Here is a 57,590-nt window from a genome sequence, read left to right as displayed (position 1 = left end):
AAGACAGTTGAAATAAAAAAGAGATTACCACCAAATTTGACGAAGAACCAAAAGAGGTGTGTTTTCATAGTTCTTTTTCTTTAGTTCGACATCATGTTGATGTAACAAAGATAAAGAACAAGAGCTTGAAAAAAAGTTTTTTCCTAACTCTTTTGCCTACAAACGATTGCGGGAACGTTCCCAAAATCTGCAAACGTTACAAAAGCATTACACAAAAGCAAATGGGATTCGTATTTTACTCCAATATTAGGATTTATTGTTTGAAATCAATATCTTTGCTTTGATTTAAACCATCATTCAGCATGAAGTATATAACCATAAAAGACATCGCTCGACATTTGTCAATATCCGTCTCCACAGTATCTCGTGCATTAGGAGATGACAAGAATATCCGTAAAGAAACGAAAGAAAAGGTGATAGAAGCGGCTAAAAGATTGGGATATAGACCAAACCCTGTAGCAATCAACCTTAAATACGGACATACTAATACCGTGGGAGTGATCGTTCCTGAAATGGTTACACCGTTTGCTTCACGAGTAATAAACGGAATACAAGAAGTGCTTCACACCAAAAATATAAAGGTGATTATTGCAGAGTCCGGAGGAGATCCGGAAAAAGAAAAAGAGAACCTGCAACTGATGGAAGGATTCATGGTGGATGGCATCATCATCTGCCTTTGCAGTTATAAAAGGAATAAGGAGGAATATGCTCGTTTACAGCAAGCGGGAATGCCTATGGTGTTCTATGATCGTATTCCCTATGGACTTGAAGTTCCGCAGGTAATAGTGGACGATTATATGAAGTCATTCTTTCTCGTAGAAAGTCTGATCCGAAGCGGACGCAAACAGATTGTTCATATACAGGGACCGGACGATATTTACAACTCCATAGAACGTGTCAGAGGATACAAAGACGCTTTGGCTAAATTCGGGATTCCTTTTGATAAGAATAATATGCTGATAAAAACCGGTATGACTTTTGAGGAAGGGAAAAAAGCAGCGGATATATTAGTGGAAAGAAATATTCCTTTCAATGCTATTTTCGCTTTTACGGAAACATTGGCTATTGGAGCCATGAACAGATTGAGGGAACTTGGAAAAAAAATACCCGAAGAAATCGCCGTAGCCAGTTTTTCAGGAACTGAACTTTCCAACATAGTCTATCCCAAATTGACTACAGTAGAACCGCCTTTGTACCAGATGGGGAAAAAAGCTGCCGAACTTATTTTAGAGAAAATCAAAGATCCGGCATCTCCCAATCATTCAATCGTGTTGGATGCGGAAATCAAAATGCGTGCATCGACGCCACGTTTGGAGGTATATTAATGACTTATCTACCAGATATTATATCTTAATACTTTCCTGAAAAACATACCGAAGTTACAAAAGTTTGCTGAATAGTAATCTTTTACGATACCAACAAAAAAGAAGAGTTCAGATTTATACAGTTTTGAATCATTCAATGCTCTTTCTCTATAATACGTCCAATTCTTCCACCTCCTTCACTTTTCTTCTGTATGGCCGATAAACAAGCAGTTTGTAGGTGAATAGCCGCCCCTTCACCTGCTCTTCATCGTGAATCAAATCAAATTGCAGCCTCCAGATTCCACCATTGAGTAAAATTAGTAAAGCTATTTCGTAATTAGTTTCAACCTTGTTTGAAACTAAAAGTTTCAAGGCGGGAAACACTTTGTTTCAAGTAGCGAAACGAAGTGTTTCTCGGTGTGAAACAGATTGTTTCAAGCCTTGAAACTATTTTTGAAACTACTCGCTACAAGTGAAGAGATGGTGAAATTGTTACTCTTCACCCGCAAACTCCTTATTCATCGAAGAGACAGAGAAAAGGTGAAGGGGGGCGTATAATACTCAAAAGAAAAACTAAAATGTAACAGAGATTTTCTTCAACCGTTTACGCGCAAACAATGCCAACACAAACACAAGACAGACTCCCAGTCCCCATATCCACAATAAGAAATCTCCTCCTTCGGTTTTTCCATAAGAATGCAGACCGCTTAAATAGTAATTCACTCCGAACCAAGTCATGATAACGGAAAGAATAGCTACGACCGAAAGCAGATTAAAACACCAGTCGGTCTTTCCTTTCAGAAGAGGAATGAAACGGATATGAAGCACCAATGCATAAACAACGATTGAAATCAATGCCCAAGTTTCTTTGGGGTCCCAGCCCCAATATCTACCCCAGGAGACGTTGGCCCAGATGGCCCCTAGAAATGTACCTGCGGTCATAAAGAACAGGCCGAGGATTATTGCCATTTCATTCAGTAATGTCAGTTCACGGATGCGGAACTGGAGTTTCAACCGATTGGTGGCGGAAAGCAAATTCATCAATACAAGGTTAAATAGTCCTGTCAGTGCGCAAAGCGCAAAGAATACATAACCGATCATGATAATAGCGACATGAGACATTAGCCAATAAGACTGGAGTACCGGAACCAAAGGAGTGATTTCCGGATTCAGGTGGTTCAGTCCTGCCACAAAAAGCATGATTCCACCTAATAGTCCCGCTAATGCGGGAAGAATACGGAATCGGCAGGCAAACAGAAGTCCGCTACCTACCAGCATCCAAGAAGTGCATACCATCGACTCGTAAGCATTCGCCCAAGGCGCGTGCCCGCAAATATACCAACGTAGCAAGACACCTGCCGTATGCGTAAGGAAGGCGATTGCCAGAAGAGCGATCAGAATACCACTTAGTTTTCTCCCCCATTTGAAGTCTGCAATAATCTCTCCGCAAGCAATGAAAAGTAGGATGCCGCCCAAAATCAGGTAAGCCAAACGACACCAGAAAAATAGATTCAGCTGATTATAGAGAAGTTCGGCTCTCACTTTCTGATTGTCAATAGTGGGAACTTTAGCCTTTGCCTGTTGGAAGACATTCATCATTTCGATGATTTTATCGGCTTCCTTCCAGTTGTTGGAACGAACTCCGTTTCCTAACTCATAGATATACCAATCCATGATTTTTGTTACAAACAAAGAGTCTTTCCCGTGAAAAGCACTTAAATCATCACCCGGTGAATACCATTTTCCCTGCGAATCATTTCCATCCGGGAAAAGAGGTAACAACTGGTGTTGCATGATACGATAGACGATATTTACCGATTCATCCAGTTTCAATAAATCCGAGTCCAGCCGTTTTCGTTCCGAAGCCGGTTTGGCGTAAATCGTGTTCATTTCATTTGCCAGGATATAGTTGCCGTCTGCATCAAACACATCTTGCCAGGCAATGTATTTACCATCCCTGCCGAAGCGTTGAAGGAGTTCTTTATTATCGACTTTGATAAAAGGAAAGGCTCCCCACTCATCGGGAAAAGAAAGCAGATTCAGAAAGAATTGATCCGAATCCATACCGTTTAGTTGATCGGCTCCATACAATTTGCGTAAGATGGCAGATGTATAACTGTTGACGGGTTCGAGACGTCCGTTTGGATTAAGCACTACCAGACTACCGAATTTTTCGGCATGTAAAGAAGAAACACAAGGAAGTTGCGAAGCAACAAGAGGGTGTTGCACTGCTATGGGTGATTGCTGCAAAGAAACAGATTTTTGTTGTGCACTCAATACCTGCATACTTGATATTCCGGATAAAATCAGGAAGAACAACAAACAGAAAGGGGCATTATTTTTCATTTCTCCCAACTCTTTACGTAATCGTCCGAAACGGGATTTCTTACTGAACAGCGTAAATACAAAACCAACAAACAACAGGAAATATCCGGTATACGTAAGTTGCATACCAGGACGATCGTAGCTCACAGACAACACAGTACCCTGTTCATCGGGATCGAACGAAGACTGAAACAGACGATAACCATCCACATCAATCACTTTATTCATTCGAATGGTTGCCTGCAAAGGAGATTCATTCTCTCTCTTAATCACCAAGTCACTTTCATAAGACATCGGACTATGAGAACCCGGATAACGCTCCAACCTAAAATCATTCAGCGTGACAGAGAAAGGCAGGGAAGTCTTTTCCATCCCTGCTCCCTCATCTTTCATCATGCTGTTTGCCGTTTCCCCCTCACGGATATGCATGATACCCGTCACTCCGACATAGTGAGTGACAGCAGCCCCCAACCAAATAAAAAGAAAAGCTCCATGAAAAATCAGACTTCCTTTACTGATTCTCTTGAAATAACTTCCCTGAAGGAACATAGCCGATAGATTAACTGCCTGCAATAACTGTAACAGTATAAACCAGGGAGCATAATAAAAATACTCGCGGGCAATGGCGGGGCCATAAGAGTTTTCCACAAAAGTGGTTACTGCCAATATCAAGGCATAAAGTCCCGCTAAGATGTACATCAATACCGGTGAAGCTATCAGTCGAATCAGTTTCATCTGTTTTTCTTTTATAATAAACAATGCTTTTACAAATAAGCAATCCCTTCAATTTCTATCAACAATTCCTCTCTGCATACATCCGCATAAAGATAAGCAATAGGAAGATCCGGACAAAGTCTATCCAGGTCTGCTTTCACAGCGGGCGCATCTTCCTCATTCTTCAGATATACACGAAGGAGTCCTAACTTACCGGAATGTTCTGGCAAATTTTCTCTTCCCTCCTCCAGTCCGATCAAATGCTGGATATTTTCAAGAGTGATTTCCGTTTGCGAAAGTACATCTCCGGTCGTTACGCTTTCCTCGCCACGAATGGCAGCCGTGCCGGAAATATAAATCACTTCCTGTCGACGGTCGGACACAGACTTTCCCCTTTCGAACTTCGGAGTTCCTTTCTCCGTATCCGCCCGATGACTAATCAATACCTCATCTGAATAAACATGAGCAGCCCGTTGCCAATCATTATCCAAAGGAACGATATCCACTTCTCCGCTGACAGCATTGAAATCAATCAGTATGCCTCCATATTGTGTGCCAATCCCGGTTGCTGCCGGATAGCCTGATTCCCATGCCGAAGAAGCATAAAACAGAGTGCGCACATCATTAAAATCCTGATAACACTGATTGCCATGTGTAATATCGGTGATACGTTCCAGATAATTCCACTGACGGACAATGTCACCGAAATTCATCTGTTCCGCTTTCAATATCTCTTCAGCCTTTCTGAATGCTTGTTCCGATTGTTCGCGAACAGGAAGATTCAAATCATCCGCACAAAGTCCTCCTGCTATTATCTCCCGGTAGTGAGGAGTCACGATCCGCAGGTAACGGACAGAGGAAGAAGTAAACTGTTCTTCTATTGTGAATGGCTCATCCACAGCTTCTACCAATGAATGTACCTCCATCACTAAGTTCGCCACCAACGGTTTTTGAGCCACAAGCGAAACGACCGGACGGGGAGAAACGAAATGCCGCTCCACCCATTGTTCCAGAAAGGAACGTTGAAACTTGTATTCCTGATTATCCGTACAGTGTGTAAAGAGTACAAAACGGACCACTCTCTCTTCCCGGACGGCGGATGAAAGTAATTCTTCCGCCATCTGTTCCCAACTGTTTCCTTCCGCTTTATACAAATTACATTTTATTCGATGATACTTCATAGTGCAAATTTCAATGTTTTTTCTTATGATCTTTATTTTATTAATGATAAGAGGTAACACCTGCCGGAATATCCATACTATAAACAGAAGACATGGTTTTCAAGCCCGGAGTATTTTCCAAAGAATAAAGTATCTTCTTTTGCCGGTCGACCAACAACATGTGTACTTTCTCTTTCGGATTTACATGTCCCGTCCAGTTTGTAATCAGGAAACGTCCGTCGGAGAAATACTGAAAACCTCCCAAAAACTTCAACGGTTTGCCGGGAATATCCGCATTCGATAATTCCCAAACTGTCTTTCCTTCTGCCGTTACTTCGATTAGTCGTGGATTCTGATCTTTATCCGCTACAGCAATCAGTGTATGTCCGTTAGGCAGGCGGGTCAATGAATGTGGTCCGCCGGGAACATCCAGGTTCCACACCACTTTTCCGTTCATATCATACTCCGTCACACACTGCGGACCATAATGCGCCACCAGAAAATGGCCGTTATCCAGACGCCGTGCATTACGCATAAAAGCAAATCCTTTCTCTTTCACTCCTTCCGGCAGGATGCATACTTCTTTCACAATCTTACCTTTAGGAGAGATTTCCAACATACGGCCTGTGATACATTCGCCCACAAACGTATTTCCATTCTTCAACCGTTGGCAGGCAAAGACCGGACTTTTAGATTCATAATGAAAGATGGTATCGTTCTGACGAGTCATTTCGAGTACTCCATGTCCGGTGGTGAAAAGGATATTGCCATTAGGCAATACCCATAGATCATTGGAATCGGGGGCTTTGTGTTGCCACACGATTTGATTATTTTCCATCACGAAGACAATTCCTTGCGAATAATCCGTTCCTGCAAACGTTTTTGTCTGCGCAGACAAAAATGCCGGAAACAGAAAGGCCAGAATCGCAATATATATTCTTGTCATAAATATAAATTCAAAATTAGTTTTATATAAAAGATTTTTCAGGCACGGATGAAGTTCACTACAGAGACAATACGTACTCCTCCAACTCTTCCAGTTCTTTTTCGGAAACTGGTTTGTGAGGTCCGTGTACCTTAAGCATATCTTTCATCGAATAGCTACGACCGTCATACAAATAAGGAGCTGTACGCCAGCACTCATTCAAAGCCGGAACGTCCATCGACAAACCTTTATCGGGTCCGGTAGTCCAATCTACCTTATACTGTTTCTGGTCCGTGTAATATTGTCCGGAGTGACAACTTGCACAGTTTTCCTCAAAAATCTTCTTTCCCCTTTTCGCTTTCGCAGAAAGTTTGCCATTCTGAAGATAAGGACTGGGCAGAGGTTTCAGAGACTTCAGATATTCGTCGATAGATTCATAGATTTCATCTTCTCCTTCCATAAACAGAATATACTTCACTCCCGAACGTACCGCAACTTCGGCATTCTTACGAATACCGGTCGCCATACAAGGCGGAGTCTGATGCGAAAGCAAGAGAGTTTTCGTATTCTTCGGATTACCCATGCCATCATTCAGCAAATCCCAGTTAAGCCCGTCCATACGTGCATCATTCGGATGGCAGGTTGCACAACTTTGCCAATTTTGGAAACAAATGGTCGCATCATGGAAATACATATCGCCTTTACCTACTTTAGTGAAAGCCAACGGAGCACCCAAAACCTGCTTCTGCACGTTCTTGCCGTTCAAATCCATAGACACCAGTTCCGATGTATAATAATTGGCTGTATAAATCTTACCTCCTGTGGCAACCACCGAACGCGGACCTTTTCCCTGTGTAGGAATGAAGTCACGGATACCATACAGGAATCCCGCGTCATTGGGTATATTACCCCATGCTTTCATAGAAGGAGTGACCATTTCTCCCTGCTTTGCCTTGGCAAGACGTTCGTGCAAAGCAATACGATCGATGCGCACCAATTCCTGACTGCCGGCAGCCGCTACAATGATTTGTTTATCATCCGGAGTAACAATGACCGACCACGGATTGGCCGCTCCTTTTTGCGGAGTATCCAGAATAACGGAAGTCAGCCACTTCTTTGCTTTCAAATCAATGATAGACAATGTATTGGTAGCCATCCATCCTCTATCCAACTGATTGGTAGGCAACTGATAACGGGAGATTAAATGAGTGACATACGCAAAAGTATGATTCTTGTCCACTGCTACCGACTTCACATCCGTAGAGCCGTTCGGAAGCATGATACGTCCCGAAACCTTTTTCGAAAGTACATCGACCATGTCAAGTTGTACAGCAATCGGATAAGCCGTAGAAGGCATTTCCGGCAGATTATTAGCAATCAACAGGCAGGAATCACTCGCAAAGGCAGCCATCGACACAGGTTCACGGCCGACAGCGATTTTAGTTTTCACCTTACGGGTTGCCGGATCAATCTCCCAAAGTTCGTTGTTGAACCGTTGCGTCACCCAAAGAGACTTTGACAACGGATTATACAAAATGTCTGAAGGAGTAGCTCCGCTTTTTGTTTTGGATTGTACCGAAAGTTTCTTCCCGTCCAATTCGTACATCGTACCGTAGTTTCCGTCGCATACCACCCAAAGTTTACCATTCGCATCCTGCGTCATGGCATTGACAGGAGACGAGAAAGAGACTTTCTTTTCCATTTTCTGTCCGTCGGACGACATCTTGATGAGTTCACAGCCTGCCCTGTTTGTTACAAACAAGGATTTCCCGTTGTCTGCCAAAAACAAACGGTCCGGTGAAACCGTCGTTTCCGCTTCTTGCCAAGACGCACAAAGAAACAGAGCAGCCATACCAACAGGTATCAATATCTTCTTTTTCATTTTTTCTCTTGTTTAGTTTGAAGGGATTGAATGTATTGACGAATATTCTCCTGATCTTCCGCACGGGCTGCTTCCCGCTTCTTATCATAATAGTTGTAGAAGTCGAGATCCTTTTGCGACCAGTTGTTCGCTTCGCGGTAGTCTCCGATAAAAGGTACAAGCAAGTCAATCCAAAGAGCCACTTTTCGTATTTCCTGCGGAGTCAACTTAGTACCTCCATGTCCGCTTTCCAGACGTTTAATCAGATTACTCGTGTTAGAACCTGCAAAATAAGGGGGCAGCAATGTAGGTTCAGACAAAGCACTGATCCAGTTTACTTCCGGATGGTGTGCATTACCTCGCCATGCTCCTCCGTCTTTATTCTGGGTAGCATGGGTCAAACTCAAATACGAATCCGTATATTTTCTTTTGCTTGGTTTATCCATTACTTTCAATTCACCTTTCAAGCTCATTGGCTGCTTCACTCCATCGTGACAAGAGATACAATGTCTGTCCCAGATAGGCTGGATTTCTTTCAGGTAACTGAAATTGCGTTCACCCATCTCATCTTCCGGAGCCAATGCCTTGATACCTTTGTTCATGGCCATAGATACCGGATGCCCTGCTACGGGAACCGTATTCTTATGCTCGTGGCATCCTACGCAACTCTGCACCTCGTTCGGTTGCAAAGTAGACCAGCTACGCATCGTCTGCACGACACGTCCGTTTTCATCCAATGCCTGAAAATATAGAGGTTTGCGTGCAGGCACTTTAAAGAAAGCAGAACCATCGGGCTGTACTTCCGTCACACCCAACACTCTCTTCACGTCCCAAGCTGCATTACCTACTCCTACAGGAGAGCTCATGATAGCTCCTCCCCCTTTATCATTACCATTCACTTCGCCTACACCCGCTGCACGGAACTGGATTTCTACCACACGCAACTGTTTGATTGTACCCGGCTTCACTCCTTTCAATCCGTTACCTTCGTAGATATTCTGCATGTAATATACACCCTCATTCTTTGTATAATCTACCGAAGACGAACGGCGGAACGGACGTTTGCGAGGAGCAACCAATACAGGTTGATTGCAGGATATACGCGTATCAGAAACCAACAACTCACGTTCTCCGTCCGCATTCATCCAGTAAACGCCAAATTCCATCGGATGTCCGACGTAATAGCCCAACGGAGTATAGGAAATTAAAAATTCCGTCTCACTCAACGGGAAAGGGTGCTGAAACTGATCGGTAAACTTCCCGTAGCCGTCAATACGTTCCGGTTCCGGCTTGTGAACCGGAGCTACGAACATGACACCTTCATTCTCATCACGTCCGGCTTCGGGATCTATAATACCCAATTTGCCATGTTGAGGAGTATGGTGTCCCATAAAAACTCCCATCAACTTACGAGTGCCGGGGATTTGGCGGATCTGTGCCACCGTTGTCGGGAACCAGCTGTTCATTCCGTAATATTCCGCCTGCCCTGTTCCATCGGGATTCATCTGGAAAAGAGGTTGCGCCCATACCTGTCCGCGGTCATTGTAGTCCCAACGAGTATAAACCACACGACCGTCATCCAACAGAGTCGGAGTGACAGTGTGCACCTGATCGAAACCGACCTGACGCATATAACGTCCTTCCCTATCGCAGAGATACATATTGCTGACTTCCGTAAACCAACAATCTACCGTGCTTCCACAACGGGTAGAGTTGAAAAGGATATTATCATCCGGCAAGTAAATACCTTCAATATCGGCATGTCCTTTTCCAAAAGTCAACTGTTTGATTTCACGTGTCTTCAAATCCATTTCATACAGATGAAAGTCATCCTCCTTACGGGACTTCTTCCAGGAGAAAAGCAAGTGTTGACCGTCGAAGTGGAGGTTCGGATCACGAACCACTCCTTCTTCATCTGTCAACAGCGTCTCTACTTCCGCCCAAATTCCATTCATCTTCAATTTCGCCAACGCACCGCCCGCAATGTAGTTGCATTCAGCACGGGCATCCGACACTCCTTCGGTATAAGCAAAGAAAGAGGGACGCAACGTTCTGTACTTTGTGAAAACAATCTCCGGTTTATCTGCAGTGAAGGCTTCCAAACGCTTGATACGTCTTTGTTCACACGCTTTCAGATAAGACAGGAAAGCCGATTCGATGCTTTCCGGAGTATTAGTCACAGTAGCTTTGATGTTTAGTTTCTGTAAACGCACGGAAAGTTCCTGATTAAAACTCTTATTAAACCAGTCTACATCACCCGTTGTTCCATCCTGTAACCACCAGTCGTAATAAACCGGATAGACACGCGTCAATCTCCGGTGCACGGCTTTTATCTTGTTTTCTGTTTCTTCCTGATTATCTTTCTGTTTTATCGCCTGAATTTCCGCGTATTTCTTCTGAATCTCGACGATAAAACCTTTCGCGTCGGTAGGCTGAAGGGAAGTGTCTTTCGTCTGCCATGCTACGATGGAGAGGAACACACAGCATGCCATCCCACACTTCAACAGCTTCATTAATTTCGATCTTATCATTTTATCTTCTTATTTACCTTAAATTTACCTTCCTGAAAAAAGAACGATTACAAACCTTTCTTCAGCTCCTTATAGGATTCTACAATCTGAATACCGCTTGATGTACCAATACGGGTAGCGCCCGCCTGAATCAATGCCAACGCAGAATCCAGATCACGAATACCACCTGCTGCTTTCACTCCGATAGTAGGTCCTACCACACGACGCATCAATGCTACATCATGCACTGTTGCTCCTGCCGTACCGAATCCGGTAGAGGTTTTCACAAAATCCACTCCGGCTTCTTTAGCTATACGACATACGGTTTCTTTCTCTTCATCCGTCAGATAGCAAGTTTCAAGAATGACCTTACAGATCACACCGGCAGGTTTGCAGATAGAAACCATGTCTTCAATTTCTTTCTTTACGATTTCAGTCTGTCCTTTCTGTAAAGCACGAACATTAATGACTGTATCTATTTCAGTAGCACCTTTAGCAATGGCATCACGGGTTTCAAATGCTTTGCCCTCTACTGTGTTCTGTCCCAATGGAAAACCGATAGCGGCTCCTACACGCACTCCCGATCCTTCAAGCAACTTCACACAAGTTTCTACTTCCGCAGGATTGATGGCTACCATCGCAAACTGATACTGACGGGCTTCCACACAAAGTTTCTCAATAGGCGATGCATCACCGAAAGGTTTCAGGAATGTATGGTCGATCATACCTGCCAACTGTTCTACTGATAATTCTGCAATCACTTCGTTTATATTCTTCTTTTCCATTATTTTGAGTCGTTTAACAAGTTATTATAAATATGTTGTTTCTTAAAAAGTCAATACGCATTTCAATACTTCACCCCGTTTCACGGCAGCAAAGGCTTCTTCTATTTCTTCTATCGCAAAGCGATGCGTGATAAAGTCGGATGCAGAAAGTCTGCCCTCTTCAATCCATTGTGCCAATGTGGTCATTGCCGCCTTTTCTTCGGAACGGGTAGGCCATTGATGCATGTGCAGGTCGAAGTTATAAGGAGCTTTCGATAAGTCGAAAGTTGGATTCTTAGTCATGACGCCATAGACACAAACATCTCCACCCATCTTCACTAATGGTAATACGGAATTTACGACTACATCCAGTCCTACCGCATCAATGACAGCATCATAAGAGCGATTAGCCGCGGCTATAAATTCCGGAGTACTGATTTCGGCGGGTGTATATCCGTTGTCTGCTCCCATCCGACGGGCTACTTCCAGTTTAGCGGGAAGCATATCGACAATATCAATCTGTCCCAGACCGAACAATTTACCCAACTTCACAAAGCTCAATCCTACAGGACCGGAGCCTACTACGATCACCTTTTTCCCCGGAGTCAGATTGAAATCCTTGAAAGCTCCCAACACTTCGCGCCAGGTACAAGAGATGACTGCTTCTTCCGGTTGCACATGTGAAGGGACTGTGTTCTGAATCTCAAAACTGTCCCAGCATCCCTGTTCAGGTGTAGCTAGTCCCTCTTCTTTCAGTACTTCAAAGTCATTCACTACTACATATTCGCTGAAACCACCCCAGCCGCTATCGACACCTTGCGCACCAAAATCGGAAATAAGACCACCAATAGCACGGTCGCCTACTTTAAAGTTACGTACTTTTTCACCGACAGCCACTACTATTCCGGCATTCTCATGTCCCAAAGCCAATGGATAAGTATCCACTCCGGGGAATTTTCCGGCTATCAGTTTACTGTCAGTCGCATTACACAAAGCAACCATTTCTGTTTTCACCAATGCCTGATAAGCATTGATTACAGGAGTTTCCACCTGTCGTATTTCAATTTTGCCGGGAGCCGGCACTATTACTGTTTTCATTTGATTATTAGGTTTTATATAGAATCTAGTTCAGTTTTTGCAATTTCAGTATACATATCGCACAAAGCGTGATAAGCTTTATCAAAAACAGGCATCCAAGCCTCATACTTCTTCACGTTTTCCTGAATCGGCTGCACGGTCTGTTCGATACGGACAAAGCGGTCTATCACAGAGAAGTCTTTAAAGACTCCCGCACCGATACCTGCCAGAATAGCCGCTCCCATCGAAGTTGCCTCTTCCAGATAATTAGGTACACGGATTTCTGCCTGATAGATGTCTGCCATCATCTGGCGCCATACAGGATTCTGCGCACATCCTCCAATCACCGTCACCTGGTCGATGGGAACGTGTTTGCGGAAGATATTGACGATAAATCCCAGATTGAGGGTAATTCCCTCCATCACAGCACGTAGCATATCACCATGTGTATGCCCCAGCGTCAGACCGATAAATGCTCCTTTGGCGTCTACATTCCAACGGGGAGTACGTTCACCAAGCATATAAGGTAGAAATAGGAGTTTATTGGCACCTATTGGAGAGGAAAGAATCTGTTCGTCAATCAGTTCGAACACGCTACGTCCGAGTTGAGTAGCCAATGCCTGCTCGTGCTGGCAGAGTTGGTTAATCATCCAGTTGTAGGAAGAGCCTGCCGCCTGCATCGTTCCCGACGGATGCAGCATGCCCGGCACTACGTGCGCCCAGTTCATGGTGCGGCGTTGTTCGTCTACAATCGGTTTTTCTACTGTCAGAGCTACCCAGGAGGAAGAACCCAGATAGTTGTATGCGCTACCCGGAGCCACACAGCCGACGCCTACTCCGGCACAACTACCGTCGCCTCCACCACAGATTACGGGTGTTCCGGCAAGCAGTCCTGTTTCACGGGCAGCTTCGTTGGTCACCTCACCGATCACGTCGATAGATGAACGGACTTCCGGGAATAGGGAAAGATCAAGTCCGGCAGCTTCTATGATTTCTTCACTCCATTGCCAACGGTTCAAGTCGTAGGCGTTAGTACCCGAAGCATCCGAGGGATCAGTGGCTAGAGTACCGCAGAGACGGAAATTGATATAATCCTTGGCATTCAATATCTTGGCTGTCTGTGCAAAGATTTCCGGTTCGTGTTTCTTTACCCACATCAGTTTCTCGATGGAATAGGAAGCACTGATCCGGTGTCCCGTGATTTCATAGAAATGAAGAGGGTCTATCTTTTCAGAGAGGATCATCTCTTCTTCCTGCGAACGCTAGTCGCAATAAAGCATGTGAGGACGAAGCGGGCGACCGTTTTTATCCACACAAAGACAGCCCATCATTTGTCCGCTAAGTGCCACACCGGCAATATCAGCGGGAGATACCAGTTCGAGAAGTGCTTGTGTAGTGTCTACAATGGCTTTCCACCAATCGTGCGGATTCTGTTCCGCCCGGTTGCCGGAAGCGTAATCTGTTGGGTAAGCGGCCGTGCGAGAAGCAATCAGCAATCCCGATTCGTCGAATAAGGTTGCTTTATTACCGCTGGTACCCAAGTCATGTGCTAATATATACATATATGATTTTTCTTCTTTTCAGTTAATAGAGTTAGAGTGCCGCATTCGTGTATCCGGTAAGTCCTACGAAAATACCGCCGACAATACCACCCAGAATAATCACCAGCCAACGGGGAAATGCTTCTTTCAACAGTCCTCCGCGTGTTCCTTTCGGTGCGCAAAGTACGTCGGACAAGATAAATCCCATTGCAATCGCCCATCCCATATCTACCCAGGGAGCACTACCACGATTTCCCTGATGAATCAAACAGAATTGCATCGGCAAGCCTTCGGCGTCATTCAACAATCCGGTAGAAAAACCGAATCCGGGCAATTTGTGATTGACTACCCAAAAAGTACCGATAATAAGGGCGGCTGCCATAAATCCACCTATCGGACCAAAGTCCTTTACTAATTTAGGCCAGCTCATCAGCACTGTAAAGGTGACGGCAAAAGCTCCGAAAATAGAAGTGATGATTCCGGCATGATACATACCGAAAAACTCATTATAAGTCTGTAACCATTCGCTCATTGTTCTTTCCTCCTTAATTTATCTTCCGGGCACAATCGCACGAACGGATTTTCCATACTAGTATTCCTGCCAGGGCACCTCCTATCAGACAACAGATTAAGGTGGGTACCGCATAAAAGAAGTTGGTTATATCGCCCTGAAAGCGGACAATTCCCCAAGCGATTCCGGCAGAACCGATGCACCATCCTTGGTCCAACCATATTTTTCCCGGAGGATTGAGGATGGCTCCATGATAGTGATTCATATACCACATAATGCCGATAATCAATGTTGCCGCCAGCCAGCCTCCCATCAGGCCGTATGTCTTCCAAAGTTCCGGCCAGATGCCAAATGCAAATCCACCACAGATAGCGGAGCCGGCAAAGGTTGATAGATATTTTTTCATGTTATTTAATGAGGTGTATTCTTTAATTAATAATGTTTTTCACACACGGATTACACGGATAACACGGCTAAGAGTCACCTAACGGCATTTAAAACCATGGAATCCGCGTAATCCGTGCCTAGTTCCTATTCTTTTTCTTCCAATGACAGTTTAGCCAATGTAAAAGGCTTGTCATGCGCAGTGTTTACCTTATCCGGTCCGGTTACCAAGTCGAAACAAGATACGATTACTTGTCCGTTCCACACGATAGGTTCGCCCGGCTGATCCAAACCTCCGTCGCTACCGTCACAATCAGGACTTTGAGCAATGCGCTGAATCTTTCCATCTTTATCAATGCGTGCTACCGCATTTGCCGAGAAGTCTGCTACCCAGATATTTCCTTTATCATCTATGCACATTCCATCCGTCGTGCGTAACTGGGTGGTATCTTGTGCCCATACATCATTACTTACCACTTTACCTTCCGCATCCATCTTAATGCGATGAACGGCACCATCACCGAAGTTTCCTACAAAGAGATCGCCCGCTTCATTAAATACGATTCCATCCAATCCGTATTGCACTTCAGGATTCTTCGTGATAACAGTGGTAATGAGATTTTTATCTTCGAATGTATTCGTAACTGCCACATCACGGTCATTCATATCAAAACAATATACCCCACTGACAAGCAATCCCGAAGGATCTTTGATTTGTGATAATGAACTTTGAGTGACATACAATTTCCCATTACGGATACGAAGACCGTTTGGGTGTTCCATACCGGATGCTACAGTGATTGTTTCTTTCAATTGACCGTTATCAAACTTCAGGCAAAGAACGCGTCCTTTATTCTTCGCTTTCTCTGCTCCGCTCCAACCTTGATTATCGCAAATAAACAAGTCGCCTTCTTCATTAAAAGCAATCCCCATCGGAGAAGCCCAACCGGTTTCTTCCAATACAGGAACATCGAGCCACTTCGTTATCTTGCCATCTTTAGTGATACGCATCAGACAAGCAGGTTGTGTAATATCTGCAAAGTTCGGACAAGCCAAAATTAAATCTCCATTGGGAGCGACAGCCATTCCGTCCGGTGTCGGACAACAATCCGGCAGGGTTGCAAACAATTCACTTTTCTGCGGAAGAGTATTCTCTCCACTTTTTTGTTTTGGAGAAGTACATTGAATACAGGTTGTTCCTATCAAAGAAGCGGTCACAAGAGATAGTAAATAATACTTTTTCATGGTTAGATAATACAAATGTTTATGTTTATAATTTGAGTCCGTTAGTTCGGTACGCAAACATACTGGTATTTATCAGCAAAGAAGGAAAATGACAATTCAATAAAGGACAAAATTTGTTCAATATGACGCAGAAACAGCTAATTTGAGCGATGAATAGAGAGATAAATACTAGAATATGGAAGAATGGGAAGCGGGATATGGAGAAAGTGAAAATAGAATACGGAGAGAATAGAAAAACAATCCTTTGTAAAATAACATATACGAGATGCCTTTATAAGTATGTCATCATAATCAGTTTATATGATATATACCTTATATTATTATAAGCAGTCTGTATTCGCTTCCTATGCAATGCTCCACTTTTCCCTCCGTTCATAGCTAATTTAGGCTAAAAAGAACATTTTCTCCCGAAAAGTTTTTGTAATATCAGAGTTAATCGTATTTTTGTGTACAATTTTGGTGTAGTGATGACAGAAGAAGAAAAAAAGTTATTGAATTCCTTTGAAACGCAACTACGGCATTTGATTTATTTGCACGATGAACTTAAGCGTGAAAATGCCGAGTTGAAGAAGCTTCTCGAAAATGAAAAGCTGAAAAACGAGAAGGTACAAGCTCAATACGATGAATTGGAAGTCAGCTATACAAACCTAAAAACAGCTACGGCAATCAGCCTTAACGGCAGCGACGTAAAAGAGACGAAGCTGCGATTGTCAAAATTAGTGCGTGAAGTCGATAAATGCATCGCTTTGTTGAATGAATAAGAAGAAGATGTATGAACGATAAAATAAAGATAAACCTGCAGATAGCAGACTCAAACTACCCGTTAACCATCAACCGTGAGGAAGAACAAATGGTACGGGAAGCCGCCAAGCAGGTAAATATCAGGCTTAATAAGTATCGGGAAGTCTATAAAAATCTGGAACCCGAAAAAATTATTGCCATGGTAGCCTATCAGTTCTCGTTAGAGAGACTGCAATTGATGCAACGTAATGATACCAGCCCCTATGTGGAGAAGGTAAAAGAACTGACAGAATTGCTGGAGGATTATTTTAAGGAAGAATAAATCCCGACCGGCTATTCGCTGATAAGAGATAAAACAACCACGCACTGCACAATATCCAAGCAAAAATAATTGCTTTGATATTTGGCGGTGCGTTTTTATTTATATACTTAAATTAAATGTAGAATGATAGCAATAATAGCAACAGCAATTGCTTGCTTCATCGTAGGAGGAGTCCTTTCATATATACTATTCCGGTATGTACTGAAATCCAAATACGATAATGTCCTGAAAGAAGCGGAGACGGAAGCGGAAGTAATTAAGAAAAACAAGCTGCTGGAAGTGAAGGAGAAATTCCTGAATAAGAAAGCAGACCTTGAAAAGGAGGTAGCATTGCGGAATCAGAAGATTCAGCAAGCGGAAAACAAGTTGAAGCAACGTGAAATGGTACTTAGCCAGCGTCAGGAAGAAATCCAACGTAAAAAGATGGAAGCCGAAGCGGTAAAAGAGAACCTGGAAGCGCAACTTGTGATTGTTGATAAGAAAAAAGAAGAACTCGATAAACTGCAACAGCAGGAAATCGATAAACTGGAAGCAATCTCCGGATTGTCTGCCGAAGAGGCCAAAGAACGCCTGGTAGAATCACTGAAAGAAGAAGCTAAAACGCAGGCACAATCATTCATCAACGACATTATGGATGATGCCAAATTAACTGCCAGCAAAGAAGCTAAACGTATCGTTATTCAGTCTATCCAACGGGTGGCTACGGAAACTGCCATTGAAAACTCTGTTACAGTATTCCATATCGAATCGGATGAAATCAAGGGACGTATTATCGGACGTGAAGGACGTAATATCCGTGCTCTGGAAGCTGCTACCGGTGTTGAAATCGTTGTAGACGATACCCCGGAAGCAATCGTTCTTTCTGCCTTCGACCCGGTTCGCCGTGAAATTGCCCGTTTGGCCCTGCATCAGCTTGTGACTGACGGACGTATCCATCCGGCCCGTATCGAGGAAGTGGTAGCTAAAGTACGCAAACAGGTGGAAGAAGAAATTATCGAAACGGGTAAACGTACTACCATCGACCTGGGTATCCACGGTCTACATCCTGAATTGATCCGTATCATCGGTAAGATGAAATATCGTTCTTCATACGGTCAGAACTTGTTGCAGCATGCACGCGAAACAGCCAACCTTTGTGCTGTGATGGCATCGGAACTGGGACTGAACCCGAAGAAAGCAAAACGTGCAGGTTTGCTGCATGATATCGGTAAAGTGCCCGATGAAGAGCCGGAATTGCCGCACGCATTGTTGGGTATGAAACTTGCCGAGAAATACAAAGAAAAACCGGATATCTGCAACGCTATCGGTGCTCACCATGACGAAACAGAAATGACCAGTTTGCTGGCTCCTATCGTACAAGTATGTGACGCCATCTCCGGTGCACGCCCGGGTGCACGCCGCGAAATCGTAGAGGCTTACATCAAGCGTCTGAACGATCTCGAACAACTGGCTATGGCTTATCCGGGTGTAACAAAGACTTATGCTATCCAGGCAGGGCGCGAACTCCGTGTTATCGTTGGTGCGGATAAGATTGACGACAAGCAGACAGAAAGCCTGTCAGGCGAAATCGCTAAGAAGATTCAGGATGAAATGACTTATCCGGGACAAGTGAAGATTACCGTCATTCGTGAAACACGTGCGGTTAGTTTCGCTAAATAAAGAAACCATTCAAAAGAAGATTCATATAAGGGCGAAGAAATTCGCCCTTTTTTAGTATACGACTATGGAAAAGTATCAAATTGAGATTTGTACGAATTCAGTGGAAAGCTGCCTGGCTGCACAGGAAGGTGGTGCCAACCGCGTGGAATTATGTGCCGGAATACCGGAAGGCGGGACAACCCCTTCCTATGGTGAAATAGCCATTGCAAGAGAAGTACTGACTCATACCCGCCTGCATGTTATTATCCGGCCACGTGGAGGAGATTTTCTTTATTCGGATATAGAAATCAGAACAATGCTGAAAGACATCGAAATCGCACGGAGATTGGGGGCAGACGGAGTCGTATTCGGTTGCCTGACAGCAGACGGCGAAGTAGACTTGACATCAATGCAGATCCTAATGGAAGCCTCTAAAGGGCTGTCAGTCACCTTCCACCGGGCATTTGACGTATGTCGTAATCCTCAAAAGGCACTGGAGGAGATCATAGAGCTGGGATGCAACCGTATTCTGACTTCCGGGCAGCAACCTACGGCTGAACAAGGTATCGGTCTTTTAAAAGAATTGCAAGGACTGGCTGCGGGAAGAATTACGTTACTTGCCGGCTGTGGAGTAAATGAAAATAATATTGCGCGGATTGCGGCAGAAACCGGAATCAATGAGTTTCATTTCTCGGCACGCGAAAGTATTCAAAGTGAAATGAAATTCAGAAATGAAGTTGTCTCAATGGGAGGAACAGTACATATCAACGAGTACGAACGAAATGTGACTTCCGTGCGAAGAGTCAAAGAAACAGTGGAGGCTTTATATAAAGGAATGTAAGTTATCGCCTCTCTACTATATACTAAGAAATGGTGAACATACAGCTTTAAGCCTTTTGTTCACCATTTCTATTTTGCATTACCACCAGCGGTATCAAGAAAAACCGCTATACCTTTATTTATAAATAAGGAATCACCGTAATATAAATACCTGTAATAATAGCCGAAGTAATTACTCCCGAGATATTAGCTCCCAAGGCATCTCCCAAGATGAATGAGTCCGGATTATCTTTGCTTACAATCTTTTGTGCAACCTTTGCGGTAGTCGGCACACAGCTAACAGCCGCAATACCGATGACCGGATTGTAATTACCCCGTTTAATAATATACATGATATATCCTCCGATTATTCCTCCGATACCGGAAAGTAATAATGCTACAATGCCTAATACTAATAGTTTCAATATCTTCGGATCGAGCAGCAGATGTGCATCACAAAGTACACCCAGCAACACGCCCAACATAAAAGTCGATCCATAAAGTAGCGGACCGCTCACAAAATCATAAATGTGTTTCATACCCGACTCACGAACAGCAACCCCCAGGAACAAAGAGAAGAACAAAGGAGAAGCTACCGGGAATAAGAAACAGAGAATAGCACAAAGAACAGCAGAGAAAGCCAGTTTCACTTTGGCATCGTAATTCTTCGGAGCCTTCTTTGTCACCATCTTAATAGAACGGAAACGTTTGGGAACCAACAGTTTCACAAGGTAAGGATAGCCTCCATACGTCAATCCTAAATAAAGATAGGCAACCACCGTAATAGGCACAAACAAATGCTTTGCCAATGCCAGTGAAGTAAACAATACCATCGGTCCGTCTGCTCCACCTACCATAGCCACTGATGCACTTTCTTTGAGAGTCAGGCCGAGAGCGAAAGCAATAGGAACTGTCAGGAAAGTGCCCAATTCTGCACACAGAGCAAGGAATATACTTGCAAATGGTTTCTGAAGCAGGAATCCGACATCCAAAAGCGTCCCGATACCCATAAAGACAAAGCAAGCTATGAGTCCATTACTAAACGTCAGAGTGTAAACAGGTTGCAGGAAATCTATCTGCATGGTATTCATTAATTGATCCGTATCTGAAAGCATTGGATCAAGAAAGAGGTTACCCAGTGTGCCGTCGGGCATAATCAGTGTTCCGCAGTTGATAGCTACCATTCCCAGTCCCATAGGGATCATCACCATAGGTTCGAGGATACCTTTCCAACCTAAATAGATTAGTAACAGACCGAGCAGTGCCAGAAAAACTCTTGCAGAAGCAAGTACCCATCCGCTTGCCATCATTGTACCAATACCTTGAAATAAGGTAGCAAAATCTATATTTTCCATAAATTAGTTTCCTTTTATTGTTTGTTGTTAGTAAGTTTCTTTGAGTTCTTCTTATTGACATGCGCCTGCTCTTCTTCCCGCAGAAAGAATTCACGGGTATCCTGCGAATAATAATAATTCACCAGATTATTTTCTGAAGCTCCCGGACTCACTCCATGATAATAGCCGGAGTAGCCAGTAAAGTTTCTGTCAATCCCCCTACTGTAGTCTTCACGAGAATCACCTAAAGCATCTTCATCTGCAATAGGTATCTGCCGGACTAATCTTTCCACCTTCTGCCGATGCTGCCGCCAGCGTCGTAACCGGAGTAGTTCCAAACGGTGGGAACTATAAAAGTCAAATGAATCAGCCGCATAAGCAATCAACTTAATGACCGCAGCGACAAAAAAACCGATGAGGAAAGTAAGCCCCATCATCGCAAGAGTAGACAGTAATAAATGAATCATAGCAATATAAAAATTAGGTTGTACAATCATATTCAAAATAAAGAAGAGGCGCCCAATGGTGAAACCATTATAAAATTTAGACACACATGAAAGTTAATCCCACTGGGCATTCCTCATCACCATATAAAAACAATCGGCGGATATTATTTGCCTGAAATCACTTCGGTATATATCCTTGCTTTTATACGACGTAACTCCCGTTTCACAACGGAAAACACAATATTTTAGTCCTTAAATACCTTATCATTAGTATTCAGGAGGTATATCATTCAACTGGGCTTTGGTAAATACAGGACCGTCTTTGCAGACATACAACTTCCCGACATTACACCGTCCACATTTTCCAACACCACATTTCATCCGGTTCTCCAAGGTAGTATAAATATTCTCATCGGCAAAGCCTAACTTCTCCAATACAGGAAAAGTGAACTTTATCATCACCGGAGGTCCGCAAACTATTGCCACGGAATCTGCACTGGCAGGTGCAGCAGCCTCAAGCACTGAAGGTACAAAACCGACCTTTCCTGTCCAGTCGGAAGTCTCGCCCCCAGGATCAACCGTAGTTATCAGATTGACATCCGGACGGTTTTCCCATTCTTTCAGTTCTTCTTTATATACCAAGTCGTTAACAGACTTGGCTCCGTAAACAATCGTTATATCTTTAAAATCTTCCCGCCTGTCCAATGCATTCCAGATGACGCAACGCATCGGCGGAAGTGCTATACCACCTGCAACGAACAACAGATTCTTTCCTTTCCACTCGTCCAACGGAAATGTGTTTCCGAAAGGTCCGCGAAAACCGACGGTAGCTCCTTCTTCCAGTTTGGCAAGTCCGGTAGTCACCCGTCCTGCCTGGCGAAATGTACACTCGATATATCCTTTACGAGTAGGCGACGAAGCAATACAAAAAGTTGACTCTCCTTCACCAAACGCAGAGTATTCACCGAACTGTCCGGCTTTGAAGTGAAAAGCTTCTCCTTCCTTCTCGTCTTTAAATTTTAACCGGAACGTCTTGACTCCCGGAGCTTCATGGGTTATCTTCTCAATCACCATCAGGTGCGGAAGGTATATATTCGACTGCTCATTCATGGCTTGATATCGATATTAAGTGTTCAAGTATATTCATATCTACCGGGCAGGCACGCGAACAACGCCCGCATCCGGTACAACCGGTTTCCTGTATCCGTTCAGGCATATAGGAGAACTTATGCAAAATGCGCTGACGCCAACGGGTGCTTTGTGTCGGGCGCGGATTATGTCCGGACGTATGGAGGGTAAACAGCGAAAAGCCGCAAGAATCCCAACAACGGACACGATGACCGGACGAACCTTTAGCATCTTCCTGAATATCAAAACAGGCACAGGTTGGACAAACATAAGCGCATGCGCCACATCCCAAACAGCGTTCGGACTGTTGTTTCCAAACAGGACTGTCGAATGCTCCCGCCAACTTCTCACGTACATCATCAACATTGAAACGGGTGGGAACGGATGCCAGATATTGTTCCTTATCAATTTCTTCGGCAGGTGTATATTCTTTCACAAAGAATTTAATCAATGCTTTGCCTTTTGCTGTCAAGACTTCCACCAATGCACTCTGATCCGGCAACTCCGTAATCTGAATATCACTGCCGGCAGTATTACCGGCCCCCCCGTGAACGGAAGTACAGAAACATGATTCATCGCATTGTGCACAACTGAAGCTGATTAATGTCATTTTCTCCCGTCGGGCATTGTATCGTTTATCTTTATAATCCCAATTAAAAATGCCGGAAAGGGGTGCAAACCCTGCTGCATCACAAGGACGGATTTTCCAGAGAATCGTTTCGGGAATGGCATGAATATCCGCTTCCTGCAAAGTAGCTTCTTTCCCGTCTTTCTGATAAGAGAACAGAACTTCTGTTTTCGGGAACGCAAAGCGTTTAGCCGACTGGGTAGTCTGCACATAGTCCGTCGCTACCTCATCGTAAGAAGTCACTCTTTTGAAGTCTACTTTATCTCCTGAACGCACAGGAGCAAAAATATGCATCTCCTTTTTCACCATCTGGTGAAACCATTCTTGCAGACTGCTTTTACTGATATGTAGATTTTCCATTACTTTCTTTTAATGTATAAAGTTCTCTTTATCTTCTGCCTTGAAGGTAGAAAGTACATTTCCCGCAGGATTGATAGCACCGGGAGCAACCCCGAACTCGCCCTGAATGTCTTCCATCATACTTTGCGTCATCAAATGAAGAGGAATACCCACCGGACAGGCTTGCTTACAAGCGCCACAACCGATACAGCGTCCTGCCATGTGCATCACGCGGTTAATCTGCCACTCCATATTTGTCAGCGGAGCAGACCAGGGTTGTACCCACTGCGGACAATTGACCTCCACAATACACCGGCTGCAATAACACAACGGACAGGCAGCCCGGCAAGCATAGCATTTGATGCATTTCGACATTTCCTCCATCCAATATTTCCACCGCTCTTCACGACTCATCTTTTTCAGACGATCAATCAGTTGAAGATTCTCCTCACTAATAGTCAAGGGAAAGTCTGCCAGATATGTTTTTATTTCATCGAATCCTTTAAACTGGATAACTTCTCCATGTCCGTCAACGGTCAATACCAGAAGATTATCTTCTTTCAACTGGTTTTCGAATGCCAATTGAACAACCGTCCGTAATGCCGGTACTGTAGCTGTTATAGCCACTTTGCCTGTTCCTGTCAATTCCCGTTTTGTCAGATAAACTGCGATATTATTCGTGCAACGGTCGTCCAGTATCAGTCTGTCGGCATTTTCAGCCTGCCGGCAAAAGAGAGGACGTGTTCCGTGGTTTCCTTCTTCATAGCCTATCACAAGATTCACCTCTCCTTCTTGTAACAAAGCAACTGCTTTTTCTGTCAGTTTACTCATAGATAGCCTCCTTTTCCAAATAGTCCGAAGCTTTCTGATACTCCAGATAAGGTCCCAGTTCACGGATTCCGGCAACTGTCTCATTCACCAGATCAGCCCACTTGGCCCCCTCTGCCGCCGACACCCATGAATAACGGATACGACGTACATCAATTCCCAGGAAGTTGAGCAGTCCGCGGAATACAATCCAACGACGACGTGCGTGGAAGTTTCCAGATGTATAATGACAGTCATTCGGATGACAACCCGAAACGATAATTCCATCAGCACCTCCGGCAAAGGCTTTCAACAGTAACATAAAGTCAATTCTTCCTGTGCAGGGGAAGCGGACAATTTCTACATTAGTCGCATACTTCAACCTGCTCGTACCTGTCAGGTCTGCCCCGGCATACGTGCACCAATTACAGACAAAAGCTACAATGCGCGGTTCAAATTCCTGATTATTCTCAATCTTATTTTCGTTCATAGCTTACTCTCTTTTTAATGGTTCAGCAATGCCATCACTTCGGCATAGACCTGTTCATTGGAATATCCTTGTATATCAATAGATTTGGAACGGCAGAAAGCAACACAAGTACCACAACCCTGACAAAGTCCGGGATTTACTTTAGCTACGGTCTTTATTACATTTCCATTCCTGTCTTTTATTTCTTCACGTTCGATGGCCTGATAAGGACAAGCTGTCTGACACATGAAACATCCTACGCAAGTACTGAATAACGGAGGAGCAGTACGATTGACAACGGCTATCAATGGCTCGCGAACCAGATTTGCCTGTGAAAACAATCCTGCTACTTTCACAGCGGCTCCCGAAGCCATTCCCACTGTTTCGGGAATATCTTTCGGCGCCTGACAGGCTCCTGCCAGATAGATTCCGGCTGTATTCGTTTCCACCGGTTTCAGTTTGGGGTGAGATTCGGCAAAAAACTGATAAGGATCATAAGAAATGTGCATCTTCTGCGCCAATTCTTCCGCTCCCTTGTTGGCAACTCCCGCTGTGGCAAGCACTACCATGTCAGCTTCTATCTCGACAGGTGATGCTCCCAACAGGGTGTCTACTCCTTTAACAATCAATTTACCGTTCTTCTCATATATACGGGCGACGCGACCACGGACGTAATTCACTCCATCCTCTTCAATGGCACGGCGCACAAATTCTTCATAATTCTTTCCTCCGGCACGAATATCCATGTAGAACACGTACGATTCGCCACCATGCACCTTGTGCTGATAAAGCATCGCATGTTTGGCTGTGTACATACAGCATATCTTAGAGCAATAAGGAATTCCTTTGGCCGGATCACGGGAACCGGCACAGGCTACAAATACAATCTTTTGAGGAATCTGTCCGTCAGACGGACGGCGAATCTCTCCGAATGTAGGACCGGAAGCCGATGCCAGACGCTCAAACTGCAATCCGGTAATGACATCTTTATATTTCCCATATCCATATTCGGGAAAAAAGTCTGTATTCAACACATTGAATCCTGTAGTTACTACAATCGCTCCGACTTCTTCGGTGATAATACGATCCTCTTGTCCGAAACGGATAGCCCCCGTAGGACATAGCTTTTCACAGACTCCGCATTTACCATTGCGATAATGGGTACAATGTTCTTTATCAATCACCGGTTTATTGGGCACTGCTTGCGGAAAAGGAACATAAATAGCTGTACGCATTCCCAAACCGGCATTAAATTCGCTCGGTATCTTTTTGTTGGGACATTTAGTCGTACAAAGTCCGCAACCGGTACATAATTTCTCATCAATGCTCTTCGCTTTCAGGCGTATACTGGCTTTAAAATTACCGATAAATCCTTCCACATGCTCCAGTTCGGCATACGTATAAAGAGTGATATTCGGATGCTGCGCTACTTCCACCATTCGGGGAGTAAGAATACACTGCGAACAGTCTAATGTAGGAAAAGTTTCCGAAAGCTGTGACATGTGTCCGCCGATGGACGGTTCTTTCTCTACCAGAATGACCTGATGTCCGCAATTGGCGATGTCCAGACTTGCCTGAATTCCGGCAATTCCTCCTCCAATCACCAGTGCTTTTTTGGTGATAGGAACCTGAATGGGAACCAAAGGATGATTCCGCTTTACCTTTTCAACCAGACTTTTGACAATATCAACAGCCTTACGGGTAGTTGCCTCCCCTTTCTCATGTACCCAAGAGCAATGCTCACGAATATTAGCTATCTCGCACAGATAAGGATTCAATCCGGCTTCCGCACATGCTCTCCGAAAGGTAGGTTCATGCATTCGCGGAGAACAGGCAGCAACGACAACGCCATCCAATCCATATTCTTTAATGGCGTTCTTAATCAATGTCTGTCCCGGATCGGAACACATATATTTATAATCAATGGCATAGGCAACGCCTTCCATTTCTTTTGCCGCCTCGGCCACTTTTTCGCAGTCGACAGTTGCACTGATATTTTCACCGCAATGGCAGATAAAAACTCCTATTTTAGACATACTTCCGCCTCCTTCAAATTTACAGCTACAAAATGACGTCCCAGTCCCAATTCCTTGGGAGTCAGTCCGACAGCCAGTCCGATAGCCTGTGTGATATAAAGAACCGGTATGGTAACAGGTTTTGCCAGATAGTGGTTAATAGCAGGGCGACGCATATCCAAATTAGAATGACACATCGGACAAGCCACAATCACAGCTTCCGCTCCCCGGTCGTCAGCATCTTTCAGTATATTTCCCGAGAGACGTCCTACAAGGTCTGTGCGAGAAACGGACAAGCCCGCACCACAGCACTCTGTTTTGAAAGCCCAGTCAATAGGAGTGGCACCAATCAGAGACATGATTTTGTCCATGCTTTGCGGATCTTCCAGACGGTCGAAGTTTAATATTTTATGGGGACGCACCAGCAAGCAGCCATAGTAACAAGCCACTTGATGAGCAAAAGGACGTACTATCTTCTCTTTTAATGCATCCAACATATATTTCTCTATCATCTGGATGACATTCAATATTTTCACATTACCGAGGTAGCGCATTCCAACTGTAGTCAGTATTTCATCCTTCAATACTTCATTGTTCAATAATTCATATTGAGCAACACTCAAACGATTGTAACAGGAAGCGCAGGGGACAACGATTTCTTGAAATCCCTGTTGTTCTGCCAAAGCCAACACACGGGTAGGTAAGGCCAGAGACAGTTGTTTACTCATGGAGTGAGCTGCCGTTGCGCCGCAACAATTCCAGTCTTTCAACTCGATCAGTTCGAGTCCCATCACCTGTGCCAGTGCTTTGACTGATTCATTGTATTCACGAGAAGTTCCGTTTAGCGAACATCCCGGATAGAAACCGATTTTCATAGCTACTTTTGAGTCTTTTCAATGGTTTGTGCAAATATCTTTTTGATCTTATTCTCATCTTTTACCCGTTCCGGAAAAAGGTTGAGCTTCCCTTTGACGAACATTACAGGGGCCACATTCAAATCCTGTGTCAAACGTAAGGTACGGGCTTTAAACCCTGCAACTAATCCGACTTCGTAGAGCCTTCCCGTTCTTTTCACTGATTCGAGAAAAGCGGAGTGAAAAGCTACGACAGGACGTGATTCTTTATGGATGCATCTTTCTTTACGGGATCTCTCACGCAGATAGTCCATCACTTTGGGAATGTTGATCTCTTTAGGGCACCTCGCAATACAGTTTTCGCAATTCAAGCAAATCCAGATGGCATTGGAACTTAACACACGACGGTCATTTTGAGCATTTTTTGTCTGCAACAACCGGAGAATATAGCTGGGAGCATAATCCATCTCCTCTGACAGCACACATCCGGCCGTACACTTACCACACTGGTAGCAATAAGACACATTAATACCCGTCTTTTGTTCCAAGTCACAGGAAATACATTCTTTGTTTTCCATGTTGACATGAATAAAATAGATAATAAATAAAATAAAGGAAAAAGTGGCAGAAGGGATCAGAATAACAGGCACACCTCACCCTACCCAAAGACAAGAGTAGAGTCTAAATAAGAATATGCGCCAATGTGTAAACGTAATACTTACACGAATATTTAGTGTAATTAACATCAAGGTCGGTATGACCCAAACGATTCTCCGGAAGCAGAACATTCAGAGAGCTCAATATCTGTATAATCACAGTATTGGTATTGAACTTCAGGTTCTTGAAAGGAACAATGCTTCTCGGAAAAGAGATATTGTCAAAAATGCAGTCACTAACTTTACAATTGGATGTTTCGTCAACAAACTGTGAACGAGAATCTTTGCCCGACTTGTCAAAGCCGGCAGAAGAAATGCAGCAACATGACTCTGCTTTATATTGCATATCATTAGCCGAGATTCCTGTTTCTTTCTGAAATCCCTGCAATTTTTTATCGGAAACATTACTAAATCCCAATACTAGAAATGCGCATGCTAATATGCAAAAAATATATTTAGCCATAATTTGCTGCAAACGTAATCATTCTTTTCCGAAAAAACGCATTAAGGACAAGAATTAACGATTATTCATATAGATTCTTTCCTACAAGCCATGTACAACTTTCATCAATTGCTCACCTAAACCTATTGTATATCCTTGAGAAACAAAGACTACCCTATTAAATGTATCTGCAATAATAAACACTGGCAGAATGGAGTTATTCAAATTCATCGCTTGCACAATTTCTTTCCGAATGCTATCATCAGTATCAATACCGTAAGTGATGGTAGACGGTAGTCCTTTGAATTCGTCGGCATTAAATTTTTTGTATTGTTCTTCCGAAGGGAAAAGAAAGACCATCTTACGCCCCCATTGTTCGAAGTCATTGCCCAAAGCGGCTATATCTCTTAGTGCATGATTGGTAGGCTCCTGCCCTACCCCAAGAACAGCTACTACAAAATAGCCACGCCCACAGGTTTGCAGAATACTCTGTTTTGACAAAGATATCACTTTCTCTCCTATTCCCTCCACCGGTGCAAAAAGCGATTCGGAATTGAAATTACCGATAACAGCCACTTTTTCTCCGGATTCACGCAAATGATAAGGTACTTTGGTCGCTACAGGTTTGAATTCGTCTTTCTGTGCAGGTAATACAAAAGAAGAAATTCTCGCCAACACACCTCCATCAGCAAGCCTTGTGCCAGTAACCAACAAGTAATATCCGGTATCCAATGTCCCTATATATCGCAACTCGGGATGTTCTTCGTCACAGCTAATCAATTCTGGTCTGCCCTCCCGCAACCTGGAAATGGTAAACTTATTATAATACTTTACTCTCTTATCATCACGAGCAATTGCCTTACCGTCCTCATAAAAACGATAAATGCCTCTGGATGCCTCCACTTCTTCTTGTTTATCGAAATCAACTTCCACATATCTATTATCCCCCCATTCATCCTTTTCAGGATCCATATAGCTTATGCGTCCATCCATCTTTCTCATATCAGCAGCAATATTCAGGCTACGCGCCAAAGCCACAAGGAAAATATCCCGTGAAAATGAATCCGCCACCTTCGCACGCCAAATCCCTTCCGGAGAAATAGGAATACGCAGAAAGTTATTTTCCTCATCAATCGTAATATTACGGTTTACCCATTCAACTAAAGCTTGCGGATGATTTCGAAAGGTATCTATTTCCGTTTCGGAGAACTTAGACTGAAAGAACGATTTATAAGGCGTCAATACCTCCGTTGAAATACGGGGAGCAAGTATGTCATAAATATCTCCAACCGAAGCATCCATACAGCGCAAGGAGGGTATAACACAATCATATAAATAGTTAGGAACATCTTTCGTATTCAATAAATGATCAATCAATACTTCATAAGGTACATCACGAAGATCTTTTTTAGTAAGCACAGACAACAAAGCCGCTCCTTTCATTAATTTTCCCTGTCGGTCTGCCTCATTCAGAAAACGAACCAATACATCATGATTTCCTCTTGATTCCACTAAGAAAGAAGCCAGTGCCTTCCTTACAAACGAACCTGATTTTCCCTTCAAACAGGCTATAATGGAATCAGCTTGTTCCGCAGTCGGGAAAGTAGCGACATAAGCATTGCGAATCGAATCCTCCTGCATCATTCTCCGGTCATTCTCCGCCCGCTGCTCTGGCGTTACTTCCGGTAAAATAGGATTCTCAACAGGAGGAACGATATCAATATCCTCTTCAAATATATCTCCTTCCTTCTTATCAAGTGTCAATGTCAATTCCGGTTGCTTGCTGAAGGATAGCTTGGAAAAGCCGAATGTCCCTTTATCGGAAGCCCATACCAACATATCTCCCTTACCGGCCGTTAATGACACTTGACCACTGGCATCAGTATATTTAGTAGCCACTGTATAGAACTCCGCATAGTTATATACTTTAAACTCCACTCTTGCTCCGGTGACAGGTTGTCCATTCCTATCTTTCACCGTTACCAACGCTTTTGCGATTGGAGCATAATTCTCCGTTACATTGATTTCCGTATAATTCGGTGTCTCAAGCATGATCTCTTCCGGACCGTTGTAACGTCCGAAAACCTTGGTATGCATCAACATTCCCCGACTGGCAGGGGAATTAAACCATCCCAAGTTCAAAACCGGTTCCGGTTCACAGGCTCCGAAGAAATACCAATGTCCATCCGCCCATGCTTCCACCCAAGCATGATTGTCATCCGTATGCGCCCAGCGGGGCGTATACACTTGCCGTGCCGGAATACCGACCGCCCGGAGCGCAGCCACCGTAAAGGTAGACTCTTCGCCACAACGCCCATACGCTGTTTTGACGGATGCCAATGGTGAGCTGGTACGCGCGTCACTCGGACGATAGACTACTTTCTCATGACACCAGTGATTCACCTCCAATATCGCGTCTTTCATCGGCAGTCCCTTCACCCTGTCTTTCAGTTCACCATAAAACACACGGCGGGAATCATCCAGATTCTCGTTATTCACCCGGATCGGCAGAACAAAATGACGGAACACTTCATCGGGAATCTCTTTGCCCCAAGGCATCTCGTCACGTGTCTGCTTCGACAGCCGGACATTCTCCAAGTAATAATCTCCCGGATAGTCCGTCACATCCCCTATCGGCATATAAGCGTAGAGAAACATCAATGCTTCGCGCTCGTAGACTGACAAAATAGAATCGGCAAAGATTGCAAATAAATCTCCGTGAGGAAGTGCCTGTTTTTTCTGCTCAAAGTCTTGAGCTACTTGATTCCGGTAGGATTCTTCTTTGAGGAAGTGAGCATTGTTACAAGCAAACAGTACAATCGACAAAATCAGGACGCACAAAAGATGGGTGAATGTTTTCATATAAGTGTTTGGTTTATTCTATTAATAAGGTTGCTGACTGACAAAAATAGAAGAATATTTTCTGAATACCTAGATAAGTACATAAAAATGTGATAGATAAGAATAATATTGTCATTGATGAGAAAATCCAGGAATTTTGTAACAGGTTTGTAATATAGACCGTGTTCGAACCCTTATAAAAAGAAAATTCAAAAGAAAAAGAAGATTTTTATGTTTTACAGCATATAATTCGAAAACAATTTGTATCTTTGCAGTGTTATTAGAGAAAACAAGATGTAAAACCGCTCTTCAAAACGTGGAGGGCAAAAAAAGAGGAAACAAATTATGAAAAAGAATGCAAATGAAAAAATTATGATGTTACAGTACCGTATTAAACGCTATCAAGCAATGGGAAATGGTGCCATGTGCCAAACATTAAACGGTAAACTTCAAAAACTGCTGTCACAGCAGGTTGCCATGTAAATAAACACACTAATTATAATAAATAGAGCGAGGAACTTTCGAGTATCCTCGCTTTTTTTATACATTTGCAGAAGAAAGATAATAAAACACATTATGAAAAAGCTATTTATGTCGGTTGCGCTCCTCTTATTGGTCGTAACCTCTTTTGCACAAACACCCGGTTATGAGTTCACAACCGTTGTATCCCACCAAGCAACGCCTGTTAAAGATCAGGGTTCCACAGGAACCTGCTGGTGCTTTGCCACCGCTTCTTTCATGGAGTCGGAACTGCTCCGAATGGGAAAAGGAGAATATGATCTCTCGGAAATGTTTATCGTCCGCCAAAAGTACATGAATCAGATGGAGGACAATTATCTCCGTCGTGGTAAAGGAAGTATCGGTGAAGGAAGTTTGGCACACACTTTCAAAAACGCTTATAAGAAAGCGGGAATCGTTCCGGAAGAAGTGTACACCGGATTGCCGGGCGATAAGAAAGACCACAATCACGGAGCATTGTCACGCTACCTTAAAGCATTGGTAGACGCAAATATTGAATCTAAAAAGCGTACTCCGCAATTTGATGCGCTTATTAATAATCTGTTCGATATTTATCTGGGCAAGCTTCCCGAAAAATTCACTTATAAAGGAAAAGAATATACTCCTCAATCTTTCACTGAAAGTCTGGGATTGAATATGGATGATTACGTTGAGTTGACTAGTTTCACTCACAAGCCTTATTATGAGACATTCTCGCCTGAAGTTCCCGACAACTGGGAAAACCAGCCGATGTATAATCTTCCGTTGGACGAACTGGTCGGGGCTATCGACTATGCACTAAACAAAGGATATACCGTATGTTGGGACGGTGACGTAAGCGAACAGGGTTTCTCTTTCAAGAACGGAATCGCCATTAACCCGCAAGTGGAGGATGTGAAAGATTACTCGACTACCGACCGTGCCCGTTTTGAGAAAATGCCAAAATATCAACGAATGGACGAAGTGTTCAAGTTTGAGCATCCTTATCCGGAAATCAACGTAACACCGGAAATCCGTCAGGATGGTTACGAGAAGTTTGTGACAACTGACGACCACCTGATGCACATCACCGGTATTGTGAAAGATCAGAATGGTACTAAATATTATATCACCAAGAATTCCTGGGGAGCGGAAAGCAACAAATCCGGAGGTTATCTGAATATGTCTGAAAGCTATGTACGTGCTAAAACAATCTGTGTGATGGTACACAAAGATTCTCTGCCTAAGGAACTGAAGAAGAAACTCGGTATTCAATAAATCGCATGAAATCAGTCCCAAAGGGAGATTGACTGTTTCATACATTTATTTAATCGGAACTCTCCATTATATTCATATTAACAAAAGAAATAGGGCAACGAAGTATCACTACTTCACTGCCCTATTTTTTTGTAACCTACTATATTAAATCCTTTGCTCTTTATTTCTTTTTCAATGTCACGTCGCTGATTTCTACAACACCGCCTTTGTTCTGGGAAAGAATAGCCACATAACAATCTTTCAGAATAGCAGCATCATCGTCTGTATCAGACACTTCCAAGTTAGCATTTGCTTTCTTGCTGCTAATAGCATTTACCACTTGTCCCATATCATAGTAAACCACTACTTTAGTCCATTTACCGGCCTCTTTAATTTTAAAATTGTATTGTGCACCCGAAGCATTCGGTTGAGCATCCGCGTCATAGTCTCTACGCATGAAGAAAGTAGTATTGTACTTACCATTATCATTCTTTTCCTCATTGGTCTGTTTGATGTATACACTGACCGGAGTTCCTGCTTCTTTTGCCTTTGCATAAAAAGTAAGAACATAGATACCTTTGTCCAAACCATCGGTAATACGTTGTCCCAGGAAAGCTTTATACCAAGAGAGATTCTTTTCAGCACCGGAGTTATCCAATTTCATTGCATTCGGATATTTGGCATCTCCTGTTTCTTCCCAGGCAATAGTAGTTACACCGTCAGCTTCATTATTCATGATAAACCACTCTCCTGCGGTAGCTTTATTGGCATTAGTCACTTTAGTCTTTACTTCAGTGGCGAATTTTTCGTTTTTTATCAGGTTCTGCGCACTTACGCTTACTCCTGCAAGGGCCAAAAGCCCGGCAAATAATACTTTTTTCATCTTACTGTGATTTAATTGTTTATACTTTATTTTTTCTAGCTTTAAAAATCTATTTCATCCTACTTCACTTGTTGAATAACAAATCCATATTTACCAGTCACTTTCTTTTCTTCAGTCTTTAGTGTGATGCGGTAAATCTCTTTGCCCCATACGTTAGACAGGCGCGGATCATCCAGTTTGATTGTTTCCAATTCGGCTTTAAACTGCGGCGGATAGTTCATTTCCACCTTTTGTCCCTTTACTTCGATGCGGATTTTTCCGGCTGACGGGAAAGTCACATTGCCCCAAGTTAAAAAGTTCATTTGATTAGGAGCAATAGCTTCATCCAACGTATAAATATCACCAATAATGAGTTTTTTATCATCAAGAGCATAAGAGCGAACCCAGCTTTTCACTTTCGCTTCTGCCGGATAAGCAGTAGCTATATCCGTAGAGAACATCCGTTTCTTCTCATTGCAAACGGTATTGGTAGCTTTATACTCCTGCCCGAATTTCTGCGGTACTCCGTTAATCATCGGCAAGTTATGATAGTTACTCTGCATGGTCCAGATGGTATAGCGGTCTTTACCGAACGTCTGTTTGGTATATGTACCTACACCAGCATCAATAATCACAGGAATCGTATTTACGTATAAAGAGAAGGTTCCTACATCGTTGTGGTTGTGGCTTTCGTTATTAAATCCGCCTTTGGCGGCAATGAACATACCATTTTTATTCTTCATGTAGCAAAATTCCGTTTCGGGATACCAGGTCACATCCGGCATATCATGTTTGGGAGTCGCTTTAGCGAGGTCGTTGCAGCAAAGCAGGGATTGAAGTGAACGGAAAGCATCGTTACCCATGCTGGCATAGGGTTTTCTACCATCCAGCAGGTATGCGGCAAAATGCATCATTTCATCGCTGTTTACAGCTTTACCGAAGCGATAGATTAACAATGGATCACCTCCCCCTTGCGCCGATGCATCGGCAAAGTTCACTACCCAGCCATTGCCGACATAGGAGCGTGACATATATTCACCCATACGACGGATCATCGGTTCATTGAACAGAGACAGTTTACCGCCTGTACCGTCAGAGAGTATCTGCAAGTAGTCATAAAGTTTTCCGGCGGCGTGTCCCCAGTAGGATGTACCTTCTTCACAGGCACCATCGGATTTCACGAAATTGATAAATTTATCGACTGACTTCATGGAACGATAAACGGCTTTTGCCAACTTATCCTTATTGTTTTCCATCAGTAAGAAACATTGCAGGGCATTAGAGTTGCACCAGGGATTCCAGTTGTTGATGATTTCTCCCGGTTTCCAGTTAAAAGCCATCCACCACATTTCATCGTCGTTCATGTACGGATCGAGAATACGTTCTTTGATTGCCTTACGCATTTGCAAGGATACTACGGGATTGATTTTGTCGAATGGTTTGCGGAAAAAATAATGCACCCAAGCCATTAATGCTCCGTATCCGCCTGAGCCGAGGTCGATAATCTGTTCGCGGAAGTCGGGAAGTGAACGTTTACTGCTCTGGCGCGGCAAGTGTGCGGATAGAACCCATGAATTCATTTCACAGCTCATGTATGCTCCGTTCAATAGTTGGTCGATGAAACGTCCTTTTCCTTCGGCCAGTTCGGCGAGCATCAGGGTGTTGAGTGCCTGGCGGTTGGCGTCATAAGGAACTTCCATCACTTTGCGGTTACCGCTACGTTCGTATTCCAGATAGGCAGTGGCAGGTATCAGTTGCCATTTGTAGTCGAGAAGTTTTTCACCGGCTTCGATGAGACGTTGTTTGTTGGGTCCCATCAAGGAATCCCAGGCGGCACGATCGGTATAAGCAGGATAAGGCACCCAAGCCTGTTTCATTATTAACACGTTTTTCAACGTAGTCTCGTCAGCCGCTTTTTGCAGCATATTGCGTTCGGTATAAGCGTTTGCCTTGAAAGAGAAACTCCCCAAAGCTGCTACCAGAAAAACACAAAGCAAATGTTTCATTCGAGTCATGGTATTTTCATTCATTTAAGTATTGCAAAGATAGTGTATCTGAAGAAAAATGAGGTGAGTAAATCATACGAACCTGATGACAAAAAAGTACAGACGACAAAAATAGTACTCATAATTGCTATATTTTAGGCTTTTAAGTCATAGTAAGAACGATTTAAGCCATACAGAAACCGGGGACTCATTTCGGAAAAACAAAGGTACAGTTTAAAAAAAAACAGAAGCTCCGTTTGGGGAAAATAGAGGTTCTGTTTACTTCAAATAGAGGCTCTGTTTTGACATTCTATTCTCTTCCTTTTTTCATTCGTTGATTCCCATTTTTTCATCCCCTACTCTTTCCTGTTCATCCCTCTATTTCTTCCTCCTCTTCGCCCTCAATCCCAATCGCTAAATTCAAAGCTCAACTGTTCCCAAACACCGTGTTGTTCATCGGCTTCCTCTCTTGGATTGGAGACAGAAAGGCCGATGAGCCGGATTGGATGTTGCTCGTATTCCACGCTTTTAAGTAGTTCCTTTGCCAATGGAAGTATTCGGTCTAAAGTCGTTAATTCCTGCGATTGAGTCAAACTTCGGGTTATCTGACTAAAATCATGAAACTTGATTTTCAAGGTAAGTGTATTCCCTTTGAAGTCTTTTCGCTGAAGACGCTCAATCAGCTCTACTGCAACGTGATATAATTCGATTATAACTGATGAATGGGCTGAAATATCACGTTCCAATGTACGTTCGCAGCCGATGGATTTACGGATACGAATTGCTTCGACAGGGCGTTCGTCAATTCCCCGTGAACATTCGTAATACAACGCGCCGGCTTTTCCGAAATGGGCTGTCAGCATTTCAAGAGAGCATTTCCGTAATTGCAGTCCGTTGTGGATGCCAAGTAGATGCATCTTTTTCGCAGTCACCGGCCCCACTCCCCAAAAAGATTCGATAGGAAGACGGGCGATAAAATCAAGGGCTTGTTCCGGATGAATGGTACATAAGCCATCCGGTTTGCGATAGTCTGAAGCTATTTTAGCCAGAAACTTATTATAAGAAATTCCGGCAGACGCAACAAGGTTGAGTTGTTCCCTAATCTTCTGCTTTATTTCCTTTGCTATGTCCACAGCCAGAGAAATATCTTTCTTGTTTTCAGTGACATCCAAGAAAGCCTCATCCAGAGACAGAGGTTCGATGAGATCTGTATATTCGTGGAAAATCTCATGTATCTGACGGGAAACGGATTTATAAACATCCATCCTGCCAGGTACAAAAATGAGTTGGGGACAAAGACGCTTCGCCTTTTGCGAAGCCATGGCGGAACGGACACCGTAACGCCGGGCTTCATAGCTGGCAGCAGCCACGACTCCCCGCTCTTCTGCATGACCTACCGCCAAAGGCTTGCCACGAAGTTCCGGGTTATCACGCTGTTCTACAGAGGCATAGAAGGCATCCATGTCGATATGTATAATCTTTCTCTGCGTCATTGTTAGGATTAGCAGAGCAAACTTACTACAAATTCCCGAATAATTCCTGTTTATCGGTTCAAGAAATAATGCGCTTATGATTTTTATAGAGATAAATCAAAAAACATTCAATATCCTGTCAAAGATAGTTCTTATAATATTATATTTGCATATCGTCTATTCAAAGCATAGATGTACCTGATAAGTTTACACTATCCTACAACTCTTTAAGATTATGAGAAACGCACTATTTTACTTATTAATACTTTTCAGTGTTCCGATATTCGCTCAAAATGGAATCACTTTTAAGGTCGAAAAGCTTTCAAAGCCTGAAGAATTACTTAATCTACACTCCCCGAATGAAATTTATGAGAGTCTTATATTATCGGATATGGACATAGAGCCTTATGAGATAAAAGAGAAGAATATCAAGGTTCCTTATCATATCATTGCAAAGAGCGAACCTCCCGACAGTCTCGTTTCTTTTGGCCCTAATTCTTTTTTCAACGGTATGTATCAGGCTTATGCGGATCACAGGCCATTCGTATTGTCCCCGGACATGATTTGGCTATTAATCAGCCAAGGATTTGCACGCCATATCAATGCCAATCAGGAATCTATGAGAAATGATCTTGTTGATTTCTCCGGCAAACTATCCTTAATTGTGAGAGAAGATAAAAAGCTGGAAGACCCTACTCTTTCATGGGAGGAAATCTTTCCGCAATTTACAAAACAAATATCCCAATACGCAGGCAATCATCTGACTGAACTGCTCACTTGCAATTTTTCAACGACCACCTCCTTAGAGAAAGTTGCTTCCGAAATAACAATCATGGAAGCTGTGAAACCTTACTTTGAGTTTATAATCATACGCATTGTCTGTGGAATACCTAAAATAACTCTCGAAGGAACACCGGAGGACTGGGAAAAACTACTGCACAAAGCCAGAGGCTTGAAAGAATACAAACTCGATTGGTGGATTTCAGAACTGGAACCTCTTTTGGAAGAATTTGTCAAAGCATCCAAAGGAGAAGTTAATAAGGACTTTTGGCGCAATATGTTTAAATATCATTCACAGAAAAAGTATGGAGCACCCAATATCATTGATGGATGGATCGTGAAGTTTTTCCCTTATGATAAGGAAGGAAAAAGAAATAATCTGCAACAGCTTGAAGGCAGAAATTGTCTTCCTGATGAGATAGTGAAGGTAGATGTAAAGTATCAGGAAGTATATACCGATGGCGTCAAAGAAACTCCATTAGAATTTTGGGCGGGTTTCATCGGATTAGAGCAAAACAGCAAGACTTTTGCTCTACGACCGCAAATTGGTTGGATGGTCAGGAAGAAAGATGTTAATAAGGATGGATTAAAAAGTAAATTAAGTGCTGATGCTCAAAAGGATGGCTGGGGAAGTGGCATCAATATCAGAGTAAAAGAATTTCCGGCTGTACTGTTAGAACTCAAAGAAATAAAAAGACTGGATATCCAATTTATCGACACAATTGATATACCTGATGAAATATCAAAGATTAAAATCGGATCGTTGAGTTTATATGGAAAGATAACCAAAGAGGGAATAGAACGTATCAAAAGATTATTGCCTGATACTGATATAAAAATAAACGGTTCACGAGAGGTAATAAAACTCCATTGATAGCTCCATAATAGTAAAGAACACTCAATGTTGCAAAAGCAGCAATGAGTGCTCTTTTTATATATACTAATTATTTAGAAATGGTTGATATACCAAACTACTTCTTATATTTCGTCCAAAAGCCAACTAGCTGGTGATTCCCAATTATAGCCCCGATTATAGAAGTATATAGACGCAATAACTAGTTTGCCCTATACACACAGCGTATACGATTTATATTCGTTCTTAATTGTTTACCCGGATCATCGACAGGAGTGACCGGATTAATCTCCTCACGAGGATTTCCCCAAGTAACTGCCTCAAATATCGATGGTCTTCTGAAATTGAATTTTATCAAATAATCACTCATACCGCTTTTTACAGTATTGTATACAGAACTCTGATAATCTATCTTGGTAGCTCTGGCACTATATAAATTGTCGTTGAAAAAGTTACCATCTCCCGAGTTGAGTCCTCCAAGCCCTCTATAATGATAGGTATAGTAATCATAAGCAGGTTGAGACGACCAGTAATACTTATTCTGAAAATCTGTAAAAGTACCATAAGCCCCCATAACGATATCTTCTATTTCGTCTATGGCGGGAAGATACCATTTTATTTCGGATACTATCCCTGCAGCATTACGCTTGTTCTTGTTATAACAATATTCAACGGCACTTCCTGCTGTTTCATTCAGCTTTAAAGGTCCGATACCTGCCGTAGCAACAATGTCACTTGTAAATGCATGTCCGGCACGCTCGTTTATTGTAACTCCATTGGTTCCCACTGTCGCTTCATCACGAGGTGTATAAAAGTCATAAAGATAAAATTGTGGATCAAGTTCTCTCAATAAACTTTTTATATTATTGGTAATAGAGTTAGATAAGATACCATCATACTTGAAAGCATCTCTCCGGTGAGAAAGTTGCATGCCATCGAGGCCCCAAAACATTCCGTCTGTCTTATTATTGAAAGGATCGTTGGGGTCGAAGTTATGGAGATACTCTTCATGAAATTCGATGTAATAAGTATGTCCATTGTAAGCCACCTCAAACAGACCTTTCTGCAAGAAAGTATAGGTAAGCACTGTCTGGTCACCCGTTGCTGTCTCAATGTAGGTGAATATGATTTTACCTATTCTATCCGACGTAGAAGTATTCTCATCAAAATAGGCCCATACCCGAAAATCGGAAGTGAAAGGCCCATAACTTTTAGGCAAGGTTGAAATCAGGTTTGTAGTGAAATAATCCCGTTTGACAACCTTACCATCAGCTATTGTTTCCCTATCCAAGCCTATCCAACTCTGTGCCGCAGGATCTACTGCAACATTCACCGTATAACCGGGAGTTATATAAATATCCAGCGGACGAACTTCATAATGGCAATCAAGTTGTGTATCCCGCTTGACCGAAACAACTACTGGGCCGGAATTTACTGTGACGCGGGCATCAAACGAAATAGTCGATTCATCATAGCCACTGTTACTGGTCACTCCTTTGATTGTTATATTATTGTTATACTGATTATCACGCAGGATATAGAAATCATCCACGGCGTTGGCGCCGAGATACAGCTTGTAAGTGGTCTCGTGCGTGACAAGCTGATGATCGACATATATTCCGTTAATAATCATATAGGCAGCATCCGTATCTTCGTTCACAAACTTTGGTTTGAAACGCTGTTTGGACATTTCGTCGATACCTTCCGGATAATTCACGGTGTTCAACTTATTGCGCTTGTGCTCCAACATATAAAAGGTATAGGACAGGGATTGGGAGACTCCCACCGGGTTGGAACCGGAGTATAATCCCGAAGGACTGGAAGGTATCTTATCACCATGCGAAGGTGCGGTTTCATCGGTAGCATCGGGCGCACCGAGAGTTGCATAGCGCGGAGCGTTCACGACCTCCCAGCTAATCATCCGAAAGCTCTGGTCGTTTCCGGGCAAATGTTCCTCCGGACGTATTTGCAAATTCACAACGACTTTAGCATAGATGCTCACCATGAATATATCCTGAATATTATTACTCGTGGAAGGACGCGCCAAGCTCAAGTCGACCTTTTCCTGTGTTTGTCCAATCATAACCAATCCCTTAAATGAAGGATCGGCATCCGGATGAATCGTTGTCGCTTCGACTTCGAAATTATAGAGTTCCGTAAGACTCCGTATACCGGCAAGATCTCCATTATTCAAATTACCCACCAAAAAAATATCACACTGTCGAAGCGCCTGCTGATCGTGATTGACAAAAGACGGACTATGTGTATCTATCAAGAAATCAGGCACACCACTGGCTATAAATTGCGGAACATCTACCAACTGCCCATTGGCATCAAAGATGAGCATATATAAGGTAGAGAGTTTAGTCTCGAACTCATTCTTTCCCGAACGAGTCGAAACTTCCACTTCAGAGAATCCTTTGGGATACCCGTTTATACGTATATACCGGCTTTCGGCCTGTCTTTTCTGTTCCACAATGTCGCTATTGCATCCAAACAGTACACCAACCGACAAAACGAGTATCAACAAGCGTGTATAGCTAATTATTCTTATCATTAAATCAAACTTTCCTTAATCAAATTCTATTTCACTATTATTATCATTCCACTCATTATTTCGAATGATTCTGAGATGAATGGCATCTCCTACGAAATAGAGCGTGAATGTATACCTATATCCTGCGCGATACTCCGTGTCGGGGTCGTTGAATTCAACCACTTTCGTAGTCGTTTGTCCGCCCTGAGTGACATTGAAAGAAATAGTCCCCTGCAAACCTCGCTGCGGAATCAGCATTAAGAACCGATCGGCATCCGTGATATTCATCGCCCCTGTTGCCGATGTATTGGATACATTCACGCTGCTTGCCATCAGGTAAGACGCATTGGTGATGGTTCCGCCGGTATCCGGTTCGCTTTTATCCATCTTTATCCTATATGTGCTGTATAAAGGGGATGTAAACCGACATATCACATTATCCAACCGGATGGCCTCATCACGATAATTATTCACTGCGATATTGATGCAGAAAAGTATATGCGAAAATTGCATCCTGACCTGACCGGTATTCAATGCCGTACAGTCGAATGTTGACGCAACCATGACATCCTGATGTTGCGTCGGGTCATTGGCCGACAGACGATACTCTATGTAAGGTGTCGATTCGTGATTTGCATCGGAAACAGTTACACCGGGGGTATTATACGGATAATAACCGAAAAATGTGTAGTATTTGTTATCCAGCCATGACTGGATAGGGGCATACGTACAGACTCCCGAATCACTACAGTCAATCCTCACATTATTCCAATCAGTGTCCGGCTTTGCATTATATCCTGCTGCAGCCCATAGGTTATCCAGTATATAAGCCTTCACACCAAAGCTCTCGCCACGCAATTGAGTGACAGGCAGAGCACGCGTAGCCGTCCCCAAACTGAAAGTGACGGAACGTTCGGGAATAATCTCTATTTCTTCATCCGGATTATCAGGGATTATATTACTGCCGTTACACGCCGCCAACAATATGGCAATCATGAAGTTACCGGATAATAACCATATATATTTTAAAATAATAGATTCTTTCATACTCCATAGTTTAATTTACAATGATGGTGCCACCTCCTGATGGACTGTCAATCCACGGTTCCACGATAGGTTCACCTATTTCAATATAATTTTCGGGTTTAAGTGTCAATACATAGGTTATTTGTTGACCGGGTTGCCAGTCTGCTCCGGGCAGAGTTATATTATCCTTATCATACGAATAGGTCAGGTCATTGTGCCGACGTGTATAGCTCAAATATACTGTGATGCCGGAAATCTGTTGAGGTACCATCAAAGTACCATCTTCCCAGGCAATAAATCCTTCGTATGAAACTTCCTGAGGGTTTGTAAATCCTGTACTGTATCCAAAGGTATTTATTGGGGCGGATGATGTGTCCCAAATGATCCGGTTGCCGTTATGGGTACAATTACCGGATGATTTCAGGTTATACATACGCAATACGTTTAAGTGAAGCGCATCAGTCAAGGAAGATTCTTTCTTTATTCTAAAATTAATTCTTGCCAGCGCCGGGTCGAATGTAAATACCACCGGGGACATATCCAAGCCACCTGCTCTTACCTCCCGGTCAACCGGATGCGAAAGCAAGAGAGATTCCTGATTGTCAACATTCTGACTTACCATGAAACCTGTTATCATCGGAAATCCTTCCGGATTGAATGAGAAATTCCGGGAGGAATTATAAGGAGCATAAGCTCCGAACTTGTGATCGGCTTGTGTATTCCAATATTTCAATGGGGAATAAACCCAGAGGGTACTCTCGTTATTATACTCTATCTTCTGATTATTGAAAACGACCGAAGTATTGTCGGCATCTGTTGCGATTCCGTAAAGAGCAAAGGTACTCGATACAGTATTTAGGGATGCACGTGTCCGGGCACCGTCAAAAGAAATGGAAGCTTTTCCGGCAGGAGTGTCGGGAAGCTCCATAAAGCGGTCATCACTTCCACTATTGCAGGCGGTCAATAATGATATTAAACCTATAATGAAAGCTGTTTTTTTCATTATACTATCCATTCTTCTTTTCTATTGTTCAAATAATACATCTTAATCAGTATATAACGGAGTATCTGTCATTCTGGGCGTGACCGAAGATTCTCTTTTCCGTGTATTCATGCCAGAGAAGGAACCGCCCGGAGAGCACAGAATGACAGGGATTAATATTCTCTCATCATTAATTGATAGAAGGAACTTCTACATCCGGGATTGTTGTTGTCCAATCTTCTACTGTAGGATCACCGAATTCTATCGCATTGGCACTGATAATGAAATTATACGTTATTTTCTGGTTCTGTCCCCACGCAACCGGATTGTATGTTCTGTCCGAAGCGTCATAACTAAGGTCCAGCGTCCTTGTAAACGGCTGTTCAGCTCCTGATTCACCAAGATTGTAAGTGACATCCACTTTCACACTGTTCGTATTCTGCGGAATGAACAGCATATCGTTAAACGTTACTGCTGTAGCAACATCAAGTACATTGTCACTTGCCAGGTTCTCCAGATTTGAATCGCTTGCTCCTACAAAATCAGTATCGGATATAGCCCATTCAGGTACCTGCGACTGAACAAAAGTACCTTTTTTACTCATCCCGTAAATCTTCACTGTCTTCAATGTAACCTTGGTTTCAGCAATGCCAACATCTTTCTTAAAGGAAAGATTGATATTCGACAGTAAATGATTAAAGTTAAAAGTAACCTGATTGACAGGAGCATTGGCCAATCGTGTCACTTTGTCTGCAAGCATCAAGTCTACGTGATTGGCAACTAAAGGTTCTACGGTGAAATCTGTAACGGTGATGTTTTTATTATCATCAATAGTCACTCCACTGGCTTTATAAGGATAATAAGCATAGAACTCATAGGACGAACGCGTATCCCAGTATTTCAAAGGCGAATATTCCCATGCACTTGTAGTTCCATTATACTTCACTTCCTGATTCAGGAATACATCAGTATCCACGGTTTCAAAAGTAGAATACCCCCAGACTCCGAATGCTTTCCCATCAGTCTTGAGCGTGCTGCCCGTTTCAGCTGCACGTGTGTTCTTGTTGGCAAAAACAGAAAAGTCCAGCACTTTCTGCTCTGGCATTGCCACATCTTCGATATTGGTGCATGCGGTAAACGTCAATGCAACAACTGCTGTTAAAACAGCAAACAAATTGGTTTTTCTCATCATTCTTTCTTTTTTAAATGGATTCAATAATTAAATTAATTACTTATTTATATTTATGAGATGGGAATATCCACATCTACATTTTCTTCCCAATCGTTCACATCCCCGTCGAATCCGGAGCCGCCGGGTCTTTCTCCTTCTTCAGGAGTGACTACAATGCCACTGACAACAATGACTCCTCCCTGGGGTTGCCTGCTAACTTGATCAGTGACATCAAACTCCACCATTTTAACTTTACCACTCATCAGTTTCAATTCCAGCACAAGTTTATGCGTGGCGGCCGTCTCCGATCGCCCGAAAGAACGAGCAATGGTTTCGACGCCGTAATCACAGGTATAGCAATCGAGCAACAGGGTGACTACTTTGTCGTTGTCGGTATGTCCATCTTTCAAAGAAACTTTCCCTGCCATCCCCGATAAGTAGGCACGGGCTTCGGAAACATACTCCCGGCCTGAAATGAATTCATATCTGATCAGGTAGGTCCACGTTCTAGGAGCCAGTTCGACCTTCATCCTCGCATTGGTTGTCTCTTCATCTTCATTTTTCACTAATTCTTGTTCGGACAGAAATGCGGCAAACAGCATATCCGGGACATTAGCGGTCAACTCATCGGGATACTTGTTCGAATAGGATGCCGAACGCGTTCGGGTACGGGTAGTTGCAACCGCTTCGTTTACCGCATGCATATTCTCAAAGATGATCCCTTCCGTATCATTATTGTATAATAGCATATCATAACGTCCGCTATTGATTGCCACACGACCGCCATGATGCTCGAAATTGTGACTTGAAATGGGAGTCTTATCGCCGTAGTCGAAAACATGGAGCCTGACTCCTTCCGGTACCCGAGGCAGCATCCTATCCCAATCTACCGTCCACTCGGCAGGCCATTTCTCATTCCAGTTTTCATCACATGGCAAGTGCCAATCCAAGGAATAAGTGATCTCCAGATGCAAGTCTACCTCCTTGAAATGCTCGTAATATAAATCCTTTCTACAACTTATAAAAACAGTCAAAACAAGTATATAAAACCAATATTCATATCGTCTAGTCTTATTCATTATAAAAGATTAGTTCACCTTTTCTGATACAGAATATTCCATATCAGAGTGATACCCGCTTTTGTCACTCCCCAATAATGCGTCTTATGCCTCGATTGGTATACGTAGCGGTTATCTACAGGCAAATATTTATCATAATTCGTGAATATATATCCTCCACCAATAGTGAACTCCAATGACATCTTCCCATTCAAGTTAAGACTGTATCCATAGGTGAGACTCGTTCCTATGAACTCACCATAATATCCCGTTTTCTTATTTTCGAGATCATAGATACCACCATGGATATTGGCTCCCAGAAAATGTTTCCTTCCGGCAGCCTTGCTGTTCAGCCAATATCGGCCTTCCGCAAGGTATTGCCTGATCTGATAATACTGGTGTTTGGATTTCCTTTTCCACCAAGGCATAGTAAAGGTGCCCGATATAGACCAATGACTGTCCGGGAAATAATACTCGGCAGTTACATTTGGTGCAAGTGCCGCCCAATATAGTAGATTAGTACCAATAGTAAGATATGCAGGCATATTGTTTATTGTTTTCGTTTCTTGTCCGACATTTTCCGAATAAGCTACCCTAACAGCAAGAACAAAAAGCATCATTACACATAGAAACTTCTTTACTTTAAAAACCTCTAATTTATATCGCCATTTGGCTATATTCATAATTCTCCCTCTAATATTTAATTTCTGGAGCTTCATATAATTAGTCTAAAATGTCCGTATTACAAAGAAAACAGTTACATTCGAACTGTATGATAGTATTTGAGACGTTTAATCTACTTTGTTTACGGAAACATAAAACATACACTAATAAATGACACAATAACTGGGATTATAATAAACAAGCGAAAAGAACCTATTTCACTTTTTGAAAAAACGGGAAATTATTGTTCAAATTATCGAACTAAACATTATTGCTGTCGTTTTATATTTAGATGCTTAATTTTCATATTTACAATATTTAATAATACATTGACTCATGACTATGAATTTAAATAAAATTGTTTTGACAAAGATTCTGGATATCATGCCGGAAAATTTAAAACCGGTCACTTTGCTTATGGATGTCTTAGACATTGGCAAAGAATCCGCTTACAGGAGACTGAGAGGTGAAAAGCCATTCTCTATGGAAGAGATTTATAAACTATCTCTGGTGTTAAACTTTTCACTGGATGAGATTATCAGTAATGATAAAAGCGATGCCGCCGCGTTCAATCATATAGGTACAATCAGACAAAACCCAAGCAAGAATCTTCTAGAGTTTTTTCGCTACTATGAAAGCTACCTGCAACGCTTGATTGACTCGGAGAATTCCGAAATCACCTGCACACTAAATCATTTTCTGCACACCATGTTTATAAACTATGAACATTTATTCAAATTTATCTATTACCGATGGATGCATCAAATGACAGATGTACCACTGAACTATCTATATTCGGAGGTAGTCATTTCCAAAGAGATTAAAGAAAGCTGTGAAAGAATGAGCTTCTTGAATACTAAAATAAGAAAGCTGTCTCTCATAGTCGATAATAATCTGTTTCTTAATCTGATAAAGGAAATGCAATATTTCTATGTGAGAGGACTGTTGAACGAGATAGAATTGGATACGCTCAAGGTAGAGCTGCACAAATATTTGGATGATATAGAAACAACTATAAATAAAGGTATTAATACCACCGGAACTCAAATTGAAATTTATCTATCAGTGTTATACATCAATAGTACCACTACTTATACGACATGGGATGACAGTAGTGAATCTGCTTTCTGGCATCACTATGGTTACCCGATATATACAAGGAATAAGGAAATCACAGCCAGACACAAATTGTGGATCGATTCTCTGAAGAAGTATTGCACCGTCATATCGCAGTCCAATGAACTCCTTCAGGCTGAATTCCTGAATAAGCAACGAGAGTATATAGACAATATAGCAGTAAATATCCTGCTCTGAAAGGAACTGTCAGAGCGCAATGTCATGCAATAAATATTCTTGTTGACCTAAGAAAGCATTTCACTGCTTATCATATAAAGCATTTTTCTTTCATTCAACCATTTACAAACAAAGAATCCTGTAATTCAATTGATTACAGGATTCTTCTTTTCATTATAATGTTGTGGAGCTGGAGGGAATCGAACCCTCGTCCAAACGAGGAAATCATAAGCTTTCTACATGCTTATCTTTGCCTAAATTTTCGTGCAGGAACAGAACCAAAGCCATCAATTCCTGCCTTATCCTCTAAAGTTTCATCAAAAGTGCGAGGCCGCCTTTGACTATCCCCGATGTAACTGCACCACTGAACCGGAATGCTTCGGAGCAACAGCTTCCGAGTGATGTCTCGTCCTGGCACCTAGTGCCTGGATTAAGCTAATCTACTGTGATTCGATTAAGCAGCAAGAGCGTAATTAGTTTCGCCAGATAAAATTTTGATAACTGATATTTAAGTGGAAATTACCGACCCACTGCATGCTTACCTACCATTTCTGCCCGCTGTCAAATCCAGTCAACCCCAAATTTTTATTCGTACAGAATAGCGATTGTTTAGAACGCTTTCCAAGGGTACAAAGATAGGAAATGTTTTCTAATTTACGAGAAGACGTTAGCAAATATTATATCAAAGCACTATCTTTACGGAGCTATTTTATATTTAAGGTGAAAAAGCATCATGAAAAATCAACCAATAATAAGCTACTTATGATTAAGACATATCTATCTAAAACATCTATATTCAAAGCATTTGCCGCTGTTTGCATATTCGGAATCAGTATCAGTGGCTGTACTTCTAAAAAAAAGACTCCTATGGAAACAACCGATACAACGAAAAACGAACTAACCATGTTGGTGGGTACTTACACATCAGGAACCAGTAAAGGGATATATAGCTACCGCTTCAACGAAAAAGACGGGACTGCTACTCCGTTAAGTGAAACGGAAATTGAAAATCCTTCTTATCTTGTTCCGTCTGCCGACGGAAAATTCGTCTATGCAGTCAGTGAATTCAATAATGAACAAGCTGCTGCCAATGCATTTGCTTTCAATAAAGAAAAAGGTACTTTGGAATTATTAAATTCACAGCAAACAGGAGGTGAAGATCCTTGCTATATCATTGCCAATGAAAATAATGTGATAACTGCCAACTACAGTGGTGGCAGCATTTCTGTATTCCCTATCGCAAAAGATGGTTCACTCCTACCCACTTCCGATATTATACAATTCAAAGGCGCGGGAGTAGACAAGGAAAGACAAGAGAAACCGCATCTGCATTGTGTCCGTATCACTCCAGATGGTAAATACTTGTTTGCCGATGACTTGGGTACAGACCAAATACATAAGTTTATCATTAACCCCACTGCAAATACAGAGAATAAAGAAGCATTTCTGAAAGAAGGATCGCCTGCTGCCTTTAAAGTGAAAGCCGGTTCGGGTCCCCGTCATCTGACTTTCTCGCCAAACGGCCATTATGCTTATCTGATTAATGAGTTATCGGGCACAGTAATCGCCTTTGAATACAAAGACGGAGATTTAAAAGAGATGCAAACAATCGCTGCCGACACGGTAAACGCACAAGGAAGTGCTGACATTCATATCAGCCCGGATGGAAAATTCCTGTATGCCAGCAATCGTTTGAAAGCAGACGGTATTGCTATATTCAATATCCACCCGGATAACGGAATGTTGTCAAAAGCAGGCTACCAACTGACAGGAATTCATCCACGCAATTTCATCATTACACCTAATGGCAAATACTTATTGGTTGCTTGCAGAGACAGCAATGTGATACAAGTCTATGAAAGAGATGCAGATACAGGACTATTAACAGACGTACAGCAGGATATTAAAGTAGACAAGCCGGTCTGTATACGGTTTGTGCGATAAGTTATTTCTTACTCTGGGCAATCCGGCTATCAGGAGTATGCGTCTTCACAACGATTTTACTCCCGTTCTTGGTACACTTGATACGTTCTTTCCGCAATGTCCTCTCTTTTAAATCAAAAATGAGATTCGGATTAAAATGTTGCCCGTTAATACGGGTTTCGAAGTGTACATGTTCGGTAGTGGCACGACCGGTACGTCCTGTCAGCCCGATAGCTTGTCCGGCTTTTACGACATCACCAGCTTTAACCAAATTCTTGAAATTGTGGCTATAAAGCGTTTCCAATCCGTTAGCGTGGCGGATTACAACGATATTTCCATAGGCATAATAGGGTTTCGACATACGCACTACTCCATCAAAAGCAGCACGAATCGTATCTTTTGCACAGGTCTTAATATCTGTTCCCGAATGTCCTCCACGAGTTCCATAGGCAGAGATTACTTTTCCTCCGGGTAATGGGAATGCATATTCGTGGTCTTTCAGAGAATCCAAATGCAGATAGATATGATTGCTTTTAGCAAATAACCCGGGAGTAGCTACCCGTACATCAGCCATTTCGCGGGCAGAGAAGGAAGGTTTATCCTGCCCGTCGGCAGTCAGTGGCAATAATAAAACTGTCAGTAAGATAAGTATGTTTTTCATGTCTTTTTTCTTAAAGCACTCATTCTAATTATTCGAAGAATACGATTTCGCCTCCATCCGATTCTGTATAGTTTCTTAATAAGGTTTGTATCATTTCAACAGCTTCTTGCAAACCATCTTTCCCATTATAACCGTTGACTATCGCCAGGATATGAGTAGTTCCGAGATCCATCTTCGTACGTTCGTGATCGCTTGTCGGTGTTCCGATTCCTCCGAATGAATCGCGATATACGGGTAATCCTTCAATATTCAACACACCGCGACCGATACCTTCAAACGGTTCTCCAGCTTTGCCGATACCGAGTTCAAGGTGTGTACCTTGTATTTTATCCGCATCGAAACCACCAATAGAATGTCCCGTACGAAGAGACACGAGGTTAATCAGGTCTACCAGTGTATCAATCTGATATAGCGGGATTCCACGCATCAGGCGGCGGCGTAGAGCTTCGGCTGACGGGCGATAACGTCCGGGGTCTTTGCCACAACGTTTATAAGCCTCACGGGTAGCAAAGATAACGGGTTGATGTTTGATGTCTTCCATCTGTGTAGTGGAAGTCAGTTGTTCGGTGAAAGCATTGATTTCCTGCCAAAGACCTTCGCTGTAAGCAGTATTCTTCACTGCAGCATACACGGCGGCTCCGGCGAAAACCGGGCATGCGTCTTTTATTTCTTTAGATACTTTTATTTCAAACATAACTTATCATAAACCAATCATCAGCGTCCTGCAATTACGGACACCAATTATTACTTTCTAATCATTATTCCCGACAAGATACGACCGGAATCTATTCCCAGTCTACGTGCGGAGAAGAATTCATCATGATGAATATAGGTACAGATGCCAGCTACTTCTATCTGTTCTGCAGGCACTCCGGCATTCAGTAATTCAATCCGGTTGGCTTCCCACAAATCAATATGATATTTGCCCGTCTCCTTCTTCTTCATAGAAATAAGAGACATATCGAAACCGCTTTCTTTAAAAGCATCATACACCTCATCACCTACTTCAAATGATTCGAGCGAAATGCTCGGCCCGATGCAAGCTACCACATCTTCGCCTTGCGTCCCGAATTTCTGATTCAAGTGATCCATCACATGACTGACAATATGCTTCACAGTTCCTTTCCATCCGGCATGAACGGCAGCCACAACATGTTGTTTTTTGTCGTACAGCAATACAGGAACACAATCCGCCGTCGTGACGCAAACGCAATACCCCGGCACATTAGTTATCAAGGCATCCATTCCTCGCAAAAGTAGCTGTCTCATTTCTAATGACTCTTTAAAAAATGATTCATTGATAATCAGACTGGCACAACCATGGCTCTGTTCAGGAATAAACAACTCCTTTATCTGATGATTCATGCACTGAAACAACCAGCTCTGATTGCGATTGACGTTCATGCATGAGTCGTTGGTATAAGGCGAACAGTTGAAAGAGCCGTAAGCTCCGGTGCTTATACCTTCGTGACGCGTTGTTACGAAATGAGCTACCTCGGGATATACATCCAGTGACTTATATCCCTTCAACTCATTATTTTTTGTAAGTGAAATCATTTTTCTTCCCAATCTTCTTCCTCGTATTCATAGTCGATATCATCGTCATCATCATCAACATTGTCATCATATTCATAAACGATGTCTTCATCTTCGCCCATGTCTTTGAGCTCCTGTTGCAGACGGGTTACGTCCTTCGGACGGTGAACGATGTCCTCTATCTTATTGCTTTCCTTATTCAGTTCTTCCCAAAGAATGTCTTTCAACACCGAGATACCCAAACCGGAAACAGAAGATATGAATACGTGGGGAATGCCTTCCGGCAATGTAGGTTCTATTTCGTCCATCAATTCCTGATCGAGCATATCGCTCTTGGTGACAGCCAACACACGTTGCTTGTCCAACATTTCAGGATTGAAAGTACGCAGTTCGTTCAGCAAGACTTCGTATTCCTTACGAATGTCGTCACTGTCTGCCGGAACCATAAACAGCAGTAATGAATTGCGCTCGATATGACGCAGGAAACGCAGTCCCAAGCCTTTACCCTGACTGGCTCCCTCGATAATACCGGGTATATCTGCCATCACGAAAGACTTTCCACCATGATAGGAAACGATACCCAGATTGGGTTCGAGCGTAGTAAAGGGATAATCGGCGATTTTCGGTTTAGCAGCCGAAATGGAAGAAAGCAAAGTTGACTTACCCGCATTCGGGAAACCTACCAGACCGACATCGGCAAGTAGTTTCAGCTCCATGATAACGGTCATTTCCTGCATCGGTTCTCCCGGCTGTGCAAAACGCGGAGCCTGACGGGTTGCCGTCTTGAAATGCCAGTTACCCTGACCACCGCGACCGCCTTTGAGCAAGATCACTTCCTGTCCGTCTTCTGTTACGTCACAAAGATATTCCCCTGTCTCGGCATTATAAACGACCGTTCCGCAGGGCACTTCTATTACTTTATCCGCACCGTCTTTTCCGAAACTACGTCCTTTACTCCCCGATTCACCATGACCGGCCATTGCGTGACGGTCATACTTCAAGTGCAACAATGTCCAGTAATTACGGTTACCGCGCAAGATGATATGACCTCCTCTTCCACCATCGCCCCCATCGGGACCTCCGTTAGGACAATATTTCTCGCGCCTCATGTGCGTAGAGCCTCTTCCGCCCTTACCCGAGCGACAGTATATCTTTACGTAATCAACAAAATTCGATTCAGCCATATTCTTTTTAAGTAGTTAAAGTAGTCAGTAGTTAGAGTAGTTAAGTAAAATACTCCGGCTACTGACTGACTTATTCATTTATAATAGTGTATTGATAATTAGTAAGATTACTAAATTACAATTTATCTACTGCTTCGCAGATTTCAGCAAAGATACCTTCCATAGTACCCAAGCCGTTGATGTGTTGGTATTTCTTTTCGTTCTTGTACCAGTCGATCAGTGGGGCAGTCTGTGAATGATATACGTGCAGACGTTTTTTGATTGTCTCTTCGTTATCATCAGCACGACCGGAATCCTTACCACGTTTAATCAGACGTACCATCAGTTCTTCTTCCGGAACATCCAGGTCAACCATTACAGAAACATCCTGTCCTCTTTCTGCCAACATTTTCTTTAATGCTTCAGCTTGTGCAATTGTTCTTGGGAAACCGTCGAAAATTACACCTTTGCTATCTTTGAAGCTGTCGAATACGCTTGCCAGAATATCAATCATTAATTCATCAGGAATCAATTGACCTTGGTCGATGTAACCTTTAGCAGTTTTACCCAATTCTGTGCCATTCTTGATTTCAGCACGCAATACATCTCCTGTTGAGATGTGATTGATTCCATACTTTTCTACAATACGTTCGCTCTGTGTTCCTTTTCCTGAACCCGGAGCACCGAAAATTACGATGTTCAACATTTTGTTATTTACAATTTAACGATTTACTATTTACCATTTAAACTGGTACCTATTTAATATTAGCTGTTTAATCTACTACTGTATAAATATCGGGATAGTTGCGTCCGAAACCATCATAATCCAGTCCGTAACCTACGATAAAGTCGTTCGGGATTTCCATTGCTACGTATTCGATGTTCAGATTGACCTTGAGTTTTTCAGGCTTCACTAGCAGAGAAGCAATATGGATTGCTTCAGGGTTGCGTGTACCCAATGTATCCAACAGGCGTTGCATGGTTAGCCCGGTATCCACAATATCTTCTACAATAACTACTGTACGTCCGGCAATGTCTTCATTCAGTCCGATCACTTCCTTAATCACTCCCGAGGAAGTCACTCCCTGATAAGAAGCCAGTTTCACAAACGAAATCTCGCAAGGGATGGTGATGTGCTTCAACAAGTCGGCAGTAAACATAAATGAACCGTTCAACACACTAAGGAAGAGCGGATTCTTACCTGCCAAGTCGCGGTTGATTTCGTTCGCTACGCGAATCACTTCTTTCTGAATATCCTGTTCCTTAATAGAAACAGTGAACTGTTTGTCTTTTATCTGAATGGTATCCATAACCGGTAATTTAAAAAATAACCTTGCAAAAATACGATTTTTTATTCTACCCCGTGCATCATCTTCTGTAATTTCTTCGAGAGAAGGAACAGAATCAATGAAGCAACACCGGACATGACAACGAATACCATAAAGAAATCGTACATGGTAGCAATCTGATAACCAAAGATTGATTTCACTTTTCCGGCTTCCGGATAAAGTCCACTCAACATGCCTGCAAATTTATTGGCTGTGGCAGTAGACAGATACCAGATTCCCATCATCAAAGAGGCGAAACGTAGCGGACTCAACTTATTTACCATTGAAAGTCCGATAGGTGACAAGGCTATTTCACCCATTGTATGAATAAAATAAAGTCCTGTCAGCCAAATCATACTTACCTTCACTCCGGGGATAGCATCTTTCACTCCGAAACAGATGAAAAGATAACCTAAAGAAAGAAGTAACAAGCCAATCGCTTGTTTGGTAGGAGAAGCAGGTTCCATCTTTCGTTTGTTGAGGAAGCTCCACACACCCGGCATTATATATGCCAGGACAACAACAAACAGAGGATTGAAGGATTGAAACCACGAAGCCGGCATTTCCCAACCTAAAATATCACGATTGGTCTGTTCGGAGGCAAAGAGAGTTAAAGAGGCTCCTGCCTGTTCGTAAGCCGCCCAGAAGAAAATGACAAAGAAAGCTACTATATAGATAACGAAAATACGACTACGTTCGATCTTGGTTAATGAACCATCCAATAGGATGAGAACAGGGAAAACAATGCAGGCGGTAAAAATACCGATGCTCACCCAGTCACCCTCAAAAGCGTAATTAAAGAAGGCTATTAAAGCAACTGTAAGAATAGTGATTACAAGGGTATTACGCAACTTGGTACGCTTATCCATCTTCGGGTGTGAGATATGCTCGGCTTTATCCTCTTTCTTTTCACGTTTGGCATCGGGGATAATACCGATTGGCTCTCCGGAAGGAGAGAAAAGATATTTATTCTTTTGAGTTTCAAAAAGTACAACAGTGAACAGTGTCATGATTCCGGCTGCAAGAAATCCCCATTTAAAATCGTGCGGGTCACCGGTATCGCCCAGATAACCACAAATCAAAGGGGCGGCAAAAGAACCTACATTCACTCCCATATAGAAGATGGTATATGCAGCATCCAGCCGTCTGTCTCCCGGTTCGTAGAGTTGACCTACGAGAGAAGAAACGGTAGGTTTGAAACAACCATTTCCCAAGATCAGGAATCCGAGTCCGCCATACATCATCCAGTGAGCAAGTTCCGTATTATCTAAAGTAGAGGCACTCATAAACATCAGGAATTGTCCGACTGCCATCATCATTGCTCCCCAAAACACAGAGCGACGGATTCCCCAATATTTATCGGCAATGTATCCGCCAATCAAAGGAGTTAAATAGACTAACCCGGTATAGCTACCGTAAATGGATGCTGCCGCTTCTTTGTCAAACAATAATGCCTGCGTCAGGAAAAGAATAAAGATCGCACGCATACCGTAGTAACTGAAACGTTCTGCCGTGCTTGTCGCGAAAATCAGATAAAGGCCTTTCGGATGCCCTTTCAATGCACTCATGAATTTATGTGTTTAGTAGTTTATGGGGTGCAAAGGTACGAAAAATAGATTAAATGCTTCAAAAAAAGAAAGTTCTTATCAAACGGGAATATAGGGGGAATAATAAAAATGGGCATAAAAAATCCTACTGATCCACTTCATTATTTTTTTAGCTGTGTAAATAACAAAGTGGAGATCCATCTTAAATATAGGTTAGCTACCACCTTAGCCAAAAGTAAATTCGACATTTTCGATACTGGCAAAAAGCATTCCTTCTCTTTTCCTCAAAAAGATTTTGTCTTCTCGGGCCAGCCAACCAATAGCAAGAGCTACGTCTTCAAACGTCAAACTTAATTCACGGCACAAATCGAACATTGAAAGTTCACCTTTTTCATTTAAGATGCGCCATACTTTCCCGGCATTCAAGCCAATTTTTGTCTTTTCCATCATGCAAACTTTAGAAGATTAAACAATTTGTTATTTAGATTCTAATTCATTGTGAGCACTGGAAAATAATGTGATGCACATTACCTATCTCCAAAGATAACATTTTTATCGGAAACGACAAATAATCAAAGGCTTAATCAGGGGAACCGCATTAAAAATTTGTTTAAGAAGGTATGGAGATAAACTAAACACAATTTCCATCCGCCCCTCTACAGAAAAAGATTTTTCATTTTCATTTCTCATAGTGTAGTGTGCCGGAAGCTGACATTGAATAAATAGAGCTATGTATTCCTTTTGCTTGCTTCCATACACAGTGTCTCAGTCCCACATATTGTGGGAAAAGATTCCCTAAGGCTTGGGAAAGTATTCCCTTATTTTGTGGGAAAGTTTTCCTTCAATATATGAGAATACTTTCCCACAATATATGGGACAATCGAGAACAACGAACATCCTCAAGCAAAAAGCCACTATTTTATCTAAATAGTAGCTTCATTTCCTGATAAAAATAAGGCAGGCTGAAAGAAAAAAGGAAGAACAAATGGCTTTTGACTATGAGAAATACCCTGAAATACTATGAGAATAAGGTGGCTTTTGAGCCAAAATATGGGAGAACTTATGAGAAATACCGTTTCGAAAAAGTGTTTCTCATAAGATATCTATTTGATTAGCTTTCGTTTATCGAAAAACAATGAGAATATGAGAAATGAAATGAAGAAATCTGGTTCTTCGTCAAATTTGGTGGTAATCTCTTTTTTATTTCAACTGTCTTC

49 protein-coding genes, 1 other RNA gene and 1 pseudogene are annotated in these 57,590 nt (G+C 42.6%); 10 read left to right on the top strand and 41 right to left on the bottom strand.

Annotated features, from left to right (window positions below):
• The first annotated feature begins 302 nt into the window (after nucleotides 1–302).
• A complete protein-coding gene (locus DWZ47_RS24340) occupies nucleotides 303–1,325 on the top strand; it encodes a LacI family DNA-binding transcriptional regulator (protein ID WP_004313409.1) in 1,023 nt (340 codons plus the stop codon).
• A gap of 147 nt (nucleotides 1,326–1,472) precedes the next feature.
• Here the strand turns inward: DWZ47_RS24340 and DWZ47_RS24335 are convergent, their stop codons facing one another.
• From DWZ47_RS24335 to DWZ47_RS24280, 12 genes and pseudogenes are all read right to left on the bottom strand, one after another.
• Nucleotides 1,473–1,676, bottom strand: a complete 204-nt coding sequence (locus DWZ47_RS24335) for a hypothetical protein (protein ID WP_004313410.1) — start codon at nucleotides 1,674–1,676, stop codon at nucleotides 1,473–1,475.
• 201 nt (nucleotides 1,677–1,877) lie between these two features.
• Entirely contained in the window at nucleotides 1,878–4,364 is a 2,487-nt protein-coding gene (ccsA, locus tag DWZ47_RS24330) for a cytochrome c biogenesis protein CcsA (RefSeq protein ID WP_117514982.1), read from the bottom strand.
• A gap of 29 nt (nucleotides 4,365–4,393) precedes the next feature.
• Complete coding sequence (locus DWZ47_RS24325; protein WP_117514980.1) at nucleotides 4,394–5,524, bottom strand: PTS cellobiose transporter subunit IIC; 1,131 nt, start codon at nucleotides 5,522–5,524, stop codon at nucleotides 4,394–4,396.
• Nucleotides 5,525–5,564: 40 nt separating this feature from the next.
• Nucleotides 5,565–6,449 (bottom strand): aryl-sulfate sulfotransferase, encoded by an 885-nt coding sequence (locus tag DWZ47_RS24320; RefSeq protein WP_117514978.1) that lies wholly within the window; start codon nucleotides 6,447–6,449, stop codon nucleotides 5,565–5,567.
• Nucleotides 6,450–6,507: 58 nt separating this feature from the next.
• A complete protein-coding gene (locus DWZ47_RS24315; RefSeq protein WP_117514976.1) occupies nucleotides 6,508–8,310 on the bottom strand; it encodes a c-type cytochrome in 1,803 nt (600 codons plus the stop codon).
• The gene (locus DWZ47_RS24310) at nucleotides 8,307–10,820 is read right to left on the bottom strand and encodes a hypothetical protein (RefSeq protein ID WP_117514974.1); all 2,514 of its coding nucleotides are present in this window, start codon (nucleotides 10,818–10,820) and stop codon (nucleotides 8,307–8,309) included. Before DWZ47_RS24310 ends, DWZ47_RS24315 begins: the two co-directional genes overlap by 4 nt.
• 47 nt (nucleotides 10,821–10,867) lie before the next feature.
• Complete coding sequence (gene deoC / locus DWZ47_RS24305) at nucleotides 10,868–11,584, bottom strand: deoxyribose-phosphate aldolase (RefSeq protein ID WP_117514973.1); 717 nt, start codon at nucleotides 11,582–11,584, stop codon at nucleotides 10,868–10,870.
• 42 nt (nucleotides 11,585–11,626) lie between these two features.
• The gene (locus tag DWZ47_RS24300; RefSeq protein WP_009000614.1) at nucleotides 11,627–12,661 is read right to left on the bottom strand and encodes a zinc-dependent alcohol dehydrogenase; all 1,035 of its coding nucleotides are present in this window, start codon (nucleotides 12,659–12,661) and stop codon (nucleotides 11,627–11,629) included.
• 14 nt (nucleotides 12,662–12,675) lie between these two features.
• A pseudogene (xylB, locus tag DWZ47_RS31320) lies at nucleotides 12,676–14,202 on the bottom strand (xylulokinase).
• A gap of 31 nt (nucleotides 14,203–14,233) precedes the next feature.
• Nucleotides 14,234–14,713 (bottom strand): Lin0368 family putative glycerol transporter subunit, encoded by a 480-nt coding sequence (locus DWZ47_RS24290; protein WP_004304749.1) that lies wholly within the window; start codon nucleotides 14,711–14,713, stop codon nucleotides 14,234–14,236.
• Between the two features lie 13 nt (nucleotides 14,714–14,726).
• Nucleotides 14,727–15,098 (bottom strand): Lin0368 family putative glycerol transporter subunit, encoded by a 372-nt coding sequence (locus DWZ47_RS24285; protein WP_004304747.1) that lies wholly within the window; start codon nucleotides 15,096–15,098, stop codon nucleotides 14,727–14,729.
• Between the two features lie 125 nt (nucleotides 15,099–15,223).
• A complete protein-coding gene (locus tag DWZ47_RS24280) occupies nucleotides 15,224–16,321 on the bottom strand; it encodes an SMP-30/gluconolactonase/LRE family protein (protein ID WP_117514971.1) in 1,098 nt (365 codons plus the stop codon).
• 467 nt (nucleotides 16,322–16,788) lie between these two features.
• Here DWZ47_RS24280 and DWZ47_RS24270 point away from each other — a divergent pair, with 467 nt between their 5' ends.
• From DWZ47_RS24270 to DWZ47_RS24255, 4 genes are all read left to right on the top strand, one after another.
• On the top strand, nucleotides 16,789–17,082 hold the full coding sequence (locus tag DWZ47_RS24270) for a hypothetical protein (protein ID WP_004313411.1): 294 nt from the start codon (nucleotides 16,789–16,791) through the stop codon (nucleotides 17,080–17,082).
• 11 nt (nucleotides 17,083–17,093) lie between these two features.
• Entirely contained in the window at nucleotides 17,094–17,384 is a 291-nt protein-coding gene (locus DWZ47_RS24265) for a cell division protein ZapA (RefSeq protein WP_004304741.1), read from the top strand.
• A gap of 123 nt (nucleotides 17,385–17,507) precedes the next feature.
• Entirely contained in the window at nucleotides 17,508–19,043 is a 1,536-nt protein-coding gene (rny, locus tag DWZ47_RS24260; protein ID WP_004313412.1) for a ribonuclease Y, read from the top strand.
• 64 nt (nucleotides 19,044–19,107) lie between these two features.
• Entirely contained in the window at nucleotides 19,108–19,863 is a 756-nt protein-coding gene (locus DWZ47_RS24255) for a copper homeostasis protein CutC (RefSeq protein WP_115484312.1), read from the top strand.
• A gap of 118 nt (nucleotides 19,864–19,981) precedes the next feature.
• Here DWZ47_RS24255 and DWZ47_RS24250 read toward each other — a convergent pair whose 3' ends face one another.
• The 11 genes from DWZ47_RS24250 to DWZ47_RS24200 all read right to left on the bottom strand — a co-directional run bounded on the left by DWZ47_RS24250 (nucleotide 19,982) and on the right by DWZ47_RS24200 (nucleotide 31,821).
• Nucleotides 19,982–21,196: a sodium ion-translocating decarboxylase subunit beta gene (locus tag DWZ47_RS24250; RefSeq protein ID WP_117514969.1), complete on the bottom strand. Its 1,215-nt coding sequence runs from the start codon at nucleotides 21,194–21,196 to the stop codon at nucleotides 19,982–19,984.
• A 14-nt stretch (nucleotides 21,197–21,210) separates the two neighbouring features.
• Complete coding sequence (locus DWZ47_RS24245) at nucleotides 21,211–21,642, bottom strand: hypothetical protein (protein WP_004304733.1); 432 nt, start codon at nucleotides 21,640–21,642, stop codon at nucleotides 21,211–21,213.
• A 246-nt stretch (nucleotides 21,643–21,888) separates the two neighbouring features.
• Complete coding sequence (locus tag DWZ47_RS24240) at nucleotides 21,889–22,731, bottom strand: FAD/NAD(P)-binding protein (protein ID WP_117514967.1); 843 nt, start codon at nucleotides 22,729–22,731, stop codon at nucleotides 21,889–21,891.
• Nucleotides 22,724–23,737 (bottom strand): 4Fe-4S dicluster domain-containing protein, encoded by a 1,014-nt coding sequence (locus tag DWZ47_RS24235; protein WP_117514965.1) that lies wholly within the window; start codon nucleotides 23,735–23,737, stop codon nucleotides 22,724–22,726. The genes DWZ47_RS24240 and DWZ47_RS24235 overlap by 8 nt, the downstream gene beginning before the upstream one ends.
• Before the next feature lie 9 nt (nucleotides 23,738–23,746).
• The gene (locus tag DWZ47_RS24230; protein ID WP_004304727.1) at nucleotides 23,747–24,547 is read right to left on the bottom strand and encodes a 4Fe-4S binding protein; all 801 of its coding nucleotides are present in this window, start codon (nucleotides 24,545–24,547) and stop codon (nucleotides 23,747–23,749) included.
• Nucleotides 24,540–25,013, bottom strand: a complete 474-nt coding sequence (locus tag DWZ47_RS24225; RefSeq protein WP_117514963.1) for a hydrogenase iron-sulfur subunit — start codon at nucleotides 25,011–25,013, stop codon at nucleotides 24,540–24,542. Before DWZ47_RS24225 ends, DWZ47_RS24230 begins: the two co-directional genes overlap by 8 nt.
• Nucleotides 25,014–25,027: 14 nt before the next feature.
• Nucleotides 25,028–27,028, bottom strand: coding sequence for a CoB--CoM heterodisulfide reductase iron-sulfur subunit A family protein (locus DWZ47_RS24220; RefSeq protein WP_004301921.1), 2,001 nt, complete (start codon nucleotides 27,026–27,028; stop codon nucleotides 25,028–25,030).
• Nucleotides 27,016–27,882, bottom strand: coding sequence for a CoB--CoM heterodisulfide reductase iron-sulfur subunit B family protein (locus DWZ47_RS24215; RefSeq protein WP_004325045.1), 867 nt, complete (start codon nucleotides 27,880–27,882; stop codon nucleotides 27,016–27,018). The genes DWZ47_RS24220 and DWZ47_RS24215 overlap by 13 nt, the downstream gene beginning before the upstream one ends.
• 2 nt (nucleotides 27,883–27,884) lie before the next feature.
• The gene (locus DWZ47_RS24210; protein WP_004304723.1) at nucleotides 27,885–28,439 is read right to left on the bottom strand and encodes a 4Fe-4S dicluster domain-containing protein; all 555 of its coding nucleotides are present in this window, start codon (nucleotides 28,437–28,439) and stop codon (nucleotides 27,885–27,887) included.
• Nucleotides 28,440–28,542: 103 nt separating this feature from the next.
• Nucleotides 28,543–28,980 (bottom strand): hypothetical protein, encoded by a 438-nt coding sequence (locus tag DWZ47_RS24205; RefSeq protein ID WP_117514961.1) that lies wholly within the window; start codon nucleotides 28,978–28,980, stop codon nucleotides 28,543–28,545.
• Between the two features lie 81 nt (nucleotides 28,981–29,061).
• Complete coding sequence (locus DWZ47_RS24200) at nucleotides 29,062–31,821, bottom strand: transglutaminase domain-containing protein (protein WP_117514959.1); 2,760 nt, start codon at nucleotides 31,819–31,821, stop codon at nucleotides 29,062–29,064.
• Between the two features lie 324 nt (nucleotides 31,822–32,145).
• Between DWZ47_RS24200 and DWZ47_RS30750 the strand changes: the two genes are divergently transcribed.
• Nucleotides 32,146–32,283, top strand: a complete 138-nt coding sequence (locus DWZ47_RS30750) for a hypothetical protein (RefSeq protein WP_004301914.1) — start codon at nucleotides 32,146–32,148, stop codon at nucleotides 32,281–32,283.
• Nucleotides 32,284–32,376: 93 nt separating this feature from the next.
• Nucleotides 32,377–33,555, top strand: coding sequence for a C1 family peptidase (locus tag DWZ47_RS24195; protein WP_117514957.1), 1,179 nt, complete (start codon nucleotides 32,377–32,379; stop codon nucleotides 33,553–33,555).
• Nucleotides 33,556–33,715: 160 nt separating this feature from the next.
• Here the strand turns inward: DWZ47_RS24195 and DWZ47_RS24190 are convergent, their stop codons facing one another.
• From DWZ47_RS24190 to dinB, 3 genes are all read right to left on the bottom strand, one after another.
• Nucleotides 33,716–34,417, bottom strand: coding sequence for a DUF4627 domain-containing protein (locus tag DWZ47_RS24190; protein WP_117514955.1), 702 nt, complete (start codon nucleotides 34,415–34,417; stop codon nucleotides 33,716–33,718).
• A 59-nt stretch (nucleotides 34,418–34,476) separates the two neighbouring features.
• Nucleotides 34,477–36,411 (bottom strand): heparinase II/III family protein, encoded by a 1,935-nt coding sequence (locus tag DWZ47_RS24185; RefSeq protein WP_117514953.1) that lies wholly within the window; start codon nucleotides 36,409–36,411, stop codon nucleotides 34,477–34,479.
• Between the two features lie 371 nt (nucleotides 36,412–36,782).
• Nucleotides 36,783–37,874 (bottom strand): DNA polymerase IV, encoded by a 1,092-nt coding sequence (dinB, locus tag DWZ47_RS24180; protein ID WP_117514951.1) that lies wholly within the window; start codon nucleotides 37,872–37,874, stop codon nucleotides 36,783–36,785.
• Nucleotides 37,875–38,088: 214 nt separating this feature from the next.
• On the opposite strand from dinB, the gene DWZ47_RS24175 reads away from it, so the two are divergent.
• Nucleotides 38,089–39,507 carry a DUF4419 domain-containing protein gene (locus DWZ47_RS24175; protein ID WP_117514949.1) on the top strand — a complete coding sequence of 473 codons (1,419 nt, stop codon included), beginning with the start codon at nucleotides 38,089–38,091 and terminating at the stop codon, nucleotides 39,505–39,507.
• A 181-nt stretch (nucleotides 39,508–39,688) separates the two neighbouring features.
• On the opposite strand, the gene DWZ47_RS24170 is transcribed toward DWZ47_RS24175, so the two are convergent.
• The 6 genes from DWZ47_RS24170 to DWZ47_RS24145 all read right to left on the bottom strand — a co-directional run bounded on the left by DWZ47_RS24170 (nucleotide 39,689) and on the right by DWZ47_RS24145 (nucleotide 46,942).
• Nucleotides 39,689–42,043, bottom strand: a complete 2,355-nt coding sequence (locus tag DWZ47_RS24170; RefSeq protein ID WP_117514947.1) for a DUF4906 domain-containing protein — start codon at nucleotides 42,041–42,043, stop codon at nucleotides 39,689–39,691.
• 15 nt (nucleotides 42,044–42,058) lie between these two features.
• Nucleotides 42,059–43,069, bottom strand: a complete 1,011-nt coding sequence (locus DWZ47_RS24165; RefSeq protein WP_117514945.1) for a fimbrillin family protein — start codon at nucleotides 43,067–43,069, stop codon at nucleotides 42,059–42,061.
• Nucleotides 43,070–43,079: 10 nt separating this feature from the next.
• Nucleotides 43,080–44,051, bottom strand: a complete 972-nt coding sequence (locus tag DWZ47_RS24160) for a fimbrillin family protein (protein WP_229086110.1) — start codon at nucleotides 44,049–44,051, stop codon at nucleotides 43,080–43,082.
• Between the two features lie 169 nt (nucleotides 44,052–44,220).
• Entirely contained in the window at nucleotides 44,221–45,222 is a 1,002-nt protein-coding gene (locus DWZ47_RS24155) for a fimbrillin family protein (protein WP_117514941.1), read from the bottom strand.
• Nucleotides 45,223–45,272: 50 nt separating this feature from the next.
• Complete coding sequence (locus DWZ47_RS24150) at nucleotides 45,273–46,280, bottom strand: DUF5119 domain-containing protein (protein WP_117514939.1); 1,008 nt, start codon at nucleotides 46,278–46,280, stop codon at nucleotides 45,273–45,275.
• A gap of 14 nt (nucleotides 46,281–46,294) precedes the next feature.
• Nucleotides 46,295–46,942: a DUF3575 domain-containing protein gene (locus DWZ47_RS24145; RefSeq protein ID WP_233525100.1), complete on the bottom strand. Its 648-nt coding sequence runs from the start codon at nucleotides 46,940–46,942 to the stop codon at nucleotides 46,295–46,297.
• 316 nt (nucleotides 46,943–47,258) lie between these two features.
• On the opposite strand from DWZ47_RS24145, the gene DWZ47_RS24140 reads away from it, so the two are divergent.
• The gene (locus tag DWZ47_RS24140; protein ID WP_117514935.1) at nucleotides 47,259–48,236 is read left to right on the top strand and encodes a helix-turn-helix domain-containing protein; all 978 of its coding nucleotides are present in this window, start codon (nucleotides 47,259–47,261) and stop codon (nucleotides 48,234–48,236) included.
• A gap of 161 nt (nucleotides 48,237–48,397) precedes the next feature.
• On the opposite strand, the gene ssrA is transcribed toward DWZ47_RS24140, so the two are convergent.
• Nucleotides 48,398–48,794: a transfer-messenger RNA gene (gene ssrA, locus DWZ47_RS24135) on the bottom strand.
• A 183-nt stretch (nucleotides 48,795–48,977) separates the two neighbouring features.
• Here ssrA and DWZ47_RS24130 point away from each other — a divergent pair.
• Nucleotides 48,978–50,159, top strand: coding sequence for a lactonase family protein (locus DWZ47_RS24130; RefSeq protein WP_117514933.1), 1,182 nt, complete (start codon nucleotides 48,978–48,980; stop codon nucleotides 50,157–50,159).
• A 1-nt stretch (nucleotide 50,160) separates the two neighbouring features.
• On the opposite strand, the gene DWZ47_RS24125 is transcribed toward DWZ47_RS24130, so the two are convergent.
• From DWZ47_RS24125 to DWZ47_RS24090, 8 genes are all read right to left on the bottom strand, one after another.
• Nucleotides 50,161–50,799 (bottom strand): M23 family metallopeptidase, encoded by a 639-nt coding sequence (locus DWZ47_RS24125; RefSeq protein ID WP_004304684.1) that lies wholly within the window; start codon nucleotides 50,797–50,799, stop codon nucleotides 50,161–50,163.
• Nucleotides 50,800–50,827: 28 nt separating this feature from the next.
• Nucleotides 50,828–51,493, bottom strand: coding sequence for a B3/4 domain-containing protein (locus DWZ47_RS24120; RefSeq protein ID WP_117514932.1), 666 nt, complete (start codon nucleotides 51,491–51,493; stop codon nucleotides 50,828–50,830).
• A gap of 50 nt (nucleotides 51,494–51,543) precedes the next feature.
• On the bottom strand, nucleotides 51,544–52,356 hold the full coding sequence (pgeF, locus tag DWZ47_RS24115) for a peptidoglycan editing factor PgeF (protein ID WP_117514930.1): 813 nt from the start codon (nucleotides 52,354–52,356) through the stop codon (nucleotides 51,544–51,546).
• Nucleotides 52,353–53,519: a GTPase ObgE gene (gene obgE / locus DWZ47_RS24110; RefSeq protein ID WP_004304678.1), complete on the bottom strand. Its 1,167-nt coding sequence runs from the start codon at nucleotides 53,517–53,519 to the stop codon at nucleotides 52,353–52,355. Before obgE ends, pgeF begins: the two co-directional genes overlap by 4 nt.
• Nucleotides 53,520–53,634: 115 nt before the next feature.
• A complete protein-coding gene (locus tag DWZ47_RS24105; RefSeq protein ID WP_004301902.1) occupies nucleotides 53,635–54,204 on the bottom strand; it encodes an adenylate kinase in 570 nt (189 codons plus the stop codon).
• Nucleotides 54,205–54,271: 67 nt separating this feature from the next.
• Nucleotides 54,272–54,808, bottom strand: a complete 537-nt coding sequence (hpt, locus tag DWZ47_RS24100) for a hypoxanthine phosphoribosyltransferase (protein ID WP_004304676.1) — start codon at nucleotides 54,806–54,808, stop codon at nucleotides 54,272–54,274.
• 41 nt (nucleotides 54,809–54,849) lie between these two features.
• Nucleotides 54,850–56,394, bottom strand: a complete 1,545-nt coding sequence (locus DWZ47_RS24095; protein WP_004304674.1) for a peptide MFS transporter — start codon at nucleotides 56,392–56,394, stop codon at nucleotides 54,850–54,852.
• A gap of 204 nt (nucleotides 56,395–56,598) precedes the next feature.
• Entirely contained in the window at nucleotides 56,599–56,823 is a 225-nt protein-coding gene (locus DWZ47_RS24090; RefSeq protein ID WP_004301899.1) for a winged helix-turn-helix domain-containing protein, read from the bottom strand.
• Nucleotides 56,824–57,590 lie beyond the last annotated feature (767 nt).

Source organism: Bacteroides sp. AF32-8BH, from assembly GCF_003435205.1.
GTDB lineage: Bacteria > Bacteroidota > Bacteroidia > Bacteroidales > Bacteroidaceae > Bacteroides > Bacteroides ovatus.
This window is presented reverse-complemented; position numbering and strand designations above follow the sequence as displayed.

What these genes read in the sequence shown, in the direction of transcription:
- DWZ47_RS24340 (WP_004313409.1), top strand. Translation starts at nt 303, where the DNA reads ATGAAGTATATAACCATAAAAGACATCGCTCGACATTTGTCAATATCC.
- ccsA (WP_117514982.1), bottom strand. Translation starts at nt 4,364, where the DNA reads ATGAAACTGATTCGACTGATAGCTTCACCGGTATTGATGTACATCTTA.
- DWZ47_RS24325 (WP_117514980.1), bottom strand. Translation starts at nt 5,524, where the DNA reads ATGAAGTATCATCGAATAAAATGTAATTTGTATAAAGCGGAAGGAAAC.
- DWZ47_RS24320 (WP_117514978.1), bottom strand. Translation starts at nt 6,449, where the DNA reads ATGACAAGAATATATATTGCGATTCTGGCCTTTCTGTTTCCGGCATTT.
- DWZ47_RS24315 (WP_117514976.1), bottom strand. Translation starts at nt 8,310, where the DNA reads ATGAAAAAGAAGATATTGATACCTGTTGGTATGGCTGCTCTGTTTCTT.
- DWZ47_RS24310 (WP_117514974.1), bottom strand. Translation starts at nt 10,820, where the DNA reads ATGATAAGATCGAAATTAATGAAGCTGTTGAAGTGTGGGATGGCATGC.
- deoC (WP_117514973.1), bottom strand. Translation starts at nt 11,584, where the DNA reads ATGGAAAAGAAGAATATAAACGAAGTGATTGCAGAATTATCAGTAGAA.
- DWZ47_RS24300 (WP_009000614.1), bottom strand. Translation starts at nt 12,661, where the DNA reads ATGAAAACAGTAATAGTGCCGGCTCCCGGCAAAATTGAAATACGACAG.
- DWZ47_RS24290 (WP_004304749.1), bottom strand. Translation starts at nt 14,713, where the DNA reads ATGAGCGAATGGTTACAGACTTATAATGAGTTTTTCGGTATGTATCAT.
- DWZ47_RS24285 (WP_004304747.1), bottom strand. Translation starts at nt 15,098, where the DNA reads ATGAAAAAATATCTATCAACCTTTGCCGGCTCCGCTATCTGTGGTGGA.
- DWZ47_RS24280 (WP_117514971.1), bottom strand. Translation starts at nt 16,321, where the DNA reads ATGAAAAAGTATTATTTACTATCTCTTGTGACCGCTTCTTTGATAGGA.
- DWZ47_RS24270 (WP_004313411.1), top strand. Translation starts at nt 16,789, where the DNA reads ATGACAGAAGAAGAAAAAAAGTTATTGAATTCCTTTGAAACGCAACTA.
- DWZ47_RS24265 (WP_004304741.1), top strand. Translation starts at nt 17,094, where the DNA reads ATGAACGATAAAATAAAGATAAACCTGCAGATAGCAGACTCAAACTAC.
- rny (WP_004313412.1), top strand. Translation starts at nt 17,508, where the DNA reads ATGATAGCAATAATAGCAACAGCAATTGCTTGCTTCATCGTAGGAGGA.
- DWZ47_RS24255 (WP_115484312.1), top strand. Translation starts at nt 19,108, where the DNA reads ATGGAAAAGTATCAAATTGAGATTTGTACGAATTCAGTGGAAAGCTGC.
- DWZ47_RS24250 (WP_117514969.1), bottom strand. Translation starts at nt 21,196, where the DNA reads ATGGAAAATATAGATTTTGCTACCTTATTTCAAGGTATTGGTACAATG.
- DWZ47_RS24245 (WP_004304733.1), bottom strand. Translation starts at nt 21,642, where the DNA reads ATGATTCATTTATTACTGTCTACTCTTGCGATGATGGGGCTTACTTTC.
- DWZ47_RS24240 (WP_117514967.1), bottom strand. Translation starts at nt 22,731, where the DNA reads ATGAATGAGCAGTCGAATATATACCTTCCGCACCTGATGGTGATTGAG.
- DWZ47_RS24235 (WP_117514965.1), bottom strand. Translation starts at nt 23,737, where the DNA reads ATGGAAAATCTACATATCAGTAAAAGCAGTCTGCAAGAATGGTTTCAC.
- DWZ47_RS24230 (WP_004304727.1), bottom strand. Translation starts at nt 24,547, where the DNA reads ATGAGTAAACTGACAGAAAAAGCAGTTGCTTTGTTACAAGAAGGAGAG.
- DWZ47_RS24225 (WP_117514963.1), bottom strand. Translation starts at nt 25,013, where the DNA reads ATGAACGAAAATAAGATTGAGAATAATCAGGAATTTGAACCGCGCATT.
- DWZ47_RS24220 (WP_004301921.1), bottom strand. Translation starts at nt 27,028, where the DNA reads ATGTCTAAAATAGGAGTTTTTATCTGCCATTGCGGTGAAAATATCAGT.
- DWZ47_RS24215 (WP_004325045.1), bottom strand. Translation starts at nt 27,882, where the DNA reads ATGAAAATCGGTTTCTATCCGGGATGTTCGCTAAACGGAACTTCTCGT.
- DWZ47_RS24210 (WP_004304723.1), bottom strand. Translation starts at nt 28,439, where the DNA reads ATGGAAAACAAAGAATGTATTTCCTGTGACTTGGAACAAAAGACGGGT.
- DWZ47_RS24205 (WP_117514961.1), bottom strand. Translation starts at nt 28,980, where the DNA reads ATGGCTAAATATATTTTTTGCATATTAGCATGCGCATTTCTAGTATTG.
- DWZ47_RS24200 (WP_117514959.1), bottom strand. Translation starts at nt 31,821, where the DNA reads ATGAAAACATTCACCCATCTTTTGTGCGTCCTGATTTTGTCGATTGTA.
- DWZ47_RS30750 (WP_004301914.1), top strand. Translation starts at nt 32,146, where the DNA reads ATGAAAAAGAATGCAAATGAAAAAATTATGATGTTACAGTACCGTATT.
- DWZ47_RS24195 (WP_117514957.1), top strand. Translation starts at nt 32,377, where the DNA reads ATGAAAAAGCTATTTATGTCGGTTGCGCTCCTCTTATTGGTCGTAACC.
- DWZ47_RS24190 (WP_117514955.1), bottom strand. Translation starts at nt 34,417, where the DNA reads ATGAAAAAAGTATTATTTGCCGGGCTTTTGGCCCTTGCAGGAGTAAGC.
- DWZ47_RS24185 (WP_117514953.1), bottom strand. Translation starts at nt 36,411, where the DNA reads ATGACTCGAATGAAACATTTGCTTTGTGTTTTTCTGGTAGCAGCTTTG.
- dinB (WP_117514951.1), bottom strand. Translation starts at nt 37,874, where the DNA reads ATGACGCAGAGAAAGATTATACATATCGACATGGATGCCTTCTATGCC.
- DWZ47_RS24175 (WP_117514949.1), top strand. Translation starts at nt 38,089, where the DNA reads ATGAGAAACGCACTATTTTACTTATTAATACTTTTCAGTGTTCCGATA.
- DWZ47_RS24170 (WP_117514947.1), bottom strand. Translation starts at nt 42,043, where the DNA reads ATGATAAGAATAATTAGCTATACACGCTTGTTGATACTCGTTTTGTCG.
- DWZ47_RS24165 (WP_117514945.1), bottom strand. Translation starts at nt 43,069, where the DNA reads ATGAAAGAATCTATTATTTTAAAATATATATGGTTATTATCCGGTAAC.
- DWZ47_RS24160 (WP_229086110.1), bottom strand. Translation starts at nt 44,051, where the DNA reads ATGAAAAAAACAGCTTTCATTATAGGTTTAATATCATTATTGACCGCC.
- DWZ47_RS24155 (WP_117514941.1), bottom strand. Translation starts at nt 45,222, where the DNA reads ATGATGAGAAAAACCAATTTGTTTGCTGTTTTAACAGCAGTTGTTGCA.
- DWZ47_RS24150 (WP_117514939.1), bottom strand. Translation starts at nt 46,280, where the DNA reads ATGAATAAGACTAGACGATATGAATATTGGTTTTATATACTTGTTTTG.
- DWZ47_RS24145 (WP_233525100.1), bottom strand. Translation starts at nt 46,942, where the DNA reads ATGAATATAGCCAAATGGCGATATAAATTAGAGGTTTTTAAAGTAAAG.
- DWZ47_RS24140 (WP_117514935.1), top strand. Translation starts at nt 47,259, where the DNA reads ATGACTATGAATTTAAATAAAATTGTTTTGACAAAGATTCTGGATATC.
- DWZ47_RS24130 (WP_117514933.1), top strand. Translation starts at nt 48,978, where the DNA reads ATGATTAAGACATATCTATCTAAAACATCTATATTCAAAGCATTTGCC.
- DWZ47_RS24125 (WP_004304684.1), bottom strand. Translation starts at nt 50,799, where the DNA reads ATGAAAAACATACTTATCTTACTGACAGTTTTATTATTGCCACTGACT.
- DWZ47_RS24120 (WP_117514932.1), bottom strand. Translation starts at nt 51,493, where the DNA reads ATGTTTGAAATAAAAGTATCTAAAGAAATAAAAGACGCATGCCCGGTT.
- pgeF (WP_117514930.1), bottom strand. Translation starts at nt 52,356, where the DNA reads ATGATTTCACTTACAAAAAATAATGAGTTGAAGGGATATAAGTCACTG.
- obgE (WP_004304678.1), bottom strand. Translation starts at nt 53,519, where the DNA reads ATGGCTGAATCGAATTTTGTTGATTACGTAAAGATATACTGTCGCTCG.
- DWZ47_RS24105 (WP_004301902.1), bottom strand. Translation starts at nt 54,204, where the DNA reads ATGTTGAACATCGTAATTTTCGGTGCTCCGGGTTCAGGAAAAGGAACA.
- hpt (WP_004304676.1), bottom strand. Translation starts at nt 54,808, where the DNA reads ATGGATACCATTCAGATAAAAGACAAACAGTTCACTGTTTCTATTAAG.
- DWZ47_RS24095 (WP_004304674.1), bottom strand. Translation starts at nt 56,394, where the DNA reads ATGAGTGCATTGAAAGGGCATCCGAAAGGCCTTTATCTGATTTTCGCG.
- DWZ47_RS24090 (WP_004301899.1), bottom strand. Translation starts at nt 56,823, where the DNA reads ATGATGGAAAAGACAAAAATTGGCTTGAATGCCGGGAAAGTATGGCGC.